The organism is Halococcus salifodinae DSM 8989, assembly GCF_000336935.1.
Taxonomy (GTDB): Archaea; Halobacteriota; Halobacteria; order Halobacteriales; family Halococcaceae; genus Halococcus; species Halococcus salifodinae.
Genome location: NZ_AOME01000088.1, coordinates 1 through 57,671, shown reverse-complemented (window position 1 = coordinate 57,671; position 57,671 = coordinate 1). Strand labels below are relative to the sequence as shown.

The following is a 57,671-nucleotide window of genomic DNA, read 5'->3' as shown; positions in this document are numbered from 1 at the left end:
ATGTTCACACCCAGACGGTGCGCGCATTCCCCGATCCCCGCCGCGAGGAGCGCTTCAGCGTGGCCGCCGACGAGGTGGATGGAGACCTCGACGGCGTCGACCACGCCGCCGTGATCGGACAGTTCAACGACTTCACGATGGGGATGCATCGAGCCGAGCGCACCGGCGAGGGTGATCGTTCCAGTGAGCACGCTCGTGCCGACGGGAACGCGGGCGACGAGTGGTCCCTCGACGTGGCGCTTCCACCCGGCACACACGAGGCCATCTTCGCCTTCGACGACGAGTTCGAGCCGCACGCGACGAGCGAGGTCACGGTCGAGGGTGCCGGCCGACCCCGAGTTCGACTCGACGGACAGCGCGAAGACGACGAGATCGTCGTGACCGCGACGGCCGACGCCGCCCCTGACGGGAGCGTGCCGAGTGTCGAGTTCCATCTCGACGACCGGGACGCCCTCACGCGCGACGCAGTTACCGCCGACGGTGAGACGTTGCGAGCCCCCGTCGACGTGCTCCCGAAGCTATCGCGCGTCCACGCCGTCGCCGTCGCCGAACGCCACAGCATCGCTGACACGCTGACGATCCACATCGAGCAGACCGACGAACGGACGCGGACCGTCTCGTTCGACCGTCCCGCCGATCCGCCGGCGTGGGTTTGCGACGCGACTATCTACGAGATTTTCGTTCGGGAATTTGCCGGCGATACCGTCGACACCACGTTCGCGGCGATCGAACGACGAGTTCCCTACCTCGAATCTCTCGGCGTCGATGCTGTCTGGCTCACGCCGGTCTGTGAGAGTCCCACCCGCCACGGCTACCACATCACCGATCTGTTCGACACCGCCACGGATCTCGGCACCCGCGAGGAGTTCGCGTCGCTGGTCGATCGCCTCCACGACGCCGGCATCAGGGTGCTCTTCGATCTCGTGATCAATCACACCTCCCGTGACCATCCGGCCTTTCAACTCCAGCGAGCCGGCGTCCCCGAGTACGCCGATCACTACGAACGAGTTCCGACCGCACAGGACACGACGGGCGTCGACTGGGCCGGCGACGACGCGCCCGGCCACTACTTCACGTGGTCGAGGATTCCGAGCCTGAACTACGACTCCCTCGCCGTCCGCGACTGGATGCTCGACGTGGTCGACGAGTGGGCCCCGCTGGTCGACGGGTTCCGGTGTGACGTGGCGTGGGGCGTCCCCCACGGCTTCTGGAAAGAAGTCCGCGAGCGCCTGAAAGCACGCGACGAGGCGTTCCTTCTGCTCGACGAGACCGTTCCGCGGGACGCCGCCTTCCGGGAGAACGAGTTCGACGTCCACTATGACACCGACCTGTACGCTGCGCTCCGCGAGATCGGCATCGGCGACGCATCGGCAAGCAGTCTGTTCGACGCGCTCGACGACTCGCGTCGGCACGGGTATCCCGACGAAGCGCTCCACATGCGCTACGTCGAGAACCACGACGAGGACCGCTACGCGACCGACTGTGACGACGGCAGTCTGCGACCCGCCGCAGCCGCGACGTTCACGCTCCCAGGTGTCCCCATGATCTACTACGGTCAGGAACGCGGCGTACCCACAGATCGCGGTACGATGCGCTGGTACGACGGCGACGCCGACCTGACCAAGTTCCACCGGCGGCTCGTCACGCTCCGCAATGAATATCCGGCGTTCCGCGCCCCCGGCGTCGAGCCCGTCGCATGCGACATCCACACCGGCGATCCCGACCGCGTCGTCGCCTACGAACGCGGCACCGCGGACGAGCGGCTGGTCGTCGTGTTGAACTTCGACTCCGACCCAGCGATCGTGGCTCCCGATCGAGCCGTCGAACAAACTGATCTATTCGGCGGGTCCGTGCGGAACGGGAACGGTATCAGAGTCGACAACATCGCCGTCCTGCCAACCAGCGATCAGGGATGATGAGGGTCCTGGCGCAGCGACGACGTGCATCACCATCGGATACTGTAAGTATCAGCCGCTGTGAGCGAGCGTCATGAACGACCCCTCGATCGAGCAGCTGTTACAGCAGTTCGGTCTGTCGGACAAGGAGATCGACACGTATCTGGCGATTCTGGAACAGGGCGAAGCGAAGGCGAGCGTCATCGCCGACGAGGCGGACGTCTCCAAACGCCACGTCTACAGCGTCGCGGAGACCCTCACCGATCGGGGGTTCGTCGAAGTCAACGACCACGTCGTGCCGACGACGATCCGGGCACACCCGCCCGAAAGCGTTGTGGATACCCTCGCCAATGGTCTCGAACGGATGGAGCCGGCGCTCGAATCGCGGTTCTCGCAGGCGGCTCCCCGTTCGGAGAGCTTCGAGGTCGTCAAATCGCGCGTCACCGTCCTCAAGCGCGTCGCCGAACTGCTCGGCCGTGCAGAAGGAGAGATAATGCTCGCCATTCCCCATCGACTGCTCGACGACATCGCCACGGAGCTGCGGGACGCGATCGAGCGTGACGTGCTCGTTGTGCTACTGGTCACGGGGACGGATCCGGACGACGACCTCGACCTCGATGGGCTGGCCTCAGTTGCCCGCGTGTGGGATCAGCCGACGCCGACGATACTCACCGTCGACCGGGAATTGGGGCTCGTCGCTCCGCCCGAAATGCTTTCACAAGCGAACAACGCCGCGCAGGCGATCGTCTTTGCACAGGAACAGCTCGGTCCAGTCATCGTGGGCTCGTTTCTCGGGAACTACTTCCCGATGGCCTCCGAGATATACGCGGCCGATCCGGAGCCGCTACCGACGACGTACCGAGATTTCCGCCACGTGGTTTTGCAGGCAGCGCTCCACATCCGCACCGGTTCTGCAGTCCACGCACACGTAACCGGTCGTCCCCTTCACGGTAAAGACGGCCCGACCGAACTCGATGGTCTGGTCGTAGATGTCCGACAATCACTCCTCGAACCAACGAACAGCTCGTTCCCCGTCGAGAACACCCTTATCATCGAGACCGATAACGGAACGTACAATGCCGGCGGACAAGGCGCGTTCGTCGAGGACTTCGAGGCGTCAACGGTGAAGCTCCAGTCCGTCTGATGGCTTCGTGAATCGTTCATAGGACGAACAGACATTGTAGGCGTTTATTCGCCACGAAGGTGAGTACCATGAATGCAACATTTTCTTTCCATTGTAGTATAGAGCATGGGTTTTGTTAGTAAATGGTGAAATTAGTCGGTGTGCGGCGCAGATGCAACTAAGCTGGTGCTCGCAGCGGCAAAACCCTTAGTGAACAAACGACAATACGCTACTCATACCGTGGACGAGACGATCCAGTGGCTCCGAAACCGATCACAGCATCAGGGCCGTATCCAGTATCACGAGCGTGTCTCTGGTCGTGAAGCCACACGGGCGGATCTTGATCTCAACTATCGCCTCGAAATGGCGCTCGCGCGTCGCGATATCGAACACCTCTACCAGCATCAGGTGAGTGCTATCGAAGCCATCCGTGACGATCAGAACGCCGTCCTTGCTACGCCGACTGCTAGCGACAAGAGCCTCGCATACACCATTCCCGCGTTCGAGCGCGCAATTGACCACGGTGGACGAACCCTCTATCGCACCTCAGCGGCGCTCATCAACGACCAAGAAGAAACCCTCGCGACACTTGCCGACGATATCACCGCCTATCAGGCTGCGCTTAAGCAGAGTCGTCGCGAGGAAATCGAGGAAGGTCTTCACGACGGCTCGATCCGTAGTGTCTGGAGCACGAACGCACTCGAACTCGGGGTCGACGTCGGTGGCCTCGACATCGTTCTCCTCAACGGATATCCAGGCATGCGGATGAGTACCCACCAGCGCGCAGGACGCGCCGGTTGAGGAGAAGAGCCGAGTCTTGTCACGCTTATCGGCGGGAACGACCAGCACGATCAGTACCTGATGGCAAACCCCGCCTCGTTTTTCGACGGTGATTCCGAGCATGCGGTGGTCAATCCCGAAAACGACCAGCTCATGTCTGAGCATGTGTGTAGCGCCGCGACTGAAACCTGGCTTAAACCCGATGATACTCACCATTTCGGCGATGACTTCCCCGAGTTGGTCGCTGATCTCGAAGAGGCAGGGACACTCGATCGGCGGGATACGAACGCTGGCATCCGTGGTTCTACGAGGGTGATGACAGTCCCCAGCACGAGATGAGCCTCCAGACTATTGATGACCGTGAGGTCAGACCGGCCGACCGACTCCAGAATGCGACGATCGCACGCCTCCCGTTCGCGGATGCGCTCCGGGACGCCCATCCCGAAGCGATATACCATCATCAGGGGACGACCTATGAAGTCGCCGAACTCGATCTCGATCGGGGGCAGGCACTCCTTGAATCGACACAGACCTCTGAGTACACTCAAGCACTCAGGGACAAGTAGATCACCATCGAGCGCGACCTCGACGAGTTCAGTCTCTACAGTCACCCGGCTGTTGCGGTTCGATTCGCCGAGGTAACCCTCCACGAGCAGACCGATAGCTATCTCCGCTTCGGAGGCACGAACGATGACGGGACCAGGGTACTGCTCGACGAACCGAGCACCGACCAATCGAGAGTGCGACGAACGATCGCCGTACTCGTCGCGGCAGTTCTCTTGAGCCCGGTCGCAGTCATGAGACCGCTCGCTATCGTGGGTGCGCAGGATCAGGAGACGGCAGCGAATACTACTACCGGAGGGAACGTGACGAACGCAACCACGAACACCAACGGCAGCGTGAGCGTGACGATGTAGCCGTCGCCGCAGATACGGAACGTCACCGCGCGGTCGGTCACGCTCCTCCGAGGGCAGGTATATCATTCTCCACGACTACGTGATCAAACTCTCCGAATAGCGTGAGGTGAGTGCGATTGCCGTTACGATCACTGCGTTCGGTATCGGGAACAATGTCGCACTTACACATCGATGACGGGGAGGGGAGGGTCAATATGATATGACAAGAACCAGACCTACGACTTACACATCGATAACGAAGCCACCGAAGTTCTGCTGGATAGTACTTCGTTGCCGGTACAGAGTCGCTATGACGAAAACGTTGAATGCAACCAATAGGATCCTCCTAGCGCCAAAATAGACATCGATTATGGTGGGCATTTATATGCCTCCAGAATGCAGCAAGCGTATGGCCGGGAGCGATCAAGGGAAAACGGATCAATCCACCCTTGGAGAAGAAAAGACGCGTTCTGAAAAGGCGGAAGACGAAGCTGAAGTCGCCTCAGAAAATGTCGCCAGTAACTCCGAATCGATAAGTGATGCTGTATATGCGGGAGAGAACTCGCAACGCACCATCCAGGATATGCTCGATGAGGAGGGGGGTACGTCGGTTTTCGCCAATAGAGATTTGGTCGAACCAGATACGATCATCGACGAGGAACGGATCGTCGGTCGCGACGAACAGCTCGAATCAGTAGTTTCATTCTTAAAACCCACCCTCCAGGGGAATCGGCCGCCGAACATGCTGCTATATGGACCGGCAGGAACAGGGAAATCACTCATTATTGGAGCTGTTACTCAGCAAATCATCGAACTCTGTAAGTCGAAAGATGAACACTTCGGCGTCGTCGCGATCAATTGCCAGCCGATCAATACCCTTGACCAAGCGGTCTACGAACTCGTTCAGACGGTCGCGAAGAACATGGGCGCAGAGGTTGGCGTCCCTGAGACAGGAGTATCGACCAAACGCAAGTACCGTCGTCTGTACGAACTCATCAACAAAAATTATGACTCGGTCATATTCATCCTCGACGAGATCGACCTCTTAATCGGACGGCGTGCGAACGATGAACCGGCCTACTCGAAGCTTCTCTACCAACTCTCTCGTGCGAGTAACACAGATGAGATAGAGGGACGCGTCTCAGTTGCGGCGTTGACGAACGACCCAAAATTTATGGAGAACATCGATGGCCGCGCAGAGAGCTCATTTAACCCTCGAGACGTCTACTTCCCCGACTATGACGCCAATCAGTTGCGACAAATTCTTAAAAACCGGCGGGACGCCTTCCAACCAAATGCACTCGAAGAGGACGTGATTCCACTGGTGGCAGCGTTCGCAGCACAAAGCCACGGTGATGCTCGGAAAGCGATCGACCTGTTCCGCGGTGCTGGCGATCTGGCTAACGAGCGCGGAGATGAAGAAGTTCTCGAGGAGCACGTTCGTGAATCACAAGAGGAGATTGACAAGGATCGGTCGTTGAAACTCGTCGAAGGTTTGACCACACAGAAGAAAATATCGCTATATGCAACAGCGGCAGTTGCTCGGTACTCCAAACGGACAGGGAGTTCAGTTCCAAGTCCGGTCGGATTCAAAGTATATCAGTGGGTTACTGACGAACTCGATGCAGATCAAATGACTCGAGAAACCTATGTCAAATACGTTAAAGAGCTCTCCACGTATGGGTTGATATCGACATCAAGAAAGAGTCGAGGACGTGGAGGTGGGATGTACATGGAGTTCACATTCACGGAAGATCCAACAGCGATTATGGATCGGATCGTCAAGGGCACGAGGCTAGAAACCACCGACGGCCAAGAAGAACTCCTTCAGTCGGTTGTTAATGCACAGTTGGACGAATTCCACGAGATGTAAGAGGCATTCCCATGTCGTGGCGTACCTCTATAGATCCACCACACCCCGTGTTCGATGTGTAATTCCCACCTTCGTCGGAGAATTGTATGAAATTGTAGATAATAACCCGTCACACTCTTCAGCCGGCTGAGCCTGATTGTTCAGGACAATTCTATTCATGAACAGCCTTCGATATGCTCTATTGAAAATGGACGGCAGCGACGGGATTTCTCCGTAATGAGTTTGAGGAAACGAGGTCGAGAAGTCGATTATGGGAGTCGCGCTTCTCGACCTCGTTGAGACAGCACTGCGTGTAGCCAAACAAGCGTTGGGGAAGCGAGCGGGCAAGCCCGCCCGAGTCGGGCTTGCCCGCGAGGCTCACATCGTCGCACACTGTATTCGCAAGGAAGAGGCCACAGCTACGCCGAACTCGTCGATCGGTTGAGCCTCATGCCGGAGATATATGATCGGCTCGGCCTTCATCCAGATGCATTGCCTGACCCTACCGCGTTCTACCACTCACTCGATCGGTACGCGATGTACATCTGTCGGGCGTTGCTGCGCGTCTCAGCGCAGCAACACCCGCAGTCTGGACACGTCGCATTGGACAGCACATTCTTCGAACGGAAGCAAGCCTCTCAGTACTACCTCCAACGATGTGGGCGAAGCGTGAAGACGATCAAAGCAACGACGTTGACCGATACAAAGTCGCTTGCGGTGCCGGACGTCCATTGCTGTATCGAGCACGAACACGACACGAAGGCTGGCCCGCGGGTCGTCCGCCGGAACGCGGACGACCTGCGGTCCGTGGCTGCTGACAACGGCTTCCAGGACTGGCACACCGAATGCGAAATCGCCGCACTGGACGTTGAATACCTCGTTCAGCACCAAGGATCGAAATCGATGGCTACAGCGAATAACGCTCTCATCCGAGCGAAGGGCTACACCCAGCGGTGGATGTCCGAAACCTCCTACTCGACGGTCAAGCGAACNTTCGCGGTTCTGGTATCGCCAGTTCCGTGAGATCGTTCTCCTGTTCGCGCTCAACAACATCAAGAAGCTCGCCAAGACGCTATGATCGTACTCTCGTACCGCATTTTCAATAGAGCACTTCGATAAAGGTCTGAATGTGACCCCCTCCCCCCGTCATCGGAGTGTAAATCCTCGGTAGAGGAGGGGTACAGAGGACGAGAAACAAGACACAGATCGCCGGGAGAAACCACGAGAGCTACGATTCCACAAGAAAGAGCCATCACAATAACTACTAAAGAAATAGCTGTCCCACTTAGCTCCTTGAAGAGACACTCCTTCGAATCCTTGTGATTAACGGCAATACGGTTCTGGTTCTAACGAGTGGTATATAAAACTTCGTCAGACTAGTAGCAATCATAGAACATGAACCGGTTTTTGTGTCTGAATCTCTCTTCGTCCCGTCTATGCCTCTTCTGGGTTATTTCGACTGTTTCCGTCCGCAACTCCCCTCCCGCTCTCTATAGTTTACACATCGATGACGGGGGGGGAGGGTTCCGAGAATTGTTGAGTGATTGTGTCCAAGTCTACCGTGATCTGGCGACACCCTACTCTTGTGGGTTCACAGGCGCGATATATTCGTTCTTCCAGGAATCGCCTTCCCTCCACTGCCAGTAGTAGTAACGGTACGATTTCTCGCTGGTTTCCTTCGTGGTCTTCACCGTGATGTACGCTCCGCTGGTCGAGACATCCTCGTAATCCTCTGGATCTATCGAAATATCGCGTTCTTCCAGCTCCTCGAATTCATCTTCATCGACTTCTTCTTTAGCCCGTCGACGTTCGAGTTCTTCTTGGCGCTTTTGACGTTTCCATTCTGCCAGGTCAGCCGCATATGCTGCGACTGCTTCCAGACGTTCCGGGAATTGCTTCTCAAGTGGCTCGTGAAGGTACTTCGGCAACTCCGGTGCTGGCGGTTTCTCTGGGATGTCCTCGCTCATAGTTACCCCACTAACAGCGAATCACATCAATTTGTGGGGTAACTTTGACAACAGCGAGATGTACCCCCCGTCATCGAAGTGTAAAACACCACCTTTCGGCCTGTTGCGGCTGAATATCCGACATACCTTCTCGATGAAGATAGACAATCATTCCTATTTCTACCTAGGTAGCACATGATAACTAGACAATCTCCCGTGTGATTGATGGTGAACCCTCAGTTACCCCACGTAAATGAATATCCTCTAGTATGTGGGGTAACTTTGTCGTCCTCTTCAGGGTTTGTAGCCACGTGTTGGCAGTCTCGCTCCCATACTCGAGGTCACTGCCCTTCCCCGAGTGCTGGACGGTCTCGCCGGCGAGCGCCGCCCACTTCTCGACGACTGCATCGCCGAAGTGCCGGCAGCCAAGTACTACCCCGAGATTCAACTCGCCGAGCGCGTTCGAGCCGGTGACATTCCCATAGTGATCAACCGCGGCGACATCGTCCTTGATGCGTTCCTTGACCGCGGCGCGGGCTTTCTTCGTGGTGATGACGCCGGGTTTGGTCGTGGCGATGAAGGTATCCTGGCGCAGCTGCATTGCAGCGTACTCCTCGGCGACGGATTTCACGAGCGCAACGTCTCCATCGAAGTTCTTGCTCTGGGCGGATCCGGAGTAGGTGTTGATGTGTGGGCTGGTCTGGACCACCTAGAGATTGAGCACCTCTCGAAGGAACGCGCGGCGTTCGCGAGCGGTTTCGTGGACGTCGGTGCCGGTGGCGAGCGACCAGAGACGTTCACGACCGGTGGCATTGAGCCCGACCACCGAATTCTGCGCGTTGCCACCGGCGAAGGCAGGCGGATGGTGAACGACAGCGCTGTGGTGATTCCTATCGACGATGATCGTTTCACGGCCGAGGCTCATCCGCTTGAGGTTGGTACCGTCCTCGTGGTCGAACGAGAACGAGTCAGTCTGGATGGTAGTCGCGGCCCCGTCCTCATCGTCCTTGGGGGTGATCACGCCGTGGAGCAGGAGATACGCGAGCGGATGTGCGTAGCCATCGCGAACGTGGAGGGCGAGCTCCCGGCAGCCCTCTTCCCGCCATCGAGAGCCTGATAGGCTGCCTCACGAGGCTGTCAGCGCCATCGTGGCGCTCGCGGAAGTCGGTCACGGCATCCTCGACCATCGTGGTGAGATCGCCGCCGAAGTGGTCGAAATCCTCGACGACCCCGCCACCGAGAGTGACTCCGTCATCGAGTTCGACGGCCGCGGTCGCGAGAGGCGGGAGTACCGCGTCCTCGATGCGCTCGACCGTCTGTCGGCTGACGTTCTCAGCGTTGTCGAGGACGGAGCGAAGTCCCGCACAGGCGTCCTCGATCGCCTCGTCGTCCCACTCTGGGCCGAGGTCCTGCACGCGTCCGAGAACGCTCCTGAGACTGGACTCATCCGCATCGGCTCCGTGGTCGTCAGCGGTGATGGACGAACTCGTTTCGAGGATGTCGTCGACGACGGCGTGTGTATCGAGCACTCGCTGCATGAGGTCGAGGTGGTGATCTGCGGTGGCGACGGCGTCGATCTCGGAGGTGGCGTTGCCGCGGAGCCACGCCCGGACCCACTCGTCGCTCCAGAGGTCCTCCTCGAAGAGCGTCTGGCGGTCCTCGACGTCGCTGCGGAGCGCCCGGGCGAACCACGTGGCGTGGTCGAGATAGATCTCACCGAAGCGCTCGTCATAGACGTCGCCGGGGAACTCGTCGATAGTGATGGTGCGGTCGATGACTTGGGAGTCCTCGCCAGTCTCGGAGTAGTAGGTGCGGGTGCCGTCGACGTAGCCGTGGCCATAATTCCCGATCAGGATGTCCTTGGGGTTCTCGGGGTCGCTGGCGGCCTCCCACGCGTCGGCGTACGCGCACGTGCCGTCGTGGTGGTGACAGGGCAACGGCTCGCCGAACAGCGCTTCGTCGTGAGTGTGGATGTCCTTCGGCGCGTGACCGAGATGACGGGCGACGTGAACCGCGAGCATCCATGCCTCGCCGTGTTCGCCGTTCGCGACCGGACAGCTCCCGCGCTCGAGGTGGATTTCCTCGGAGTCGTCTTCTTCGACGGAGACGTGAATTCCGATGGCGTCTTCGGAGCCGTCGTCATCCTCGACGACCGGTTCGTCGATGCGCTCGGCGAGAGCCTCGAACTCTCGGAGTAGATCCGTACTCTCCTTGCGGATCAGGCTGGCGGCCTCGTAGATCGCGGGTTCGCTGGGTCTGACCTCGCTGAACACGGGAAGGTGCATGTGGCTCATCCCGCGGGTGCGGGCTTTCTCGGCCACCTCGGCCATGAGCTCCTTTCGGGGAGCGAGGTAGAGGGCTGGATACTCGTCGGCGTTCTTCACTACAGAGGTGGTCTTGCCAAGGGCGGGAAGGGCGGTCAGGAGGTGTGCCTGGCGACTGTCGCTGGCGAGTTCGCGATAGAGGCTCTCGACGTTCTCACGGCGGCATCGAGGCGATCACGATCGGTGGTGAACTCGCCGAGGAGGTCCGCTGCTGGCGGCAGGACGGGTATATGGTCCGGGCTGCCGACTGACCACTCGGGAAGGGGCGCACCATACTCTTCGCGAGCGATATGGTAGGCCTGTTTGAACGCCTCCCCTGAGAGGGCGTCGTCACACGCATCGATGAGCCCGGCTTCAAGCGCGACCAGCCGGAGGGATCGATGGTACACTCGTGTTCGCGGCAGTAGAACCCGCCCGAGCGGAACGCGAGGATGCGCTCTCCGGAAGCGGAGTCCTCCCACGTGGGATCGATTTCGGCGAGAACGTCTTCGTCGTCGCCAAGACCAGTAATGGTTGAGTCGAGCTCGGAGAGGTGCCAGTGGGTGAGCTGTGAGAGCGCGCCCTGGATGAGCGCCCAGTTGTCGGTCGCGGTCGCCGCACTCACATACTCGGGCAAGGGTGCCCCGAACTCCTCGCGAGCACGGCGGTACGCAGCGTCGTACGCGTCGTCGGCCAGCGGCTCCTCACAGCAGCTGACGCTGCCGCGGTGGATGGCGACCGCCCGGACAATGTCGACACTATTCTCACACTGCGGGCACTGCCAGGCCTCTCCATCGGAGGTGGGTTCGAGATCGAGCCGGGCAGGATCCGGGAGGTCCTCAGGGCTGACGAGTCGGGCCGCCCGCCATGCCATTTCGGGATCGAGCACGACGTCGAGAGTGGTGGGGTCCACAGTATCAGAAGACTGCCTCCAGCCAGTGCCGATCGGATCTCGACCGGGATTGAGGCCGTACTCCTCGGCGAGTGTGTCGAGGGCGTCGTCGTGGGCGTCGCGGGGGAGCTTCCAGCCGTCTTCGATATCGCCGGATTCGCAGTGGCCCTGATCGATAGCGACGTGGCGGAGTGCGCGCCGAGGGATTGGATCGTCATCGGGGAGGATGCCCTCTCGTTTGGCGTGTCGCCACGCAGCGAACACCTCGGCGTCGTCGAGGCGTCTGTTGGGATTGTCGGATGGGCGCTCGCCGGCGTCGGCGAGCAGGTACGTGAGCGCGTTGTAGGCGGCTTTGTACTTGTGGTCGTAAGCGACGTCGCGCTCGTCGATGATGACGAAGTACGTCTCGCTCTCGCCGTGATGACCGAGAGGGCTCGGGCCACGGTAGTCGGCGTCGAGACCTGATGCGTCTCGAATGTCGAGATCGAACAGTGCCGAGTAGCTGGAATCGGACGCGTTGTCGCTGAGTGGATCGGGCCGGTCGCGTGTGGCGGCGTCGATTTCGGCGTCCTGCGGGTCGTAAGCAGGGTGCTCCTGGGCGGGCTTCGCGCTGGCGAGTACCGGGGCGAGCGAGCCGTCGTCGGTCCATTCGTTGAGGTAGTCATCGAGGTCGACCTTGTCGAGACCGGGTCGGGGGAGCTCGGCGAGGCGAGCGTCGGTGTCGTGTTCGGCGAGGTATGCAGCCGTGTCGAGCGCGCCGCGAAGGCCCTCGCCGGCCTGCGTAAGCGTGAGGCGGTCGTCTTCATCGAGGTCGCTACTCGGTCGCTCGGCGTCCTGAACGACGTACGCGCGTGGGACATCGTGATTGTTGAGGACTTCTCGCAACCGCTCGCGATCGTCGTGCTTGAACCGCGTGGTGACCGGCGAGATACAGGCGTAGCCCGCCTGGTGGGCGGTGATTGCGTCGGCGATGCCCTCGGTGACGAGCACGGGCTGGCCGTCTTCGACGGATCCGAGGCCGTAGATTGGTTCACTGATGCGGGCGTAGGGCTTGGTGTGAGCGGGTTTGGCGTATTTCCCACTCAAGCCGTCTTGGGGATGGCCGTCGTAGCCGACCGCGCCACCGCCCTCAATGTGACTGAGAAGGTCCACGACTACTACACGGGAGCAGCGGAGAAAGCCAAGAACAACGACGATATCGCCCAAGCGGACGAAGCGCGCAAGGAGTACCGCCCACCAGGCCAAGACCTGATCGTCGAAAGCGCTCACAGTCGAACGGAACTCATCGAGGTCACGAACGCCAAGAAACCCACCGAGGCCCGTCTCTGTCTGTCCGAGGAAGGCGAGGAGGTGATCGCGAACGATACGGGCGATGTTCCATCCTCGGGCGGCGAGGCTCACGACTCGGCGTTGGAGACGATCGAACACGAGCTCGCCGCCGAGGGGTTCCTGGTCAACGTGCTGGAGCAGGACGGTAGCGACATGCCGGATGCGACAGCCACCCATCCCGACCTCGACACGACGCTGGTCCTTGAAGCCGAGACGACCACGCCGACGAAACCACCGAAGGTCCTCGAGAATCTGAAGAAAGCTCAGGAGATGAATGGAACCCCGGTGTTCGTCGTCGAACCTGGGGCGGATGGCGTCGGTGTCAACGAGGCTGGCGAGGACTTCGAATATTGGGCACGGCGACTCGAAAACATCCTCACCCAACCAGTGAAGAAAACCGAGGATGAGACGGGCATCATCCACTACTACGTGAGCGATTACCTGGTGCGAATCAACGACAAAGCATCAGTAGTCCGACCAACGACTGGCGACAAGCGTCGCACCAATTGGACCCGCGAAGACGGCGAGCTCGTGATGCGCGATGGCGATGGAACCGTCCACACTCGCCTCGAAAATCTGGACGACGTTGGGATCTCTAACGTGCCTGCCGTTGACATCTATGACGAGCACCGAGACAAACATACCATCGAACGAAAAGTTGAAGAGAACCTAACATACGAGGACAGTGACAATCTTGAAGAGGACTGGGTGGCGATGAAACGGCCAGCCATTCCCGAAGAAATCCTCCCGAATCCGGAGTACGATCGCGACGATTACCACATCCTGATCATGTCGGAGAACAAAGAGGAACGGCCGGTCTTCTATCGCGATGGAGCGACCTTCCCCCTCAGCCCGGAGCCCGATGACCCCACCGACACGTTCGAGAAATCCGTCGATCATTCCGCCAGCGAAGATGAGAATGAAAATAGCTCTTTCGACGGTGAACAGCCGGTGAATGATCCCACAGATCAGGCCGGTTCCGAGCCCGCGGTCGAGATGGCGAACGACGAAACAAGTAACAAATCTGGTACTGGAACCGACGACTCTATGAGCGACGATTCAGACGTGGAAGAAACCCCCGACGAGGAACTCGGCGGGAAGGACGAAGGGGTGGCTGCGTTTGCGGACGAGCAGTTGATCACCTCGGAGAATACTGAGACTCCACTCGATGAAATCTACGATCCATACAAAACCTACGCAAATGAGAATCTGTTCGAGATTCGAAACAAACGGCAGTTCGCAACTTCGCTGAGAAAGGCACTCGATTTCGATTTCGAGTCCAAACGAAAGCGAGTCGACGGCAGCAAAACTACCGTCTATATTGGTGTCGGTCTGGCCTCTCCATAGACCTAACTCCTTCTTTCCATCTAACAGAATCTGGAGTGCTTGGTACTCGAAAGGCACTATCATTCACCTTCTACGACATCTCCCAAAACCACCAGAGGGCGGAGGGTGGACGAACGATTCGGTAGATCGTGGACGGACGATTCTCTACCAACTCCAATACACCCCCAAAATCGCAAGAGGGCGGAGGGTGGACGGACGATTTATGAAATATATCGAACAGCCGTCCGTCCAGAATCGTCTGTCCGACCGTCCCGTCATGCGATTTTCGTCGTCCGGACGGAGGGTGGACGGACGAAAAACGACTAGTATAGAGGGGGGGATGGGCGTCGTTTTCTGAATTCGAGGGGGTGGGGACAGATCGGGGGTGCTCCTGGGGAAGCTTGGAGGTAGGATCCTACCTCAACGCTCGCAGATATTAGGTGGGGGTGATGGGAGATGATCGGGAGTGAGAGAGGTAACTCAGAAGACAGCAATCGAACAGCTATCGTCAAGGTGACCGCGACGGAGAGTACCTGGATCGGGACCGAGAAACGGAGCAGTCACACACCAGGATTAGTTACTGGGACAGAATGATTCCGAGACAACATCGCCGGTGACCAGGTGGAGGAGACGGGACTGGGATCGAGGACAACAGGGGGAGAGTGACTGTGGAAATCGAGGTGGTTCGTGGCTTGGATCATACTCTGATTTGGTCGCCAGTCAGTCTCGATTCAGTCTGGGTCTGGATGGCCGATGTTTTCGTTTGTTGGTAGATCGTTGAGGGGCTGGATCGGAGGGGTCGAGGTGGGGGTGAGTAGCCGTCGGATTGGATGGCCGATCTCGAGGGGGTGTTCGCTTGGAGTAGTTGGGTGATCGAGATGGGGTGCTGGGTGGGTGGTCGACCGGACCGGATCGCTGGTGAGTTCCCGCCTGGACGAGCTCGCAATCATTTCGATCAGCCAACTGGAACTGTGCCGAACGGCGTTGGTGTGACGATCCAGTTGAGATGTAGTCGCGGCGCGCTGGGAGTGAGTCCATCCACCGGACGTGTGAGTGTGAGGCATACCTGGGCTGTCGCGAGGGACCTGGATCGCTCGCTCACTGAAACTCATACGTACCACCGCGCCGATGTATTGGATGACCGACGAAACGCTGTGCAGTTTGTTTGCCCAGTAGGGGGTGAGGGTGAGAGAGATGAGAGAAGTCGCACCGACAGACCAGGACAGTCGCGACGGCGAATCCAGTACCGACACTCGCTCACCATCCATGACCAACGAGGGAAACCCCTCGGAGTTTCGACAATGAGTACGGCATCATCGATCCAACGAATCACGGAAGTCATCGGGCCTACGAACGCCCCGTCAACTGCACGGGTAGTCGCGTGTCTGGGAGCGCTATTGCTGTACGTTCCATTCGGCATTTCAATCGCCGAAATGTATCCAGCCTTTGCGGTGGCTGGAGCAGTGATCACGATCGGGGTTGCGGGCCTGCCGGATAGGCTGACGTGGCGATTCATTCCCCACGGTGTGACGCACTCGCTGGTGGGTGCTGCGATCGTCGGTGCGCTGGTCGCAGGTCCCACGTGGTGGATCGGCACGAACATCACCGTCTACGCTGGCGGTGCGATCGTGACGCCAGTCGCAGCTGCTCAGTATGGCTTCACCGTCGGGAGTCTCGCCGGCTTCGGACACGTCCTGGGAGACTTCCTCACCGGGACCGACGTTCGCCTGGTGTGGCCGATCGCCGACTACGAAGTCTCGGTCAACGTGCCGCGCCTGCTGAACCCGCGAAACAACGAAGGAATCAACCTCATCGGGACGCTCGCACTCCTAACCATAGTCGTCGGACTCGCCTCGAGTAGCGTGACGGCGGCGATGATTCCGTAGAACCCGCGACAGTTCTTTGTCCTCCATCGAGAGGCTCGCCGTTCAACAGCCCAAACTCGAACGGACCCGACGACAGTTCTTTGTCCTCCATCGAGGGGTGGAGTGATTCAGAAGATGGCACGAACCTCCCGACAACGACGACGCTCAGTCGCACCGACAACTGATCGACTCCGGACGGCCGTGGTAGTGCTCGCAATCAGTGTCGGGATCCTCGACGTCGTGTTGGGTGGAGCCATCCCGGTGGGGTTCTTGCTGCTGGCCGGCGTGTGCGTCTTCCTCGAAGGCGTCTACCGTGCATCGGCGTTCGCGGCAGCCCGGCTGTTCTGCTGAGTTCGTCGACGGCCCCGCATCCGCGACGACGACCGCACCGCGAACCCGCATCGCGCACGTTTCTCGCGCGCGTTCGACGGGACCGACCGCTACCGCGACCGCACTGCACAGCTCCCGCTCGGCAGCGGCTCCCGCAACCATCATCGGACCAGAGGCATCGCGAGTATTCGCCATTCGAAAACGAATATAACGAACGGCCATTTTTGTGACACCCCGGAGGGGTGAGGTGTTCGAGAGAATGACGCTCTTCAGCCAAATCCGAGAGACGGTGCAGCGAGTGATCAGTACCGGCAGCAACATCACCAACCGGAGCGACATCGACGCCGAGACCGCCCAGAAGCTTCAGGAAGTCTCGGCGGGGCGCAGACAGATGACCGACGAGCTCCTGAACGAGGCGCACGCAGAGATCGGCGACGTGGTGCAGGCCTACTGCGATCATCCTCAAGAACTCCAGAACGAATACTTCGACGGGGACTGGCTGCATCGGGACTGCAAGTGCGGGACGTACCTCGGCACCGTCGAGGACCAGTGAGCCCAGCCTGTCGGGTTTTTTTGGCAGCATGTTCGCACGGGGTGGGACTCCCTCCGATCGTTCCACCCCTGCTACGGCGATCGCACGCGCCACCGCTCCGTTCGGCGACCGCTACTGCTACCGTTCCGCGACGGCTACTGCCTCCGCTCCAGCTGCCGCGGCCGCTTCGACTCTGCGACCATTCTGCAACCGCTTCCGCTCTGCGACCGTTCAGCGACCGCTTCCACTTCGCGACCGTTCGGTGACCGCCTTCGCTCCGCGACCGTTCTGCAACCGCAGCCACTACCGCTCCGTTCAGCGACCGCTCCGTTCAGCGACCGCTCCGTTCAGCGACCGCTCCGTTCGGCGACCGCAACAGCACCGCAAAACCCGCAGCACGCGCGTTGCTCACGCGCGGCTCCTGGACCGACAGCTACCGACGGCGACCCACTTCCTTTTGCGGAAGATCACGACGCTATAAAGTCTTAGTAGGAGCGGCTAACGGACTGGAACGAGGAAATCGGACTGTTGGATTCTGGGTAGTGCAATGGGTGTAGAGGGAAGATAGGAGTGCGGAGTGCAGGGGGAGAGCAGGTGTGGAGAGGGAGAGCTCTCGGGGTGGGGAGGGAGGTGATCGACGAAAGGGCGGTGTGATGGTAGACCTCCCAGGGTTTGTCTGCGGAAGGAGTAGCGAGCCTGCAAAACCGCATGTACGCACCCAATTTATAAGACACCCTGTAGGGGTGAGGGTTGAAGAGATGAAGTCGTCAGTACCGACGACAACAGCGGTCAGTGACATCTCTCTCCGTCTGATTAGCGGAGAGGGGTGATTAGGCCCTCACAAGCTACGACAATGAGTTCTAAGAACTTCAGCGACAAGACGGTTGCGGTCGCACAGAGCGAGAACGAGAGCAGCGACGCAGGGCGTGTGCGGGACGCCGAGCGGATGCGGCAGTACGACGAGGTGCAGTACCCCAGTGGTGGAGAGCGCGAGACGGAACTCGAACTCTCGATCGACGGCGTGCCTGGTGACGAGATCGGCCAGAAACGTGCGGAGCAGGGGCGGCTCGATCGAGGGACGGACGAGGCGGTGAACGGGTCGTGGGGCGGTCCCGGTGGCGAGAGCGAGTACGACGACAAGAGCCTCTACACCCAGGAGCGCATCGAGGGGCGTGAGGAAGAGCTCGCAGAGATCTCGAAACGGGCCGGGGCGAACCCGGAGGTTCACCCCCGACCCGAGCAGAAGAAGCAGCGCGAGCAGCGCACGATGGAGACTCACCAGAAGCGAATGGAGGAGTGTCGAGAAGACGTCGAGGCGGAAGCTGCCTCGGGGCACGTCGGTCGTGGGTTCGTTGACGATCCGCGTGAACACCTGGACAAGAAGGCGGTGGGCGAGATCTACACGCAGTCGGGGCGGGTGGCCGAGCGGTTCGGGCGCTCGCGAGCGACGATCGCCAAGCGGCTGTCCGAGCGGGTCGCCGACGGGGCGAACATCAGTGAGGCAGTGATGGACCTCGTGGAGGACCTGTGCGAAGACCGGGCAGTCGTCTCGCCGCTCTCGATGGTCGAACCGACCGACTCGTGGGCTACCATCGAGGGCGTAGTGGCAACGATGTTCGAGCCGGCATCAAGTAACCAGCAGCAGGTCGCGATCCTCGAAGACGAGTCGGGCGAGGCGAAGCTGACCATCTGGCGCAACTCGAACATGGACGTGCGTCTGAACGAGGGTGACGTGGTGCGGATCATCGACGCCAAGCCCAGTGTGTTCAACGGGCAGGTGACGCTGGCGGCGACGAGCGACACCCAGATCTGGCGGTGTGAGCGAGGCGACGGCCCCTCGCCGATGGGTGGCATCGAGATGTCCGAGCCCTCGTCGTGCGAGGCAGAGGTCGATGAGGACGATGAGTTCACGCCGGTCCCAACGAACCATCGCGAGGAGTGGTTCTTCCCCCAGGCGGCGGACATGCCCGAGGTCGAGGGCGTGGACGTGGATCTCAGTAGCTTCGAGGGATCGGAGGCGCAGGCACGCATCACGCGCGTGGAAGCGGAGGACTCGGACGCAGTCGGGTTCGTGGCGATCCGGGAGCTCCAGTCAGATACCTACGGGGTGTCGTGGGGCGAGCAGGTTCGCAAGGAGTTCGAGAAACGAGGGCGCGAGCAGCGTGTGAGCGAAGAGAAGTACAACGTGCCTCGGTGGAAGAAGACGGTGAGCCGGATCAACCACTACGAGCACACGTCGATCTCGGAGTTCGGAGCGAACGACCGGATGGTCCACCTCGATCTCCCAGAGCTGTCGAACAGCGAGTGAGGGCGCTTGGCTCCCCTTTTTGTTACGTGACTACCACCCGCTCGCTTCGCTCGCGTCCTCCCCAGCCTCCTCCCTGCGGGGCGCACTGGCGTGCGCCTCCTCGGTCGTCCCTCGCGCGTTCTNCCCGCTCGCTTCGCTCGCGTCCTCCCCAGCCTCCTCCCTGCGGGGCGCACTGGCGTGCGCCTCCTCGGTCGTCCCTCGCGCGTTCTCCGGCCCTTCGGGCCGGATTCATCGCGCGCCACGGCTACCGCTCTGCGCCCCTCCGGGACCCGTTCGGGGGGTTCGGTGGAGCGGGACTGTGCGGATGGAAGATCAGGCGATAAAGGCCAATTTATGAGACACCCCGGAGGGGTGAGGTGTTCGAGAGATGAGCGACCAGAGCGAGACGACGAGTGGAACGGGCGGTCCGAATGCGTGGTCGAGCACGCCTGTCTCGGTGGCGTACCAGGAGGCACGGACGGTGCTCAACGCTCAGCAGCAGCGAAAGCAGCACCTGGACGACAAGGCGTTGCGGACGGCGCAGTTGGCGACGGTCGTCGCGACCGCGACGATCTCGTTGGTCGGTGGCCTTGACGTCACCATCCGGCCGGAGTTCGGCATCGTGGGCGGCATCCTGCTGATGGGTGGGTTCGGGGCGGCGATCGCGAGCTATACGACTTCGACGCTGTTCCTCGGGCCGAACGAGGCCTACCTGAGCAAGTTGGTGCTCGGCGGGTTCGTGGACAAGGGAGTGATCGACGGACGAGCAGAGGCGGACTCGTGGGAGACTGCGCTCACGCTCGTGATGGGCGAGTGGGTGAGCAGGAACCATCAGATTCTGGCGGTGGGGAAACGGCGGCTGATCGTCGGCGAGAGTGCGCTGTTCGCCGGATTGGTCTGTCTGATGACGGGCGTGGTTTTATGAGCCGAGGACTCCTTCGGTTGGATATGGAGCACAATCGCGAGGAGCACGACGAACAACGGGCGGACCTCGCCGAGGAGTACGGGCAACGTGAGCCGACGGGCTTCGAGTTCGTCGGCGAGTGGCTCGATCGCCTCCGAGAGAAGTGGCAGCGATAGCGACAGGCGCTCTCCTTTTTGCTACGTGTCTTCCACCCGCTCGCTTCGCTCGCGTCCTCCCCAGCCTCCTCCCTGCGGGGCGCACTGGCGTGCGCCTCCTCGGTCGTCCCTCGCGCGTTCTNCCCGCTCGCTTCGCTCGCGTCCTCCCCAGCCTCCTCCCTGCGGGGCGCACTGGCGTGCGCCTCCTCGGTCGTCCCTCGCGCGTTCTCCGGCCCTCCGGGCCGGATTCATCACGCGCCACCGCCTTCGCGTTCACCCACCTCCAGTCTGCCATCTTTGCCGTAGAATCTTTGTGATGGCGCTGAGTAGGGCTCGCAGATGAAACTCACAGCCGACGACTACGACCCTGGATTTCGTGGCCGCTCGTATGCATACATCGAGGGCAATCCCTATCCCCCGCCCAGGAAAGAGATGCGCGCAGTTCTCGCCTGTCTCCCTGCAATTAGGCCACCTCGGGAGCGCGAACGCCTTGCGAACAATATCGTCTCGACGCTCCACGAGCTCGACGTCGACCCCGTGAAGTTCGGCGAAGTGATGCGCCCAAAATCCACTAAGCATGTCCCGGTTCCGACGCCTGGGGACGCGGCGACAGAGGCCATGTTCGACGCCGACTACCAGTACGAATATGCATTCGAGGGCGATACGGCAACGATCGAGTTAGCCGCTCAGGCCAAGACGGTACTTCACGAACCACGAGTGGGCTGGCGGGTTACTGCCGACGCGGGTACTGTTTCCGGAACCAGCGGTGAATTGGGTTCGATCGATGGGAACGGTCCCATGCTTCTCTCTGTCGGTGAAGCCGTCCGCTGGGGTGACGACCCCGAGTCCCCGATCATCGCCGGAGCACGCTTCGAGGAACTGCCAGTTCCCGCTGCAATCGCACACAAGCTGGACGACCATCTCAGCGAGATGCGGACGCTCACCTCACCGGATGCGGATGCCGCGCTGGGCAGCGATCCCTCTGCCTTCCCTGCAACCGTCAGTGATCCGGTTGTCTCCGAAGCTCCCCTTCGGGAATCGTTCGCTTGGGACGCCGACCGACTTATCATGTGGTACGACGACATCAGTCCAGAATCGTTCGACCCCTCTCCCTACCAGTTTGAGGACGGGATGGTGATCTCCCGGTTGGACGACCCTCAATATCGAGACCGCGACTTCCCGGATTCTCGTGCGGGACTCATCGAGATGGACGGATTGGAACGCATCTCTCCAGAAGCAATTGACGGTTCAGAGCCGGCGTGATGGCAGGCGAGTAGCAGGATAGGAGGAGCGTCATTATTCAGAACTTATCCCTCGCACACGTTCTGCGCGCCGGAGGCGTGCATTCATCGCGCGCGCCACGGCTACCGCCCGGCGACCGTTCCGCGGAACCGATGGCTCGGGTGTACCTTATGTAACGATCTCCCCTTATTCTGGTCAGCGGTTGTTACATAAGGGAGTATCTACCCGCATACCTCGCAGCGAAGCGGATGGCATTCAAGACGGCTACCGAGGGTTTGTTCTCTCCCTGATGGGTGAGGTGTACGAAAGATGGACACTACTGCCGACGCTCACAACGACCGCTCGCAACCCGACCACCCCGCTGACGGTCTCTCCGTGATCGTCGCCGGCTCACGCTCCATCCTCAACTGTCTCTCGCGGGACGGCCAGCGTCGTATCGTTGCCGAGGCAATCGACCGATCGGGGTTCGCCGTCGCGGAGATCGTTTCCGGAACGGCTCGGGGTGTCGATCAGCTCGGCGAAGACTGGGCTACTCAGCGCGGTATCCCGGTCGAGCGCTTCCCCGCCGATTGGAACACCCACGGGAAGGCAGCAGGTCCCATCCGAAACGAGAAAATGGCCGAGTACGCCGACGCCCTCGTGGCGATCCGCGTCAACGGGTCGGCAGGGACAGGCGATATGATCGATACCGGCACTGACGTACTCGGGACGGATCGTGTTCACCGGGTTCCGGTCACGAGTAGCGAGTGATCGCGCCGGGAGTCGCAGCGACCTCCGACACCATCAGCGACGACCGCGCCCGCAGTTTGTGTTCCCACCGAGGGGCGAGGGGTCGAGAGACTCCAGCGGGCGTGCCACCAGCGTCCTCGGAAGCGAACCGGGGGAGTCGGTGGGCAGTCCGGTGCGTACTCGGTCGGCGACGTCGTGACGACGTCGGTCGGTCAGTAGCACTGGCACTGCAACCACGTCCGCTCCAGCCGTTTTATTCCCCCATCAGGGGTGAAGGGGCGAGTCAGAAGCGACGCTCGTCCCGATGCGGTCGACATCGATTCGAGGTAAGTACCCATGTCTGTCCAAAGTACCAGCGGTTCGATCGTCGAACAGTTCCAGAACAACGCGGATGTCGAAGTCGATCCCGATGAGGTCGAAGCACGCGTGACTGCGCTCGTCGAGGAGTACCAGGTCCCCGAGGACGAGGCTCGCCGGAGTGTCACCAACCACCTGCTCGACGAGCACGACATCGATCAGGACGCCTTCTACGCGGAGTCGGGCAACGATCTCGTCAGTGTCGATGCGATCGACGCTGAGGAGCAGTGGGTCGATCTCGAAGTCGAAGTCGATCAGCTGTGGGAGCCCCGCGCTGACTCGATCGCTCAGGTCGGGCTGCTGGCTGATGAGACGGGCCGCATCAAGTTCGTCTCGTGGGAGACCTCGGATCTGCCCGAGCTCGAAGAGGGACAGTCCTACACCATCTCGAACGTCGTCACCGACGAGTACGAGGGCGACTTCTCGGTCAAGCTGAACAAGACGACCGAGATTGTAGCGCTCGACGAGGCTGTCGAAACGAGCACTGGCAACGAGTCGGTGGCCTCGGAGGGCGCACTGGTCGCGATCAAGCCCGGTAGCGGCCTCATCAAGCGCTGCCCCGGAGACGACTGCACGCGCGTGCTCCAGAACGGGCGGTGCTCGGAACACGGCGAGGGCGAGGGTGAGTTCGACATGCGGATCAAGGCCGCCTTCGACGACGGGCAGAACGTCGAGGACGTGATCTTCGACGCCGAAGCCACCGAGGCCGTCAGCGAGATCTCCCTCAACGAGGGGACCGACATGGCGATGGACGCGCTCGATCCGAGCGTCGTCGCCGATCGTCTCCGCGCGGAGCTCGTGGGTCACTACTTCGCCATCGAAGGGCCGGAGATCGGGGAGTATCACCTTGTGAACGAAGTCGAGGAGATCGGCCCGGACGACGCGGCCGCAGCGGACGCGGCGCGCGTCCTGGACGAGAGCTTCGACGCAGAGCTGGTCTGAGGCGGGCCAGCGCTCGCGATCGATCGGGTGCATCGTGTCGTCGTCGGCACAGTGAGCCGCGACAGCAGTTTTTCACCCCATCAGGGGTGCAGGGTCGGCGAGTCAGTGAAGCCGACTCGATCGAGGTTCGTTTCAATCATGAGTTCGAGTGCCAACAGCGGTAACGACGGTCGTACCGATCGCCAACCAGCCAAGCGCGCGTTCGCCGAGGAGTTCGGAGACGCCAGCCAGATCTTCCAGGACGGTGACGACGAACGGTCACCGAAATTCGCAGTGTTGCCCACCGGAGAGAACGCGAACCGGGTGCTCGCGATGGGCACGCTGACCGAAACCGAGAACGTCGCCAACAGTAGCGACAGCGAGTATTGGCAGGGCCGCGTGGTCGATCCCACGGGGACGTTCTTCGTCTACGCCGGGCAGTATCAGCCCGAGGCGATGGCGGCGCTGCGGGGCATGGAGGCTCCGGAGTACGTCGCGATCGTGGGCAAGCCCCGAACGTATGAGGGCGACGACGGCGACATGCTCACGTCGATCACTCCCGAGTCGGTCACGAAGATCAGACAGGAAACGCGCGATCAGTGGGTCGTCGAGACTGCCGAGCAGACCCTCGACCGGATCAACGCGATGGAGGCCGACGAGGGCGAGGCCGCCGCACGCGCTCAGGAGGCCTACCCCGAGGCGGAAATGAGCGAATATCGTCAGGAGGTCGGAGAAGCGCTCGCACAGGTCGCCGGGATCGAACTCGAAAGCGAAGATGACTCGGAGGCCGACGAGTAGGCACGCAGTCGTTGGAGTTCTTTTTTTTGGTGTGTGACCTCTCGCGCCTTCGGCGCGACCTCCCCAGCCTCCTCCCTGCGGGGCGCACTGACGTGCGCCTCCTCAGTCGTCCCTCGCGCGCATTCTCCGTCCCTTCGGGCCGGATTCATCGCACGCGCCACCGTTAAGCTATTCCGGGCTACGCGCCCAGTGCAGCGCTCTCCACAGGGGGCTTCCACTCAACTCAACAACGGAGTGATTGTGATACATTGTTCTCGGTGTGTCCGCCACCCGTTTGTTTGCCCCAGAGGGGTGAGATGCTTGGAAATTCCCTTCGACACCCGCTCCGGACACTAAACCGGCTCCGAACCACGCTCGTTCATCGAACCATCACGGCGAATCTCGAACAGGCTCACGAACACGCTAGTAATGGCAACTACGAGGGATTCAAACGCCACTACGGTCACGCCGAACGGCTCGCCGAGCGCCATGCACCCGGTCGCGTCGACGACGTCGAGCGTGTCGTTGCCGCTGGTCCGGATCTGCTGGACGGATCCACCGAGATCGAACACCTTGATACCGAGTTCGCTCAGGTCCAGTAGCGCTTCTCTCTTTCTTTTTGCTGCCCCGCCGCTCGCGCCTTCGGCGCGTCCTCCCCAGCCGACTCACTCTCTCAGCACCGCCCGAGCGAGTCCCTCGCGCGCGTTTCTCGCACGCGCCACCGCTACAGCTTCAGCCTCCGACCACTAGAGATGCGGTGCAGTCAGCAGCGGATCCTACGGAAGCGGTGGGCGGAAGCAAGTACCGAGGTAGCGGTCAGGCGCTCGGTCGTGACTCAACAGCCCCGGATCGCAGCCACCGAACTACCCAGTACGCGAGCACCGCGTATCCGCCCCCAGTGATGGCTCCCGATAGCGAGAGATTCACCGCCGCTGCGACGGCGTACAGCGCAGCCAGCGGCGCGATCATTAGGAACACCGTTAGGTAGGTGACGATGAAGAAAAACCGAAGGTAGAACCAGACAAAGCCGACGAAAACCGCGAGATCGGCCAGCGGGCCGGAATTGAAGTGGTGGAACCACCCCTCCAGCAGCCTCCAGTACCAGCCACGATCCTCGTGTTGAGCGCGGAGGTCGTCTCGTTCGTCGGCACGGGACGCTTCGGCTATCTCGTCGATCCGAGAGCCTTGGCCCCACACCCACCTCGGATAGCCGCGTAGCAGCCCATGCTGGCTTGCCTCCGAGCGGAGGTCGCAAACCTGATCACGCAGCGAGAACGGCGACCCTCGCTCGAACTCCATACTGGAGTTCGTACTTACCGGCATGTTAACTCTGGCTACGTTGATCCGGTGCAGCAGTCGATTTCTTCACTCACAAGTAGTGATACTGTCGATCGGAACTCGTTACGTGCTGTTCTCATACTGTCGGACAGAGGTGCATGAATATCAGACGGCGGCGAATCGTCGGCGGCAGAGGGATATTCCGGCCGAACCCTCACGATAATTCTGTCCGACAGTATCAGTCACACCGAGGGACAGCGAAACGGTCCTGCAACAGTTAGCGGTAGATACTCCCGACCGACAATATGACTCCCCCGAGAGCCGCTAACACTGACGGGACGCTCATTAGCAGTACCGGCGGGAACACTACTCTGTTGTTAACTCAGCTGTTCTACTTGCTCAGAGAGATAGTGTTTGAGAGAGGCAACCGTTTCTGCCGAAACGGCCGACGCTCCGAAATCACTCCGATAGCCGTGCTTGAGGTCTTCACTTTCTAAAATCTCCAGTCCACGCTTGAGCTGCGCCCGAAGGGCATCCTCGTCGCCTCGACGCAGGTGAGGCGTTACAGTATCTATATCGATCTCTTCAGCGATCGCCAGGACATCCCTGAGGTCCGTCTCGCGTCCACTGTGGAGTTTCGCCGCCACGAGCACGGCCCCACCGATGACCCTGGCTGTCGTCGCTACCGTTCCACCGGTCACCTCTTGTTCCTGACTGTGATCGTGTAGGTAATCGAACGACCACTGGGCCTCAGTTTGACGACAGCCGAGCCCGTTCACCAACAAATCGAAGCCGATGGGCTGCTGGGGCGCAGTCGCTTTTCGTACTCGACCACCTCCGTATCGTAAAACCACTGTTTCGCGTGGCTGTCGGTTTCTTCGAACTCACGATCTTCGAGGAACGTCACGAACTCCGCTTTGGTGTCGGGTGCAACCACGATATCGAGATCTGTCGAGAAGCGCGTGTTGAATACTGAAACAGCATAGCCACCGACAAGGACGTACTGGTGGTCCGTCCTGGTGAGTTCCTCGAGGAGTTCGATGAGCGCGTCACTTCGATCGTGGAAACTCACGATTGAACCCGCTCAGTCTCTTGGTAAGCGACACCCAGATCGAGGTCCTCGTACATACGGTCGAGCATCGCGAGGGCCGACTGGAACTGTGCATAGTGCTCGCGCATATATTCGATCGTGTCGTCCCGTGGGATAACGGGATAGCCTTCGACGTGATCGATATCGAGTGATCGATGTGGGTCGAGAACGATCTGTAGTGGTTCTGTGAGTCTGTCTCGGGGCTGGCGCTCGAATGCGACTGGCAGGCCGAACGACTCGAAGAACTCCACCCAGTCGTCGACATCCTGTTCACGAACGGAGAGGAACAACGGGTAGTCCTCCGGAGCACGGCCGACCTGGTACCCACCTCGTGTCCACACGTAGACTGCGTCGATCCGAGTGAACCCGAACGGCCACTCGCCGAACTGTGGGATGACGTACGCCTCTTCTATCGATGGGGGACTGACGCCCGCGCTTGCAGCTACCAACTCGCACGCTGCATTACGTACCCGACTATCGACGACGGAGAGGCCATCATGGTAGTCGACGTAGCCTGCCGCTTCAAGTCGGTTGACGGCCTGTCTGACCGTCTCGTAGGGCCTTTGAAGGTGTTGAGCGACACGGTGAATCGAGTCGCCGCTCTCGATAGCAAGCAGAACTTGTGCCGTCACATCGTCGAGCACCTCGTACATCTGCCAATTACCAATAAATCAGTACCAGTTAAAAATCTTACTATCACTCCTATTTTGATACAGCGAGAGAATGCCGTCCTGAGGCCGCAGGCCGAAGGGCGGGCGTGAATCGTGTGCGCTGTCCCACGCACCGACACAACTGCCGGACCCGACACGATTGAGCTGTTTTGCGTGGTGAAGGAGAAGTACACCGACCACGCGGATATCCTCCCTAACTCGGTGTACCACACGAGTCGAGGGAGCAATACAGTGTTCGTGATGCAGGACCGGTTGTCTGCTGAGCAGGCGGTCGAACAGGGTGCGACACCGCTTGCCGACTCAGACACGAACTTTCGATTGTGGCTGGACGGTTCCAGAGTGGGTCGAGCGAATCATTCGGCCGTCCTACTGCTGCGTTCAGAAACCGTATCACCGTTACTCGCGCTTAGAGAGCTAAGGACGAGTAAATGCAAATTATTAGAGCCAATTCACTCTAAGGACATTCATCCGACAGTATCCATGCACGATATCGAAGAGAGTGAGTACGGGTGGAAAGCGAAGGTTGACGAAGAGCACAAAGAAATCCGGCTGGAGGGACTCGTCGACCGGCGGCGTCACTGAGCGCACCACAGACTCCCGCGACTGCTGAGATCGTGAGTATGATGGCCGGGATCAACGACGTACCGACACCCACGGACAGGATCTGGAGTTCACGATTAGGGCTGGATTCCTCACGAGGAGCTGACTCAACGGCTTCGGAAGCGTCGGACTGGCATCGATACTACCGCCAGTGGGAGACGTTAGTCGTGTTCAGCGCATTGGTCGCGTGATTGCCTTGATCTTCCCCGTCTGCTAGTGGTGTTGATATCGATCGTGGAGTTGTCCGCCTAGAGTCGGATCCCGCTCGGGATCATCTATCGACTTCACCGAGCACGATGTCGAGGCTTGCCAGGGAGGCGATTAGATCGGGGATGTACTCACCCTCCGCCATCTCTGGGAGAGCTTGAAGATTCGAGAATGCCGGACTGCGAATCTTGAACCGAGCGGGTTTGTCGGTACCGTCGCTCCGGATGTAGATCCCGAGTTCGCCNATTCGAGAATGCCGGACTGCGAATCTTGAACCGAGCGGGTTTGTCGGTACCGTCGCTCCGGATGTAGATCCCGAGTTCGCCCTTCGCGCCCTCGACCGCACGGTAGATCTCGGCGTCCTCGTCCGGCCGGAGCGTCCGGGGGACGTTCGACTGGATCTCGCGGTCGTCTTCGGGCCAATCTTCGAGCAAGTCGACGCACTGGTCGATGACACGCGCGGACTGTTCGACCTCCTGGAGCCGACAGAGCACGCGGGCGTAGTTGTCTCCCTCCTTTGCAGTCACCACATTCCAGTCGAGTTCTTCGTAGTAGCCGTAGGGATCGTCGCGTCGGAGATCGTAATCGACGCCCGAGGCACGCGCCACGGGACCGGTACAGCCGTACTGCTTCACGGTCTCGGCGTCGAGCACGCCCGTGTCGACACAGCGGAGCTGGAAGATTTCGTTCGAGGTCAGCAGATCGTGGTATTCGTCGAGCTTCTCGGGGAGGCCGTCGAGGAAATCTCGAATCTTCTCGAAGAACTCCTCACGGGGTTCGGGCAGGTCCCACGCCACCCCACCGAGCCGCATGTAGTTGAACATCAGCCGCTGGCCCGTGAGGTCTTCGAGAATGTTCTCGATCACTTCCCGATCGCGGAACGTGTACATGAACGTCGCGGTGAACTCGCCGTAGACGTCGAGCGCGAACGTACCGAGTGCGAGCATGTGGGCCGCGATTCGGCAGAATTCCGCCGACATCGTCCGAATGACCTGGGCGTACTCCGGCACGTCGAGACCCGCGAGGTCCTCGGCAGTCCGGGCGTAAGCCCACTCGTTCAGGATACCCGCCGAGACGTAGTCCCACCGGTCGGGGTACGGCATGATCTCGTGGCGGTACTTCCCGTTCTGGGCCATCTGCTCCTCACACCGGTGGAGGTAGCCGATGTCGGGATCGACGTGGGCGACCTGCTCGCCGCTGAGCACCGTTTCAATGTGGAGCACGCCGTGGGNAGGTAGCCGATGTCGGGATCGACGTGGGCGACCTGCTCGCCGCTGAGCACCGTTTCAATGTGGAGCACGCCGTGGGTCGCGGGGTGGTGCGGCCCGATGTTGAGGAACATCGTGTCCGAGCCGTCCTCGCTGTGGTCGTCGGCGATCGGGTTGGCGTGTGATTCGAGGGTGACGACCTGGGGCTTGTCCTGGTTGTAGTCGAGCCCCATCGGATGCCCCTGCCACGTTTCGGGCAGCAGGATCCGCCGGAGATCGGGGTGGTCGTCGTACTCGATCCCCACGAGGTCGTACGCCTCGCGCTCGTGCCAGTCAGCCGTTCGGTAGACCGGTTCCGCGCTCTGGCTCACGGGGTTCTCCCGGGAGGTCGGTACGACGACCGAGACCTCCTGGGTGGGATCCTCGTACTTCTTCAGGTGGTAGATCGATTCGAAGCGGTCCTCGTACTCCTGAGCGGAGACGTTCGAACAGTGATCGAACCCCGCTTCGTCGCGCAGCACGAACAGTGCGTCTTGGACCTCATCGGGTCGTACTATGAACGCCTCTGCGTTTCGGTGGGTCTCCCGGCCGACCACCGTGTCGCCGAGGAGATCCGCGAGCGCGTCGTAGTCGAGGCCGTCGTCGGTGACACCAACCGCTTGGGTCTTATCGCGTGGTTTTTCGAGGCTCATGGCGAATCGTTCCAGTTGTATGTATTACGAGGGTGTCCTCGTCGATGTTGTCGGCGAACTCCGCAACTTCGAGTTAGTGCAATTTAAACATTGTGTGGGGTGTTCTCACCTTCCTCGATGCAATCGGGACCTATGTCGTCCGCCGCCAATCCATTACAGGTGCGCTCCCCAAGAAACGACAGGAGAGCTGGCATCGCATCGGTAATGTCGGGAGGAATATTGACGGTCAGTACAGCCGTCGGGAATGCGTGTAAGGTACTGGTGAACACTACCATCAGTTTGCTCTTGTCGGCTCCGTTGAACGAGTCAACACTCGTATTGGCGAGTTGTGAGGGCCAGTGTCGAAATCACCGTTAAATACGTTGCTAGCGGTATGGAGTGGATTCTCAATTGAATCGCTGACCGGAACAGATACTTGACCGTCCCCGCCTCTTGGCCAGCCATGAATTTCGCTAACCAGACCATCAACGAATTCCTCGGAAATGTTGCGGCGAGCACCGTAACGCCAAGCGGTGGGGCAGTCGCTGCCATCGGTGGTGCTTCCGGAGCGGCGCTTTGTGAGATGGTCTGTATCCACACGATTGAAAAGGATGATTACGCTGACGTTCGCCCCGAGCTAACCGACATACGTAATGAATTAAGGAATCACCGGGATCGCCTGTTGGAGCTCGCAGATGAGGACTCAATAGCTGTCAACGAGTTGCAGGCCGCGTTCGAAACGTCCAGCGACGAGAACCGCACTGAACTGGTTCAAGAGAAATCACGACGCACTACCGAAGTCCCGCTCCAGATAGCTGAGGTCTGTCTTGAGGTCCTCGAACATGCGAGAGTAGTGACGTCGAAGGGAAACCGGAATGCTCTCGCCGACGCTGGAACAGGAGTGTTTCTCGCTCACTCAGCCCTGAAGGCATCAGTATACACTGCAGAGAGCAACCTGGAGTTGATAGAGGATCCGACCGTCGTCACGGAAGCTGAGGAGCGTGGGGCCAAGATCGAGAGGAGGGCCGATGAACTACTGGAACAGGTGAAAGCAAACGTTGAGGAGACTGTTTGACCGGTTTCCTTTGCTTTTAGAACCGAGAGCATGGCCATCGAGCGCTTGAATTTTTATGGAGCGATACCATGGACTCGATATGGGCGAACGCACATGCTATCTGGCTATCTGTCCTGAGTGCGACCTCCGGGTATCGGTTGCTGACGAAACGTGTCCCGAGTGTGGAACAGAACTCGATACTGAGGAGTAGCGATCCGATTCCGGTGTTTATTTCGGCACTCGGTTTCCGGTATCGCGAGCGAGCAACACACCAATCTGTTGCCGTCACTACCAGACCTCTCGCAGCTCGATCATAAGGAGAGCGTCGGAGCACGTATCTCTTGAAACCTCATCTCCCTTGTGGAAGGTATAGATACTGTGTCTGCGAAGAGTCTCGTAAGGATGCTATACACTCTCGACAGTACGTGTAGAATTTTTCATTAGCAGAACCACAACTTGGACATGCTATGAGGCCAGATTCCTGGGATGGATTTTTACTAGGTGAGTCAGCACCAGTATTGGATACGGACCCCATACCAAGCTATTTGATGTTTGTGAACATACCACTTTCGCCAGTATTTTGAATATAACCGGGCACACGCTCTTAGAAAAATGGCATCTTCAACAAGCACATTGGCGACGGCTCGCGTGCTTCTCGTTGGAACAACTAATTGGGTCCCTCAACTTGAGGATGTGCTTGAAGACCGTAAGCGAGCAGTAGTCCGGACAGAACGACCTTCGGTTATCGGGACTGGTTCTCCTTAGCTCCACTTTCTGTATCATCTCCACCATCGGCAATGGCTGTCTCCGTCCGTCGCTCATGCCACTGCCACTCGTGGGTGAACTGACCGGTCTCTTTCAGGCTCCATGGATCGACGTCCTCCATCGAGGGGGCTTCGTACCACGACTGGACGAAGTTCCAAATCCAAATGACCTGACCGACGAAGATGATCAGCGCGCCGAGGGTCGCGAGCTGGTGGAAAACGGTGATGATGTTCACCGGTCCGATCGGGAAATCGTACGTCGCGTACCGGCGAGGCATCCCGAGATAGCCGAGGTACAACATCGCGAAGAATGTGAGATTGGTCCCGATCATCGAGAGCCAGAAATGAGCCTTCGCTAGTTTTCTCTGATACATCTTCCCTGTAAAGATCGGATACCAGTAGTATAGTCCGGCGAACACCGCAAAGCCGATCGCCCCCATCACGATGTAGTGGAAGTGACCGACCACGTAGTAGGTGTCGTGGAGGACGAGGTTCACCGGGATCGCAGCGAGGAACACGCCAGTCACGCCGCCGATGATGAAGTTCGAAACGAATCCAATACAGAACAGCATCGGTGCGGTCAGTTTGACGTTACCACCCCACATCGTCGTGGTCCAGTTGAACGTCTTAACCGCACTCGGGATCGCAATTGCCAGTGACACGGCCATGAAACTCGCCCGGATTCGCGGGTCGATCCCGGTCGCGAACATGTGGTGGGCCCAGACGCCAAAGGAGAGCACCCCGATCGCGAGCGTTGAGTAGACCACGAACTTAAATCCGAATAGTTTTCGCCCCGAGAACTTCGGCAGTATCAGGCTGACGAGCCCCATGGGCGGCAAGACGAGGATGTACACCTCAGGGTGGCCGAAGAACCAAAACAGGTGCTGCCAGAGGATCGGGCCGCCACCCTCCCCGGCCGCAAAGAAGGTCGTCGCGAAGTTGCGGTCGAGCAGCAGCATGATGATCGCGCTGCCGAGCAGCGGGAACGCGAACAGAATCAACCCGGACTGAGTCAGCATGGTCCACGAAAACATATCGAGGTTTGCCCAGTTGACGTCGGGACCGCGCTCGGTGAAGATGGTGGCGATGAAGTTGATCGCGCCCATCGTGGCCGAGACGCCGGTGAGATGGAGCCCGAGCAGCATGAAGTCGACCCCGACATTCGCCTGGGTGCCGCTGCCGACGCCCGCCGCCAGCGGGGTGTACATCGTCCACGCGGTCTGTGCCGGAACGATGTCAAGGCTCGCGATCGGGGCCGTAAAGAATCCGCCCCAGATCAAAAGCGCGCCGGGCGGTAGCAGCCAGAACGCGATGGCGTTGATCCGCGGAAATGCCATGTCGTCTGCGCCGATCAGGAGGGGGACGAAGTAGTTCCCGAACGCCGCGAGCACGGGTGTCCCGAACAGGAACAGCATCGTGATACCGTGGCTCGTCAACAGCGAGTTGTAGAACTCCGCGCCGATGACGTCGGTGGCGGGCGCGATGAGCTCCGCTCGCATCAGCATGACCATGATCCCGCCGACAGAGAACGCGATGACTGCGTAGGCTCCGTACAGCATTCCGATGTCCTTGTGATCGACCGTCGTGAACCATCGAATGATCCCACCGGGCTTTTCCTCATGAGCATAGCCACTCTCTTCACTAATAGCTCCGCTCCCGCCCGCAAGCGGCGTGTACGACCGCCAGTCCTCAATCCGGGTGAGCCAGATCACTACGCCTAACAGGACCACGCCCATGAGTACCGTTGGCGCGATTTGGGCCGTAATTGCCGCCATACGTGTCCTGTTTCTAAGGGAACCTGATAATAGTTATTGGGAACATATTCGGTCGTAGCTCTGCTGTCTCTTGATCCACGGCGGAACACCAGATTGCTCTTCGTTGAGTCATATCGAACGTGTTCGGAAACAGAGCAAGGTGAGTCGCCGCCGTAGTCGGGACGTATGAGCGTGATTCCGGGTGGTCTCGACACAGGCCAACAGCCGCCGATGACGGTCCCAATGCGCCACTTCGTCGTCGGATTCTGTTTCCTCCTTGGGGGCGCGGTGTTCGGGCTGGGAAACACGCTCGGCCTCGTTTCCGGATTAGCGACGCTATCGCACGTTCACTTACTCCTCGCGGGTTGGGTCTGTATCACGATCATGGGGGCGATGACGCAGTTCGTGCCCGTCTGGTCCGGCGTCGAACTACATTCGCGTCGATTTGCTGTCGTCCAGCTGTGGCTCGTCACGATCGGTCTCGTTGGGTTCGTGGCGATGCTCCTCATTCGTGATCTCCGATTACTGCCTCTGTTCGGCGCGGTCATGCTCATCGGATTCTGGGTGTTCGTCTACAATCTCTCGCGTACGCTGGTGACCGCCCGCCCGCTTGATGTGACTGAACGCCACTTTGGGCTCTCGCTCTGCTTTTTCGTTCTACTGACGGTCCTCGGTCTGCTGTTGGCGGTCGATTTCACCTATCCGGTGTTCGCGCCGCTGTCGATACCGCGCGAACGCATCGTCATGACGCACGCAACACTTGCGGTCTTCGGCGCGGTCCTCACGACCATCCTTGGAGCGCTCTATCAGCTTGGGACGATGTTCACCCAGACCAGCCTTCACGGTATCGACAGCCACCTCCGTCGGTTCGAGACGGTCGCCTATCCGGTCGGTGTGGTGACGCTCGCACTGGGTCGACTCTTGGCGATTCACTCTATCGCTCAGGTTGGCGGCTTGCTTGTTATTGCGAGCCTTCTCGGATTCAGCGTGATCCTCGCTCGTCGTCTGTACGAGACGCAAGTCGATTGGACACCGATGCTGTCTCGATATGCTGTCGTCGTCCCTGCGATGATACTCTGGGCAGTCCTCACAACACCAACATGGTTCGTCGATCCTCTCACACGCTCATCGTTGTTCGGCGCACCTGGAGCCGTCCATCTGCTCGTTCTCGGCATCATCGGCTTCGTCGTACTGGGAACGCTCTATCATATCGTCCCGTTCATCATCTGGGTGCATCGCTACAGCGATCTGCTCGGCTACGAAAAAGTACCGATGATCGATGATCTCTACAATGCGCGTATCGCGGCCGTCGATTTTATCGCAGTGTTTCTCGGCACGGTGCTGATCGTTCTCACCGAGTGGTTCGCGCTCCCGAGCATCGCTCTGCCCGTCAGCGGACTCTCGGTCCTCGCTGGATGTTGTCTATTCGTCGCCAACATGTTGCTGGTCATTCACACCCATAGCCCGCACGGGCTGCGGGGAATACTCGTTTCGAGGCTCGCAGCATCCAACCAGCGACGTATCTCTGAATCACAGGAACCACCATCAGATAGACGGTAACGCGCCTGCACCGATCATGTTCGGGGAAACGTGAACATTCATACTCGGCGTCTGTTCAAGTGAACCGATTACCGATGACAGCAACCACGCCTCCCGAATCCACGACCAAGCCGGAGATCACGCGCCTCGATACGTTAGAGAAGACGCCCCACGCAGAGGTGTTCGACCACCACACGCCTCGAACCGTCCGGCTAATGCTCGATGCCGGACAGCAGATGCCCCCGCATCGACATCCGGGCACCGATATCGTGCTTCATGTACTCACTGGCGAACTCGACCTCGTGCTCGATGAGGACACTTATGCGCTCGCTCCGGGCGATCTGATACGGTTCAGCGGTGAATGCGAGATCTCACCGTGCGCTATCGAGGATAGTGTTGCGGTGGTCGTTTTCTCACCATCCGAATGACAGGAATCGGTCTCGATCCCCTCCAATATCGAATATTGGATTCGCTACTTGGGATTCTCGGCAGATGAGAATTAGCACACTATTTAGCTCGATGGGTGTGTACTGTCTCATATGAAGCAACGGCCGTCGAAAGGTGTGATTTCCGGGGTACTACTCGGACTGTGCAGTCTCATTGCGACCAGCAAAACGGCACGAGCGCACGTGAAATACGTGACTGAAGGTGGTGATCCGATTGACGCCGTACATTTTCTGAGTGAGGCGCTGTCGGAGCCGACGACTGCGTTCGTTCTCGTCGGGAGTGCAATAGCGGTCGTCGCAGTGATAGCGGTCTATCTGCACTTTCGACCGGCGGCCCGTGACATCACTCTCTTCCGAAACACGTTGTCGGAGTACAAGGATCTCCTACCGTGGCTCCTGCGGTTGAGTATCGGACTACCGCTTGTGGGCGCGGGCTTCGCCGGATATTTTTTCACTCCGGTCGTGGCTACTCCGACTCGTCTTTTCGAGGTGGCAGTCGGCTTTCTGCTCCTTTTCGGACTCGCCACGCGGTTCGTGGCCGGAGTGGGCTTTCTCGGGTATCTCGTCGGATTGGTCTTCCATCCCGAACTGCTGCTGGCCGCCGAGTACGTGCCGGGATTCATCGCAATCATCCTGCTTGGCGGTGGACGACCGAGTGCCGATCACGTGTTGGCACGGATTGCGGCGACTGACGGAACGCTCTATGCCAGAATTGATCCGATCTACCGTCGTCTTTCGATCCCGTTCGCGCGTATGGTTGAGCCGTATACGCTGTATGTGCCAACGGTACTCCGGGCTGGACTCGGGTTTACGTTCTTCTATCTCGGGTTCACGCAGAAGTTGATGAACCCCGGCGATGCCCTCGCGGTGGTCGCCCAGTATGACCTCACGGCGGTCGTCCCGGTTTCGCCCGAATTGTGGGTTCTCGGTGCCGGTCTCGTAGAGATGGCCATTGGAGTAACACTCCTCTTCGGTGTGTTCACCCGTGCGTCTGCTGGGGTTGCGTTCGTCATGTTCACCACGACACTGTTCGGGCTCCCGAATGACCCGGTGCTCGCCCACATCTCGCTGTTCGGGCTCGTCTCGGTGTTGCTGGTGACGGGTTCCGGTCCGTTTGCACTCGATGAGTGGATGGAGACCAGCGAGGTGGAGACACAAGCAGCGCCTGCCGATTAGTGGCTGTTTGAGTTTCGAATCACAAGTTCACAAAGGTATAGAGTCGAAGTATTGCAAGAGGAAGGGCATTGAAGAACAAGCCCGTAGTTACTACTGTTAGCGACACTACGAAAAGCACAACTCGATAGTCGGGGGAGAGCTGTACGAATTGCTCGCGGACGATAATGTAGGCCGTAGAGAGCCTTGCTGGAGTGAACGAAGCGGTTTGTGTGGTCGTATCATTTCAATTTAAGTTGAGCAGCATGTCGACATCGAGATGGTCTGTGAGCAGCGACCGCATCCGCTCGACGGTGTCAGCGCTCCGTGCTGGGCCGGAGTCGATGGCGTCCTCAGCACGGTCGACAGCCGTGATCGTATCGGATGGGACGAGCAGTACCGGCACACTGGCCTTTTCTGCGCGACCGAGAACTGCCTGTGGGGGGCTGTGACCGCCGGTGAGAAGCAGGCAGGCGACGCCAGACGCCTGCAGTGCTGCGGTCTGAATCTCGGGCCGGTCGCCGCCAGTGATCATCGCGGCCGAGCGTGTGCGCCGGAACTGCCCGAGGGCAGCTTCGGGACCCATCGCACCGACGGTGACCCGTTCGATAAGTCCATCGAGGGAGGTCTCGTCAGTGAGCACTCGTGCCCCGAGTTCGTCGGCGAGGTCTGCCACCGTGATGCCCGCGAGTTCACGCTGGTGGGGCACCACCCCAAGTATCGGTATCCCCCGATCTTCGAGAAAGGGGATGACGTCGGTCGTCACGTCTTCGTAGTCGTCGTCCGACACGCCATTGAACAGCACACCGTCCACCTCACCGAGCTGCTGGATCGCCGCGAGGAGGTCGTCCACATCGCCGGGCTCGTCGTAGTGCGCGATGAGTACCACTCGTGCATCGAGTAAATCTGCGACTGCTCGGTCGGTGAGATCGATGATTCCTCCTGTCGAGAGTCGGTTCCCTCCCTCTACCACTATCAGATCGCGATCGTCGGCAAGGCCATGATAGCTCGTTGTGACGCGCTCACGCAATTCTTCGGAATCGGCTTGCCCTCGAAGTGCACTCTCTATGAGCGTCTGTGAGTATACCACCGGTTCCAATTCGTGAACCTCGGCGTCGAGATCGAGTAATTCACGCGCGAGCAGCGGATCCTCGTCGAGGGTCTTCCCGACGTTACTTTGTAGACGCGTGCCTTTCGGTTTCATGTAGCCAGTGTTCACGCCTCTCTCGTCGGCGGTGCGCGCGACCGCGAGCGCGATGGCAGTCTTACCGGTGCTTTCGTCGGTCGAGGTGAACAGTATCGGGTTCATGGGTCGAGTTCCTCCGAGTCGATAGTCGCCGCGAGATCCACCGCCACGACTCCTTCAGGCGTGGCAACGAGCGGGTTGATATCGAGTTCGAGAAGGACAGGGAAATCAGTAACCAACTGCGAAACTCGCTGGAGTGTTTCAACGAGTGCCGTCTCGTCGACGGGATCGCGCCCCCGAGCTCCGCGGAGCAACGGCGCGGCATCGATCTCATCAACCATCGCTGCGGTCATCGGTTCACTCACGGGTGCGACCCTGACGGCGACGTCTTCGAGAGTCTCGACGAAGATCCCCCCGAGACCGAATAGCAACAGGGGACCGAACTGTGGGTCGCGGTTCATTCCCACGATAGTTTCGGTTCCGGTGTCAAGGTCGACCTGTTCTTGGAGTTGGACGCCGAGTAAGGTAGCGTTCGGCTGGTAGTTCTTCGCGCGAGCAATGAGATCTTCATAGGCGTCAGCCACCTCACTGTCAGAGACACCGACACGGACGCCGCCGATGTCGGATTTGTGCTGAATATCCGGACTGGCGATCTTCATGACGACGTCGCCATCGATGTCGGTCGCGAGACGCTCGGCCTCAGTCGGGGTGTCCACGACTGCCCCTTGCGGCGTCGGAATACCGTAGGCATCGAGCAAATCCATCGCTTCGACGCCGAGCGTATTCGAGGGGCGTTCAGCCGTCTTCTGGATGATATCTCGAGCCCGCTCGTGATCAACGTCGAACGACGCTGGAGCTTCGTACTCGCGGGTCGAAATTTCCCTGTAGCGCGCAAGTGAAGCGAGGCCCGTGACCGCCCGTGATGGATCGAAATAGGTTGGAATGCCAGCGTCGTCGAGGATATCGCGTGCTTCGTGCGTTGACTCCCCACCCATCAGACAGGCAGCCACCGGAAGGTCATGCTCGGCCTGTGTCGTGCTCGTGATTTCAGCGAGTTCTTCGAAGGAGAGTACCGCCGTCGGACAAGCGAGCACGAGTGCTGCGCCGACGTTTGCATCGGAGAGCGCCATATCGAGCGCGTCGCTGAAGCGCTCGGCTGCTGCGTCACCAAGGACATCCACTGGATTGTAGATATTCGCTTCTTCTGGGAGGACCTCCTCGAACGATCTGAGCGTGTCGTCAGCGAATGAGGCCAATTCCAATTGGGAGTCACCGACCGCATCGGTGGCCAGCACCCCCGGTCCTCCCGCGTTTGTGATGACGGCAACCGCCTCGTTCTCCGGGAGTGGCTGACCATCAAGCATACTCGCAGCGTCGAACAACTCTTCGACTGTCTCCGCGCGAATAACACCCGCCTGTTCGAGACCTGCCTCGTACGCGCGCTCGCTGCCAGCGATCGCCCCCGTGTGCGAGGAGGCTGCCTGTGCGCCCGCCTCCGTCCGACCGGATTTCACGACCACGATCGGCGTTTCCTGAGTGACCTCCTGTGCTGTCTCGATGAATGCACCGCCGTCCGCGATATCTTCCAGATAACCGATAATGACATCGGTGTTGTAGCTCTCGCCCCATGCCTCGACGAAATCGCGTTCGTCGAGGACGGCCTTGTTGCCGAGCGAAACCACGTCGCGAAAACCGATGTCGCGGTCATTCGCCCAGTCCAGCACTGCAGTGATGAACGCACCCGACTGACTCATGAAGGAGATCGAGCCGTCTCGAGCGCTCTCGGGCCCAAATGTCGCGTTCATGCCCACCGAGGTGCTCATCACGCCAACGCTGTTCGGTCCAACGAGATTCAGGCCATACTCGCTGGCCGTCTCGCGGAGTTTGCGTTCGCGAGTGGCTCCCTTGCTGCCCGCCTCACCGAAGCCAGCAGTGAGCACGACGACGTTCTCGATGCCAGCCGCCCCCGCATCACGGACGACCTCGACAGCGACAGCGGCTGGTACGACTACTACCGCGAGGTCCACAGGATCGGGAACCGAGCCGAGGTCGGGATAGCACTCGTGGTCGAATACTGTCTCCTTGTTCGGGTTGACGGGTACCACCTCCCCGTCGAATTCGAGTAAATTGGCGGTGACCGCCCGCCCGACCGAGCCTTCACGCTCGGTTGCACCGACGACGGCCACGGTCGAAGGCGCGAATAGCTCCGAGAGATCACCCATCGGTCGTGAATTTGTCGGTAGTGTAATAATGCATGAGGTGGCAAACCCTGAACGATTCCCCCGATGAACAGCTCATGGTCGGAACAGTCATCGAATATTGAGAAGAAATCGTCTCGCTGCGTGGATTCATCAGACTGTGAGAACCGGAATCTCGCTCGTTCTGACGGTACGCGCGGTCACGCTACCGATGAGATAACGTCCGAGCCCGGTCCGACCATGGGTGCCCATCGTGACGAGATCGATTTCCTCGCTTTCGATGTACTGCTGTATCGCTCGGTAGGGTGTCCCCTCTACAACGTCAGTGACGACATCGAGACCGCGATTTTCACTCTCCTCAGCGACACTCTCGACAGTTCGCTCACATCGTTCTTTCCACGACTCGATCATGGGTGCGACATCGTACGAACCTACCACAGCACTGAGATCAACGACCGATAGCACGTGGACTGTCGCGTCGTACTGTTCTGCGATGGCCAAACCGTGGTCGACGGCGGCGGTTGCGGTATCGCTTCCGTCGGTCGGAATCAGAATTCTGTCGTATCCCGAGTTCTCTTCAGGTTCGGACTGAGAGGTGAGAACGGGAACGTCACTCGTTCTGACGACGCGTTCGGCGACGCTGCCGAGAAGATATCGATCGAGGCCGGTTCGTCCATGGGTGCCCATCGAGATCAAATCGACGTCGTGCTCGTCGGCATAGGAAAGAATCACTTTATACGGAACACCATGTTCGACCGCCGTCTGGTACGTGCTCGGGGTTTCGTCCGCGAGTTCCTCGAGCACTCCAAGCGCGTCAGTGGCCTGTCGTTCGAGTGCTTCCCGTTGGTCGTTCGCCTCCGAGTCGATACCTGCGAGACCGCTACTGTACGTTCGATCGTCGACGACGCTCAGAAACCGGACCTGGCTGTCGAACGCCTCCGCCAGGTTCAGTCCGTGTCGCGCCGCAGCGTTCGCTCCCTTACTGCCGTCCGTCGGGACGAGAATGGTATCGTACATCATGTGTTGTTGTGTCTCAGTGGTGTTTGTAGTTTGGCCTCACTCATTCCAGACGGGTATCGTCGTATAGAGCAACCCCCGGGTGACGATCACCCGAGGATGTAGTCCAGTTTCGGGTAGCGCTCGATGAGTGGCTGGCCGTCGATCTCGTGCTGCTCGACGATGGCGTCGAGGCCGAGGATGCGTCCCGCCCCGAAGGCGGCCACAGCGAGGAACACAAGCATGTACGCGAAGTCGCCGTTGATCACGCCGTGGGTGACCTCCCAGTTCCCGAAGTAGAACAGGAGCATCATGAACGCGCCCCAGAACGCTGCGAGGCGGGTCAGGAAGCCCACGAGGAGTCCAAGTCCGATGAGGACTTCACCCCACGGGACGGCGACGTTCACGAAGTCGACGAACCACGGAGTCTGGCCCATCGTCGCGAACAGACCCACCAGCGGACTCCCTTCAGGGACCGCTCCGACCAGATATCCCTGTGCGTCGAATCCACCGGCAAGGATCTTGTCCACTCCCGAGTAGAGGAACGCATACCCCATCATGAGTCTGAGCGCGAGGACGAACCACGCGCTCAGACTGTGCGCCTTCCCGGTAAGGGTGATCCCTCCAATGTTGCTTCTGAACGTGTTTGCTTCGCCGGTCATCTGGTTTGCTGCCATTGGGTTTTCCTCCTACAGGTGAACAGACGGGAGCGGACAATATATACCACAAAGCTGGTTCTCAGTAACTGAGAATCAATAGCGAGCGGTGCATCCACATCGACCCATACTATAGGCAACAATAGGAATTGTGACGGTGTTACTCTGCATACATGAATACACAATAACGGCGAAACCGATCGCGGTCAATCCACTTTCGAGTACGAGCGTATAGTCCATATTCGTCACCAATAGTGAGTGAGATAAGCGAGACATCCTCTCGATCGACAGTATATTGCGGACCGACATCGAATTCCGGCTTGTATGTACGACCGAGTCTTGCTCGCGACCGATGGTACCGTTGCTTCAGAAAACGCAACCTCTCATGCCATCGACCTCACTGTGGCCCACGACGCCAACTTACACGCCCTGTATGTGGTCGACGAGAGCGTATATACGGCGTATAGCGGCGACGAGTATGTCGACTCGGCAGAGGGACCCGAACACGGTCTCACCGAACATGGACGGGAGACACTCGAAACGATACGTACCGAAACCGATGACCGCGGTATCGAAGTCGTCACGGCCATGCAACACGGCGACCCCGTTGAGAGGATCACCAACTATGCTGACGAGCATGACGTGAGTCTGATCGTCCTCGGGACGAAACATCGCTCGGCAGAGTATCGAGCGCTTCTGGGAAGCGTCACCGACCGTGTTCTCAGATTGACGGGTCAACCCGCGCTCGTCGTGAAGACCGAGCCGAACAGTTAGGGACGTTCGCTACAGCTTGCTTTTTCGTGTTCATCGTATTCTGTTCAATTAATTTGAGTGATCGTCAGAGTTCGGTTTGTGTTTCCGTCCGGGTGGTTAGCTCGTCGGGAACGAGCCGATAGAACTCAAAGGCCACCTCTCGCGGGGGCTTGCCGAAGATATCGATGAGCGGGATGTGGACTCGTTCGAGTCCTTGCAAGCTCTCGGTGGCGACCGACTCTTCGGTGGTTTGCTCCAGCTGTCCGGTCGCCACGACGCTTTTCCACCCGTCGGCGTTGCCGTAGGTCACGAACGAGACGGTGCGACCGGAAAGGTCGCCCTTCGCGCCGCCGGGTTCGTTGGCAAGCCGAAAATAAAAGACCGATTCGGTTGCGTCGTAGCCGTATGAGACCGGCGTCGAATGTGGTGCCGTCTCCTCGCCAGTTGATAGAGAGATGACGCCCGTGCCACCGCTGCCGAGAAACCCATCCCGCTCGTCTTCGTCCATCGTTTCGGAGTCACTCTCGCTCATGACACGAACTACGCGACGAATCGACAAAACTCTACCCCAGTAGCGAGATGAAGCGATCCGCTCACTGCGGGTGCACGGAGCATGAATCCACAGGCCCGTTCCCACGCTCTGGAACTGCCAACTGAATTTATATGCCGGCGAACTAACTCGACGAACGATGTACGAGACCATCCTCGTTCCGACCGACGGCAGCGAACATGCGATTCGTGCCGCCGAACACGCCCATTATCTCGCACGAGCGTTCGGCGCGACGGTCCATCTCATCAGCGCCGCCGACATCCAAACGGCGGGTGGTATGTTCAACGCCGGTGGCGTCGATTCGGAGTTCGTCACACGCATCGAGGCCGAAAACGAACAGGCGATCGAGACGACTGAAGTCGTCTTCGACAGTGACGCAATAGAATCGGCGGTGCTGCGGGGAAGACCCGTCAATGCAATACTCGAGTACGCCGACAATCACGACGCTGACATGGTGGCGATGGGGACCCACGGCCGGACCGGAGTGAGTCGGTATGTGGCAGGCAGTGTGACCGAACACGTCGTGCGCCGCGCCCCCTGTCCGGTGCTGACGACCAAAGTGACCGAGCGCAGCAACCTCGTCGGCGACTACGAGGACGTGATGGTCCCGACTGATGGTAGTGATGCCGCGAGCGCCGCCATTGAGCACGGCATCGAGATCGCAAAGAGAGCCGGTGCCCGCGTCCACGCGGTCATCATCGTCGATGTCGACGCGATGGCCCCGACTCCCGGCTCCACCCCACCACCGGAACTCATCGAGCGCTTCGAGGCCGAAGGCGAGCGCGCGACCGAAGCGATTGCCGACCGCGCCGCGGAGGCGGGTCTCGACGCCACCACCAGCGTCAGCGAGGGCCTGCCGGCGCGCGACCTGCTCGGGTACGCCGACGAACACGATGTCGACCTCATCACGATGGGTACGACCGGCCGCACGGGCGTGAGTCGGTATCTCCTCGGGAGTACCGCCGAACGGCTCATCAGACACGCCGAGATGCCGGTGTTGGCGGTCAACGCGCGAGAGCAGGCGAACCGATGACCACCGATGAACTGGGCGCACACGGTAGGTTCGGATAGACGAAGAGTCGATTCGTGGGTCCTTGTCGAGTCAGAGCGTCGGGGTGTTGGGACTCCTGACCGAAGGGTACGCCCGCGCTACGCCCGATGCCATTTCGGTTCGACGGTGACTCGTGACTCTATTTTTCTACCTCGTCGGCTCCGGCAGCAGGCAAGTCGATTTGAACGACTGGGCGACGGTCGCCCGATTTCTCGTCTATCGGCGCAAGGGCTTCCCTTTCCCCTCCCGCCAGAGGATGGCAACTCTCGCTGGCCGGAAAATCCTTAATTGGTGATGGCTAGTAGAATCTCGCATGTTTGAGACGATCCTTCTCCCTACCGATGGGAGTAACGGAGCAACAGCCGCCTTCGATCACGTTCTCGATATCGCTGCGGCGCATGATGCAACGGTTCACATCCTCCACGTCGCGGATACGACACGGGATAGCGTTATCCAAATTCAAGGCGATGTCATCGATGTCCTCGAAGAGGAGGGTGAACGGATCGTTCGCGATGCCGCTGACCGTGCTCACCAGCGTGGAGTCACTACTGTTACAGAAGTACTCCAGGGGGAGCCATATAGCACGATCCTCGATTATGCCGAGTTGCGCGATGTCGACGTCATCGCCATGCCCACACATGGGCGTCAGGGTCTCGAACGGCTCCTGATCGGCAGCACCACCGAGCGTGTCGTCAGGCGGGCGGATATCCCCGTGCTCACGATTCGACCGGATAGCGATGTCACAGTCACTCATCCGTATCGAAACGTACTGGTTCCGACCGACGGGAGCGACTGCGCGAGGGAAGCTCTCGAGACTGGCGTCGACGTGGCGACTGAAGAGACGGCCGCACTTCATCTGCTGTCGGTCGTCGATGTCACGAGCCTCGGAGTCGATGTTCGCATCCAGATGCAGATGAAGTTCCTCGAAGAGAACGCGACCGAGATCGTTGAGGACGCCACGGAGTTCGCAACGGATGCTTCGGTCGACCCCGTTTCCGGGTCAGTTGTACTCGGAACATCGATCCATGGCGAGATTCTTGCGTACATCGACGAGCACGATGTGGACCTCATTGTCGTCGGTACACATGGTCGAACTGGATTCGACCGGTATATGCTGGGGAGTGTCACCGAAAAGTTAGTGCGAACGTCACCGATACCAGTGCTGACCGTTCGAACGACCGAAGCGGAAACGTAGTCACACGTTGCGCAAGACGCTCTTCCGTTTCATGAAGGTCCTTGATAATAAGCGATTGACGAATCTGTGAGGATCTCGGCGTGGATCCCGGAACCAGGCTCGTCAGTGCATCGATAGAGTTTCTATTAGGTCTACTTTCGTATCACAAGTCTATCCGGAGTTTGAACCGAGGTATCTGAGGAGCAAGGGCATTGAATGAGCACGTCAATCTCCATCGGAATTGCGGATATGACGTGCTCGAACTGCGCCGACACCAACGAAACGGCGCTCGAAGACGTCCCTGGCGTGATCTCGGCGGAAGTCAATTACGCGACTGACGAGGCGAACGTCGAGTACAATCCGGCCGAAGTCTCTCGCGAGCAACTCTACGACGCGATCGAGAGCGCTGGCTACTCGCCCGTGCGCGAGGATGATAGTGGCGAGTCCGAACAGGACAGCCGCGACACCGCTCGGAACGAGGAAATCCGTCGGCAGCTCCGGCTCACGCTGTTTGGCGCAGCACTCTCGATCCCGCTGATCGCGTTCATGGTCGAGAAGCTCGTGCTCGGTGGCGGGGCGCTCCCGGAGACGATCCTCGGTGTGGAGTTCGGCTGGGTGGAGTTCCTGCTTGCGACCCCGGTACAGATCGTGCTCGGCCGACCGTTCTACGAGAACGCCTACAAGGCCCTCATCAAAAACCGGATGGCGAACATGGACGTACTGATCGCGCTCGGGTCCTCGACCGCGTATCTCTACTCGGTCGTCGTACTTCTGGGGCTGCTCGCGGGGAGTCTGTACTTCGACACCGCCGCGCTGATCCTCGTGTTCATCACGCTCGGTAACTACCTCGAAGCGCGCTCGAAGGGCCAGGCGGGCGAAGCACTCCAGCAAGAGTGGTCTGCGTAAGAAATGAATGCTGGTCGGCGAGTAGAGTTAGCGAACGTAGTACTGTCGTTCGATTTTTCGCCTCTTAGATGCAGCCCTACTCCCTACTATCCAAACGTTGCGCTGATCACTCCGGCTCGCACTCGCTCCATCTCCTCGGCCCAGTCGAGGACTTCGCTGAGCGTCGCATCCATGTGAACGCGGAGAAAGTGCAGGACGGCGTGCTTCCAGCCGGCAACTCCGTTGCCGGTGGGATCGCTAATCTCCATGAGCGCTGCATCGGTGAGCTTTCGTGCGATCGAGACAGCTTGCTTGACGAAGCGGAAGAGTGTCTTCTGCACAACAACATTCTCCTGCTTCAACCCCGTGATGCTGGCGACCTATCCCGCTGCCGTCTGCGGATTCAATAGAACCGTGTGAAACAAAAGGCGGTGGATTGCTGAATACAGCCTCTGTATCTCGCACGCCAGCTCTAACTAGTCGATAACCTGTGATGGGAGAACTCCGAAAACCAGTGCTAATTCCTATAAAAGCACCACGCTAATCGCCATCGAGACAATGGTGGCGACACCCGGTACGGGCTTCGTGAATCCGTCGGAGTACTCAAGGCCGATTGTCCAGCCGGTTTCAAGCACTGCTGCAACGATGAGGTACACCCATGCCGAAACCATCTATGAAACGACCAAGCACCGCAGTATAGTGGTTTTGGAACAGCTATCGAACTTTATTCCAAGTGTACATCGCACATCACCGTGCGTGGAATACAGCGATAATCTGGTAGACATATACAACTGTTCCGATGAGCGTCAGTAGCTCTCCGGACAGAATCATGAGCCTCAGTTGACCGACAAGGCCAACCACTTGGTTGAGAAGACCACCAGCAAGGCATCCGATAGAAAGCAAGGCGGCGTGATTGGACGCCCCACGAAAAGTCCCGATAGCGGGAGGATAGAATTGGTATGCGACGCCGATGATGGTGAGTCCCAGAAAGCCGAGCACGTTGAGTCGGAAGTGAGCGAGCGCCAACGACGGCGAAAGGTGGCCGAACGCGAACGACAGTCCCAGTGTGATCGCTAATACCCCACTCCCTGCACCGGCGAGCACGCCGTAAAATCCGACACGTCGGCGGTCCGACCGAACGAATAACACCGCGTATGTAAGTGTGAATCCGATCATAGCCAAGGCTTCGATGACCGCGCCGAGTGTGAACCAAGCACTACTGCTGCCGAGCGTCGTTGCGAGGAGTAGCGGTCCGAGTGCGCCCGCTGGAAGCACGAGGACGACGAGCCACAGGGGTGGGGATGCGACCAGAAATCGCGGGAGCAATCGAAATCCGAGAGCGAACACAAGCATTGTCGCCGTTCCAGCCGCGAGCAGATGGGAGACGCGTGGAAAGTACCCGTCGAAGAGCGTCGGGAGACCGGTGTGAATTGCGACCGTTTCGTATGAGCCGATCGCCAAGTAGGTTAGTGCAACCGGAACGAACCCGTTTGCAACCCGATCTACCGATCGTCGGTCGGCGTTCGCTTCCCCCGTTCCAGTCGCTTCTCCAGTGAGATTCCCACGGATCGTCCAGAGGAGGCCCACGAGAAACACGCCGACACCGAGTCCCCAGAGGCTCGCTCCAATAGGCTCAAGACACTCTAAACCCGGTAGAGCTGACACTACAGCGAGACTACACGTTCCACCGACTGTGAGGGGAAACTGTACCCCGGGCGCACGAGTGACTATGAGCTCACGTTCGAAGTACGACGGAACGAGTGAGTAGGCCTTCCCGAAGATCATGTGGAGAACAAACCCAAACACGCCGAGCAGCACCTCCGTTCGAGGCCGAAGGCCAACCAGCACGCCGGTTTGCCATACCACCAAAAACAGAGCACTGGTGAGGACATATCGACGCGCCCACCGTGAAACGATAGCTGCGCTCATCCCGCTGCACAACGGATAGACGCTTGCCGCTGCGGTCGCGACACATCTATCACAATCATCGAACGGTTCGTTCGATAGTAGCGATTTGACCCATCTATGCGTCGTCTGCTTGCGGATCGAACTCATCGCGCCGAATTCCTGCTCTAACAGGATCGTGTTCGGCGTCCGACGGTGGTGGGGCCGTCACCAGTAACGCTTCCAGCTCCGTGTCATTGGCCCTCACTCCTCGATCGGTCCCTGCTTTCACGACGACAACGTCGCCTGGCTCGACGATGTGCTCCTCTGACCCTTCGCGGATCACACCAGTTCCTGACTGGACAGCGATCGTGACGTCGCTGTCGGGAGAATGGACCGGAATGAACTGTCCTGGCCCGAAGTATCCGAGGGCGACCTTCATCCGTTCGCTCGTTGAGATGGTCTGAGCTGCGAACTGTTCGTCGTTGTACGCGCGTTCTGTATCGAAATCAGTGCTAACCATCTATCGTATATCAAAAGGGCGTGGTTGGGCCAGATCGCTGCCCAATGTCTGTCGGCGTGACTCCCTTTCCTGTCTCTTCTGATGGGGTAGTACAAGTGTCGTCTCCTGATTCGAGGTACCCATCTTCGAGCTCGCCGAGTTCGTCGTTGATCTCACCGCTTCGATGGTGCATCGAATGAACGCGAACGCGGACGAGATCGTATTCGTGACGCTCCGTCAACCCGTTCCATGCACGGAACGAACCGACCGTAAGCGTGTGGCTCTGTGGGCAGAACGGTGTCGTTGGTGTGAACTCGGCATGAAGCGTCCGTTGGTCGTCGACGTCCTCCGCATACCGATAGCCAGCACTCGGATGACGGTGGTCGAGATTGAGTTGAGCGAGGTTATAGCCGAAAGTCATGTCGTAGACTCCCCGCTCTTCGAATAACTGTTTCGTCAGCCTGTGGAACGCCACGTGATCTTCTTGTGACAGTAGGTCTTGGCCGTCGAGAAACGTTCCTGGCTCCGGAAGATGGTCGGGAACGAACTCGTCGTACGTGTCGAAGATAGCGCCGTCTGATCCCGAGAACGGTGACGGGAAACCGGACATAGCTGCGTGTTGGATGCGAGCGAGTGTAGGTGCCGTCCCGAACCTGTTCGGGTTATCCGGATGAATTTTGCCACCCTCCACAACGAATTCCTCTCTCAGGTGGCCGATTGACCAACTCGTATAATAATTGTGGAAGTTACTTCCCGACAACGAATGATGTTACATCTCTCGGTTGTGGTCCTCACACACCCCAAATCCGTTCGGGTAAAGACATTAATTGATGACCCTCTATCCACTGATGATGTCAGCAACCAGTTCGATGTACGAAGACATCGGTGGTAACGAGGCTATCGAAGCAGTGGTTTCGGACTTCTACAAGCGCGTCCTCGACGATCCTCTTCTGGAACCATACTTTGAGGAGACCGATATGGACGCTCTCTTCGCTCACCAGGTCCAGTTCGTCAGTGCTGTCGCCGGTGGTCCCGTCGACTACGAAGGCAACGATATGCAGAATGCTCACGAGGGAATGGCCATTACCGAGGAGGCGTTCTCACACGTTGCCGGGCACCTCGCAGACGCTCTCCGCGCGAACGGTGTCTCAGAACCTCACGTCGAAACCATCATTGAGAAAGTCGCGACGCTCGAAGACGACGTCGTCGACCAGTAGCACCCTACTGACTCCCCTCATGGCCAGCCGAGGAGTGATCTTATACACGTGTACTCGAAGCCCGATCAAAAACACCTATCAAGCTCGGGTACGTGAGGGGGCGTTCCCAGTCACTGAGAACTGGCCTCCCGGCTTATCTCCGGATCGTCCGAACGATCAACTGTATCATGACCGACCGCATCGGCGCTCCGGGCACGGGGATTTCACGACGAGAATTCTTGGCGGCGAGTGGGGGTGTCGGCACAGCAGTGCTGGCTGGGTGTACGGCGATCGGCCAAGAATCATCGACGAACCCAACGCTTGGTGATCCACCGGCGAACGTGAGCTCCGACAACGGAACGCTTCCGTACACGTCCCCACCCGACGTCGTTCAGGTCGACGAGCAGGGCGGGAAAGTGACGCTCAGCACCCAGCAGTGCAGACACGCGGTCCACCCCAAAGAAACGATGGGGGGCCCGATCGAGCTCCCCCAGGTTTGGGCGTTCAAGGCCGATGACGGTCCCGCGAGCGTTCCGGGGCCGATCCTCCGGACCACCGAGGGCAACGACATGGAGGTGACGCTGGACAACTCGGACGGGTTGCGCCCGCACACGGTCCACTTCCACGGGTCTCAGACCACGTGGAAAAACGACGGTGTACCGACGACTACCGGCATCGAGGTCGGCCCCGGTGAGAAACACACCTACAGCATCCCGGCGAACGTTCCTGGGACCCACTTCTATCACTGTCACTACCAGACTCACCGCCACATCGACATGGGGATGTACGGGATTCTCCGGATCGATCCGAAGGGGTACGAACCAGCTGATAAGGAGTACTTCATGACGGTGAAAGAGTGGGATTCGCGGCTCAATCGGATGATGGCCGGCGAGGACGCCCAGTACAGCCCGCGGCAACGCAACCCCGATGTGTTCACCATCAACGGGAAGAGTGCACCGCGGTCGTTCCATCCTGAGGATGGCTCACCGATCATCGTCGACAAGGGCGACTCGGTTCGAGTCCACCTCGTCAACGGCGGGTATATGGCTCACCCGCTCCACACCCACAACCATCGGTTCGAGGTGGTCGAGTCCGACGGTGGCCAGATCCCTGAAGCCGCACGATACACTCAAGACGTCGCCAACATCGCCCCTGCGGAACGCCGCACCATCGAGTTCACCGCCGATGCTGATCCCGGTATCTACCTCCTGCATTGCCACAAAGTCCACCACGTTATGAACAGGGACAGCTATCCTGGCGGGATGCTCGGGGCGATCGTCTATCGCGAGGCAATGAATTCGGACATCTTCGCCCAGCTCATGGAGTACGCCGGCTACGACGGGGAGTGATCTCAATGGACGCAATGAGAGGACAACCGAGTGCGGCGCAGGTCGGCCGACGAGGGTTCCTGAAGGCTGCTGGCGGGACGGCAGTCGGTGTCGGAACGCTCGGAGCCACAGCAGGAACTGCCAGTGCACAGGAAGGGAGCGACGCTACGGACGGGTGGTTCGGCGGCGTCAGCAACTACGAAACCGTCGTCGACAAAACAGGTCAAAGCCAAGTCGAAGTCACTGTCGGCACGAAGGGCAACGGCGGTAACTTCGCGTTCTCGCCGCCGGCTATTCGCATCGATACTGGGACGACAGTCGCGTGGAAATGGACCGGCGAGGGCGGTGGTCACAACGTCGTTGCCGAAAACGGTGCGTTCGAGAGCGAGATAGCGAGCGAGGCCGGCCACACGTTCAAACACACCTTCGAGAAGGAGGGTGCGATCAAATACGCTTGTCTGCCGCACAAGAGTATGGGAATGCGAGGAGCAATCCTCGTGGGTGCTAATGCGACCATCGATACCGGATCGAAGCAGTCCGGTGATGGATCGTCGTCTCCATACGGTGGGTGGCTCGACGACACCGAGAACTTCGAGAACGTCATCGATCTGTCTGACCGTGATCGAGTCGAGATTCAGGTGGGTGCAGCAGGCAATGGAGGGAATTTCGCGTTCTCACCTCCCGCGATCCATATCAACCCAAAGACGACTGTCGTCTGGCGGCGGATCGAAGATAACGAGGCGCTCACCGTGGTTGCTGAAGACGAGTCGTTCTGGACTGACTTCGGAGAAGAAACTGGCGAGACGTTCGAGTGGACGTTCACCGGCAATCGTGTTGTGAAATACTCCTGTCCTGCGTATGAGGAACTCGGGATGAAGGGGTTGATCGTTGTCGGGAATCCCGATCTCCCGACGATCAGTGAAGTGGTGTCAACGCCGTGGGGTAGCGCGCTTGCCGGGAGCGGGCTGATGGCGGTTCTCTCACCGGTTGCACTCGGCGCGTTCCTCAAGATACATGGAACTGGTGACACCGACTCGACCGAAGCATCCGACCGACAAGGATGAGATCCCCCATCTCTGGGGGCGTACCAAACGCTCACTCGTGAAGCAGATCTCGTCATAACGGCTCAGTTCTACCCTGACCAATCGGTTTCGGAATAGAAGTATAGGAGATGGACGGTCCGGGGTTGCCCGACGTTCCGGCATGGGGAAGCCCGCGTGCCTCCTCCACCCCGCGACCCGGCGAGCGACGGCTGTCCGGCGGTCCGCTGCTCGCTTCCGCGCCTGACGGGCTGCCGCCGGTTAACCGCGGCGAGTCGTCCCTGCAGACGAGTGGCCGTGGACCGCCGCCCCCGACGGACGAGGCTTCGACGTTGGCTTGCGGGGCCCGTGCCGGTCGGCACGGACGCACCCGGGGTTCGGCCCCCGCTGAAGACCGTGTTGCGGGTGACGGGCAGGGCCTAACTGCTCGACCTAGTCCGATTTGGGGTAAGCGCTTCGGACACAAGCGCTTTTCGCAGGCTCTATTTTCTCAAAATCGACATGTTAGGATTCAGATTCGGGTGTAGTCGAACTGTCGTACATTTCTTCGAACGCTTGCTCGCCGCGGATCAGTTCATCGATGCCTTCACTGAGCGTGACCTCTCCGAACACGGTCGCCCGATAATATGTATATAGACCGTCCTGTCCTCGCTCGGTGCGCTGGCGCTTCTCGATGAGACCGACATCGACGAGCTTGTTGAGGTGGTAGTGGAGCGTGCTGTCATCGATGGATATCACTTCCTCAAGCTCCTTGGGACTCATTTCCCCGCCATGGACGAGCCGGTAGCAAATCTCGTATCGGGTACGGTGCCCGACGGCGGCGTGCATCTCGAGATACTCATCGAGGCAGAGAATGCTGTCTGTCGGCAGCAGATCTTCTGGGTCATCCGGGAAGTCCCCGCCGATCGTACTCGTTTGATCGATTGCCATCTTGTGCCGGGATACGGGTGGAAGACTCTTAGCCTTTGTCAAGCCGAGAATTTTCGAAAACGCCACTCTTTATATTCTCGACCAAGCACGACCCTCCATGACCGCGGAGATCACGCGCGAGTTAATTGTCGAGCGGTTGGGGAGTGTGAAATACGACCGCTTCCTGTTCTACCTGATGGGGCCGTACAAGTCGTTCAACCTCAACTACGTACTCAGCGGGGAGGAACGCCGTGAGATCGATATCGAAGATCTCCCCGGACCGTTGCGCCGACTCTTCCAAAACAGGGGCGAGATCAACGCAGCGCAGGCACTCTTACGGCGGGTGCAGGGAGAGCTTCGGATGACTCCCAATGTGAATGCGTTTTTGGCCCTTGACGTCGGGGTGGACACTGACGATGTAGATGCAGTGACCCAGAGCATCGAGTACACCCGATGCAGCAACGCGACTGCGTTCGTGGTTCCGTTTCTCGGTCACAACTTCGGCGTCGGAGAAGAAGCCGGAAGCATTCTCGAAAACCTCGCGGAAACACACGGTGATCGATTGGTCTTCGTCCATGAAGACGACGTGACGAGTGCGATGATTCGATCGGCGAATATGCGGTGGGACCTACGAGTCGAGACGTACGAAACTGAAGAAGAACTCGTCGCCACTCTCCGACGATTCGCGGGCGGCATCATGCAACGAGAACGCCGCGGAGACCTCGAAAGTCTGGACTGATCGAGATAGAAAAATGAGACTATCCCGATAATTGTCTTGCGTTGTCTGGACACGATAATGCGGACAGGCAGCATTTAATTCACTTTCTGTCGATAACATCGAATCTAAGAGAATGGTGTGACCGATACGCGCCCTGTATGTTGCACGCCGATTTCAACAAGTCCACAATCTGTGATGTGAGGAACTCTGAGAATCAGTGTTAATCCCTATATCACTTGCTGTGGTTACTGAACGCCTCTGTCGATATCGGGCCACCACAGGCGACACAACCCGACGCGAGTAATAGCTCCATCATATCGGCGTCGATCTGGACGTACTCGCCGCAGTGCGGACACCGAAAATCATACCGCTGGCCTGCACCCCTGCTCGTCACGAGCAATCTCTTCGAGTACACCACTACAAAGAGCCACCCACAATAGTTTGGGAGTTAATATCACGACCGAGTAAGAACCGAGTCCATGAGCTTCGACTGGGCGGCCGCGAGGTGTTCAGTGAACGTCGAGACCGTGATATCAAGCGCCGCTGCGACTGTCTCGGCGTTGGCTTCTCGTGGATGAACGAAATATCCCATGTCGTGCGCGACGGTGAGGACCTCGCGCTGACGGTCGGTGAACATGCTCCGATCGACGAACATGAGGTCACTTTCTGCCTCGTCTGCATCCGAACGTAGCAGCCGGCGAACCGATACAGTCTCGAACCGCTCCTTGAGATCCCTAATAACGGTCTGGAGCGTTTCGATATCAACTGCGAAGAACGTGACGGTGACCTGGTCACCGTTGACGGTGACGTCCCGAACCGGACAGCCGAGCGCCTCGACTCGGTCGCAGACACAGCCCCGTCTCTCGCGATCGAATCGGTAGACGGTTTCCGAGTCAGTATCGAACACTCGAGTCATCGATTTGATTTCGTCGATTGCGATGTCGTCGGAGTCGTCCCGCGTCCTCCCGTTCACTTGTTCGACGGTGAACTCTTCAGTGATGGCTTCGTCCTCTGACGGTATCGTACTCCGCGTGATGCTGTTAATTGTCGCAGCCGTCTCGGTCCCCTTCGTTGGGAGTCGGCATGAGGCAGGCCCTCCGACCTCCAGCTCGGCGAAGATACCGTCCCCCATACTCCGGAGTCGCTTAGCCACTCACTTGAGTTTATTGTCGAACATGTTCGGAAAGACCTATCAGCACGGTGGCTGGGTGGAGCATCCCTCTTCAGCGAGCGAGCTATCGTGGAGCGCTATCCCGTCTTTTCACCGAGCAATCAGAGGATGCGAGTAGGGTCAAGGGCGGTCACGATTGGAGGGATATGAGCGTGTCATAGAAAACGTCACATGCGAGGTTGCAGGGCGTGGGAATTGTGTCCAACAACGCCCAAGCCCTGCAAAACGTAGCTTCAGCCGACGACTTCTTGAATGTCGCGGCGATCGAGACTGTACCGCTGTTCGAGTATCTTGAGTTCGAGTTTCTACTGGAGTACGACGTGTTCGCCCCCTGCGATCGGGGGCGAACACGAGTCCATGAGCCACCAGAGCTCTTCCAAGGCTTTCTCCACTGTTACTACGAGGACGTCTACGGCACTCGTCCTGTCACACGGGAACTCCAGAAGCCGTTGGTCTGGTTCAGCTGTGGCTTCGATCGACCGCCGTCGAGAGACGCGGTCGATCGCTTCCTCACCGATCTCGAACACGTTGTTGACGATGTCTTTGACCATCTCGTCGAGTAGGCCGCCGTTCGGGGCCTGCTCGACTCTACCTACCGAATCGATTCGACTCACGTTGAAGCGATTCCGTGGAACGACGACGCTTCGTGGAACTACGATTCAACCGCTGAAGCGCACTACTACGGCTTCGGCTGTACGATCGTCTCGTCGGGAGCGAAGGTACCCATCGCAGCGGAGTTCACACCAGCAAAACAAGCGCCAGAGGAGACGGCGATGCGCGTCACGCGTGACGCGCTCGCCGTCGAAGTACCGGTCTGGATGATCGGCGACAGTGCGTACGACACGCTNCAAGCGCCAGAGGAGACGGCGATGCGCGTCACGCGTGACGCGCTCGCCGTCGAAGTACCGGTCTGGATGATCGGCGACAGTGCGTACGACACGCTGGACTGGCACGACCCCTGCGGTCAGCAGGAGGTCGTGCCAATCGCCCCGTACAACCCGCGAAATACGGACGATCCGCTCGATATCGAGTACCGGGTCGAAGACCGCATCGAAAACCACAGCGAGGGCGTTCAGCTCAAACGGTCGGTCTTAGACGAGACGTACAACCGCCGGACACAGGTCGAACGGACCAACGATGCAGTCAAGAACTGCGGCCTCGGGCCCGTCCGCGCCCGAGGCCGCGTCCACGCACGGGCGCAGGTGTTCCTNGTCGAACGGACCAACGATGCAGTCAAGAACTGCGGCCTCGGGCCCGTCCGCGCCCGAGGCCGCGTCCACGCACGGGCGCAGGTGTTCCTCGCGCTGTGCCTCCGAGTAGTCGTCGCGATCACTAACGATGAACGAGGAGACAACCCTGGCCGCGAGATGCTCACGGCATGAGACGGATTCTATGACACGCTCGGAGTATTTGAACTCCCCCAGTATGGAGGGAGGGGACTCACACCCCGCTGGTGTCGAGAAATGATATGGTCACGGTGTTCGATCCCCAGCGCGCACGTCGCCAAACGTATCGACACCGATGGACCGGGACGGAGAAGGGAGGGACGAAGTGATGCGAACGAATCAGTGGACCATCCAATGGTGAGGCGAGAAACGCTCGTCATTGGCGTACTCATCGCGCTGGTGCTGCTTCCAATGTGGTACGTCGGGATCCAGGGAGAAGCGACCAGCGAAGAAATCCAGATCGACCAGAGCGTGAGCGAAATCCAGCCCCTTGGTGGCCCGGTCGATCTGCCGAACAAACTCTCGCCAAGTCAGGTCGGTGTCATCGTGTGGATCGCGTTGTTCGGGCTCTACGGCGTTTTGGTCGGTGCTCATCGCTTCATGAACACCGCTGTCAGACCATCCGATCCAGATGCCGAAGCAGTCGTTTCCGATGGGGGCTACTCCGGTCAGAATGATGCTGAACGTGAACCGGAGCCGCCAGATGAGCGGACGGACGGTGGCGTCAATCGTCCCTCGTGGCTGACTGCGGAAAATCGTTGGCTCGTCGAGTACCACGACGCGACTGGATCGAACGAGGGGATCATCGTGATGGGAGCGCTGACCGTGCTCGCTATCGTGTTTTCGGCATTGTTCACGGGTGAATACCTGACACTGGCCCGGACGCAGTACTTCGGCCTCTACGCGACGGGGCTGTTCCTGTCGCTGGCCGCACTGACTGTCGCGTACTACGCCTGGTTCATGCCACACGTCGAAGTAGCGGAGAAACGGGAGCATTGACCCATGAGAGACCGAAATCAATCAACTGATCGGCTGTGTTGAATCGCCATAGGGCGGTGGATTTCACTGCTTGACGGAACGTTTGATGTTGTAGACGACACACATCAGGGTGATCTCTNGCGCTCGCACGGCGTAGCCGAGCGAGCGCTTCACGGCTGAATTGACAGTCTCGGTCATCGACCGCTGTGCGTAGAGATCCTCGTCGATTCGGACGTTGTGAGCGTGGTCGTACGGTGCGCGCACGCAGTGCTTGATGAGCGGCCGAATCCCGAGCTCACGCAACCGTTCACGGAGAACGGTCTTGTCGTAGCCCTTGTCCGCAGCGAGGGTCCGCAGATCGCCCGCGTTTCGGCGGGCGATCTGCTCGCATAGGT

General features: G+C 59.3%; 54 protein-coding genes, 1 other RNA gene and 6 pseudogenes (1 of these 61 running past the window's edge). 32 read left to right on the top strand and 29 right to left on the bottom strand.

The window, feature by feature from the left end; translation table 11 throughout:
• The 5 genes from C450_RS18950 to C450_RS23050 all read left to right on the top strand — a co-directional run.
• Positions 1-1,916: the 3' portion of an alpha-amylase family glycosyl hydrolase gene (locus C450_RS18950; protein ID WP_005046343.1), read on the top strand. The gene continues 205 nt to the left of window position 1, outside the view; only the last 1,916 of its 2,121 coding nucleotides appear in the window; the start codon falls outside the window, past its left edge; its stop codon occupies positions 1,914-1,916.
• Between the two features lie 73 nt (positions 1,917-1,989).
• Complete coding sequence (locus C450_RS18945; protein ID WP_005046341.1) at positions 1,990-3,039, top strand: TrmB family transcriptional regulator; 1,050 nt, start codon at positions 1,990-1,992, stop codon at positions 3,037-3,039.
• A 219-nt stretch (positions 3,040-3,258) separates the two neighbouring features.
• The gene (locus C450_RS23060; RefSeq protein ID WP_049910457.1) at positions 3,259-3,819 is read left to right on the top strand and encodes a helicase-related protein; all 561 of its coding nucleotides are present in this window, start codon (positions 3,259-3,261) and stop codon (positions 3,817-3,819) included.
• A 60-nt stretch (positions 3,820-3,879) separates the two neighbouring features.
• On the top strand, positions 3,880-4,137 hold the full coding sequence (locus tag C450_RS23055; protein ID WP_049910456.1) for a hypothetical protein: 258 nt from the start codon (positions 3,880-3,882) through the stop codon (positions 4,135-4,137).
• A complete protein-coding gene (locus C450_RS23050; RefSeq protein ID WP_049910454.1) occupies positions 4,134-4,364 on the top strand; it encodes a hypothetical protein in 231 nt (76 codons plus the stop codon). The genes C450_RS23055 and C450_RS23050 overlap by 4 nt, the downstream gene beginning before the upstream one ends.
• Positions 4,365-4,627: 263 nt before the next feature.
• Here C450_RS23050 and C450_RS23295 read toward each other — a convergent pair whose 3' ends face one another.
• A complete protein-coding gene (locus C450_RS23295; RefSeq protein ID WP_275039289.1) occupies positions 4,628-4,756 on the bottom strand; it encodes a hypothetical protein in 129 nt (42 codons plus the stop codon).
• A gap of 521 nt (positions 4,757-5,277) precedes the next feature.
• On the opposite strand from C450_RS23295, the gene C450_RS18925 reads away from it, so the two are divergent.
• Both C450_RS18925 and C450_RS18915 read left to right on the top strand, forming a co-directional pair.
• Positions 5,278-6,567, top strand: a complete 1,290-nt coding sequence (locus C450_RS18925; protein WP_193790534.1) for an orc1/cdc6 family replication initiation protein — start codon at positions 5,278-5,280, stop codon at positions 6,565-6,567.
• A gap of 250 nt (positions 6,568-6,817) precedes the next feature.
• Positions 6,818-7,624 (top strand): annotated as a pseudogene (locus tag C450_RS18915) (transposase).
• Between the two features lie 499 nt (positions 7,625-8,123).
• Here C450_RS18915 and C450_RS18910 read toward each other — a convergent pair.
• The 5 genes from C450_RS18910 to C450_RS18890 form a co-directional block, all read right to left on the bottom strand.
• Complete coding sequence (locus C450_RS18910) at positions 8,124-8,513, bottom strand: hypothetical protein (RefSeq protein WP_005046337.1); 390 nt, start codon at positions 8,511-8,513, stop codon at positions 8,124-8,126.
• 181 nt (positions 8,514-8,694) lie between these two features.
• Positions 8,695-9,201 (bottom strand): hypothetical protein, encoded by a 507-nt coding sequence (locus tag C450_RS22195; RefSeq protein ID WP_005046335.1) that lies wholly within the window; start codon positions 9,199-9,201, stop codon positions 8,695-8,697.
• Positions 9,202-9,513 carry a hypothetical protein gene (locus C450_RS18900; RefSeq protein ID WP_005046333.1) on the bottom strand — a complete coding sequence of 104 codons (312 nt, stop codon included), beginning with the start codon at positions 9,511-9,513 and terminating at the stop codon, positions 9,202-9,204.
• A complete protein-coding gene (locus C450_RS18895) occupies positions 9,491-10,876 on the bottom strand; it encodes a hypothetical protein (protein WP_005046330.1) in 1,386 nt (461 codons plus the stop codon). The genes C450_RS18900 and C450_RS18895 overlap by 23 nt, the downstream gene beginning before the upstream one ends.
• Positions 10,877-10,970: 94 nt before the next feature.
• Complete coding sequence (locus C450_RS18890; RefSeq protein ID WP_152424539.1) at positions 10,971-12,839, bottom strand: hypothetical protein; 1,869 nt, start codon at positions 12,837-12,839, stop codon at positions 10,971-10,973.
• Here C450_RS18890 and C450_RS18885 point away from each other — a divergent pair.
• From C450_RS18885 to C450_RS18840, 11 genes are all read left to right on the top strand, one after another.
• Complete coding sequence (locus C450_RS18885; protein ID WP_161606979.1) at positions 12,822-14,363, top strand: primase-like DNA-binding domain-containing protein; 1,542 nt, start codon at positions 12,822-12,824, stop codon at positions 14,361-14,363. The genes C450_RS18890 and C450_RS18885 overlap by 18 nt on opposite strands.
• Before the next feature lie 1,280 nt (positions 14,364-15,643).
• A complete protein-coding gene (locus C450_RS18880) occupies positions 15,644-16,228 on the top strand; it encodes a metal-dependent hydrolase (protein ID WP_049910453.1) in 585 nt (194 codons plus the stop codon).
• Between the two features lie 114 nt (positions 16,229-16,342).
• Positions 16,343-16,558 (top strand): hypothetical protein, encoded by a 216-nt coding sequence (locus C450_RS21815; protein ID WP_152424538.1) that lies wholly within the window; start codon positions 16,343-16,345, stop codon positions 16,556-16,558.
• A 238-nt stretch (positions 16,559-16,796) separates the two neighbouring features.
• Complete coding sequence (locus tag C450_RS18870) at positions 16,797-17,090, top strand: hypothetical protein (protein WP_005046320.1); 294 nt, start codon at positions 16,797-16,799, stop codon at positions 17,088-17,090.
• 832 nt (positions 17,091-17,922) lie between these two features.
• Complete coding sequence (locus tag C450_RS18865; RefSeq protein ID WP_005046318.1) at positions 17,923-19,377, top strand: SOSS complex subunit B family protein; 1,455 nt, start codon at positions 17,923-17,925, stop codon at positions 19,375-19,377.
• A 367-nt stretch (positions 19,378-19,744) separates the two neighbouring features.
• Positions 19,745-20,281 carry a hypothetical protein gene (locus C450_RS18860; protein WP_005046316.1) on the top strand — a complete coding sequence of 179 codons (537 nt, stop codon included), beginning with the start codon at positions 19,745-19,747 and terminating at the stop codon, positions 20,279-20,281.
• Positions 20,282-20,304: 23 nt separating this feature from the next.
• Positions 20,305-20,436 carry a hypothetical protein gene (locus C450_RS23290; RefSeq protein WP_275039287.1) on the top strand — a complete coding sequence of 44 codons (132 nt, stop codon included), beginning with the start codon at positions 20,305-20,307 and terminating at the stop codon, positions 20,434-20,436.
• A gap of 318 nt (positions 20,437-20,754) precedes the next feature.
• Positions 20,755-21,678, top strand: a complete 924-nt coding sequence (locus C450_RS18855) for a hypothetical protein (RefSeq protein WP_005046314.1) — start codon at positions 20,755-20,757, stop codon at positions 21,676-21,678.
• A 288-nt stretch (positions 21,679-21,966) separates the two neighbouring features.
• Positions 21,967-22,407, top strand: a complete 441-nt coding sequence (locus C450_RS18850) for an SLOG family protein (RefSeq protein WP_005046312.1) — start codon at positions 21,967-21,969, stop codon at positions 22,405-22,407.
• Between the two features lie 315 nt (positions 22,408-22,722).
• Positions 22,723-23,685, top strand: coding sequence for a hypothetical protein (locus C450_RS18845; RefSeq protein WP_005046310.1), 963 nt, complete (start codon positions 22,723-22,725; stop codon positions 23,683-23,685).
• A gap of 138 nt (positions 23,686-23,823) precedes the next feature.
• Positions 23,824-24,462: a hypothetical protein gene (locus C450_RS18840; RefSeq protein ID WP_005046309.1), complete on the top strand. Its 639-nt coding sequence runs from the start codon at positions 23,824-23,826 to the stop codon at positions 24,460-24,462.
• A 332-nt stretch (positions 24,463-24,794) separates the two neighbouring features.
• On the opposite strand, the gene C450_RS22190 is transcribed toward C450_RS18840, so the two are convergent.
• The 6 genes and pseudogenes from C450_RS22190 to C450_RS18810 form a co-directional block, all read right to left on the bottom strand.
• Positions 24,795-25,013 carry a hypothetical protein gene (locus C450_RS22190; RefSeq protein WP_005046307.1) on the bottom strand — a complete coding sequence of 73 codons (219 nt, stop codon included), beginning with the start codon at positions 25,011-25,013 and terminating at the stop codon, positions 24,795-24,797.
• Between the two features lie 244 nt (positions 25,014-25,257).
• Entirely contained in the window at positions 25,258-25,740 is a 483-nt protein-coding gene (locus C450_RS18830) for a hypothetical protein (protein WP_005046305.1), read from the bottom strand.
• Positions 25,741-26,096: 356 nt separating this feature from the next.
• A pseudogene (locus C450_RS18825) lies at positions 26,097-26,791 on the bottom strand (nucleotidyltransferase domain-containing protein).
• Entirely contained in the window at positions 26,788-27,462 is a 675-nt protein-coding gene (locus C450_RS18820) for a helix-turn-helix domain-containing protein (RefSeq protein ID WP_005046304.1), read from the bottom strand. Before C450_RS18820 ends, C450_RS18825 begins: the two are co-directional and overlap by 4 nt.
• 889 nt (positions 27,463-28,351) lie before the next feature.
• Positions 28,352-28,633 carry an NADH-quinone oxidoreductase subunit D-related protein gene (locus C450_RS23755; RefSeq protein ID WP_449271555.1) on the bottom strand — a complete coding sequence of 94 codons (282 nt, stop codon included), beginning with the start codon at positions 28,631-28,633 and terminating at the stop codon, positions 28,352-28,354.
• A pseudogene (locus C450_RS18810) lies at positions 28,524-30,187 on the bottom strand (NADH-quinone oxidoreductase subunit D-related protein); the annotation flags it as partial. The pseudogene C450_RS18810 and the gene C450_RS23755, both read right to left, overlap by 110 nt.
• Before the next feature lie 442 nt (positions 30,188-30,629).
• Between C450_RS18810 and C450_RS18800 the strand changes: the two are divergent.
• Entirely contained in the window at positions 30,630-31,241 is a 612-nt protein-coding gene (locus tag C450_RS18800) for a cyclodeaminase/cyclohydrolase family protein (protein WP_005046297.1), read from the top strand.
• Positions 31,242-31,569: 328 nt separating this feature from the next.
• On the opposite strand, the gene C450_RS23750 is transcribed toward C450_RS18800, so the two are convergent.
• Together C450_RS23750 and C450_RS18795 are read right to left on the bottom strand one after the other, a co-directional pair.
• A complete protein-coding gene (locus C450_RS23750) occupies positions 31,570-31,755 on the bottom strand; it encodes a DUF7577 domain-containing protein (RefSeq protein ID WP_440717436.1) in 186 nt (61 codons plus the stop codon).
• A 207-nt stretch (positions 31,756-31,962) separates the two neighbouring features.
• Positions 31,963-33,720: a cbb3-type cytochrome c oxidase subunit I gene (locus C450_RS18795; RefSeq protein WP_005046295.1), complete on the bottom strand. Its 1,758-nt coding sequence runs from the start codon at positions 33,718-33,720 to the stop codon at positions 31,963-31,965.
• Between the two features lie 204 nt (positions 33,721-33,924).
• Here C450_RS18795 and C450_RS18790 point away from each other — a divergent pair, with 204 nt between their 5' ends.
• The 3 genes from C450_RS18790 to C450_RS18780 all read left to right on the top strand — a co-directional run bounded on the left by C450_RS18790 (position 33,925) and on the right by C450_RS18780 (position 36,899).
• Positions 33,925-35,298, top strand: coding sequence for a hypothetical protein (locus C450_RS18790; RefSeq protein WP_005046293.1), 1,374 nt, complete (start codon positions 33,925-33,927; stop codon positions 35,296-35,298).
• 74 nt (positions 35,299-35,372) lie between these two features.
• On the top strand, positions 35,373-35,705 hold the full coding sequence (locus tag C450_RS18785; RefSeq protein ID WP_005046290.1) for a cupin domain-containing protein: 333 nt from the start codon (positions 35,373-35,375) through the stop codon (positions 35,703-35,705).
• Positions 35,706-35,816: 111 nt separating this feature from the next.
• Entirely contained in the window at positions 35,817-36,899 is a 1,083-nt protein-coding gene (locus tag C450_RS18780) for a DoxX family protein (protein ID WP_049910445.1), read from the top strand.
• 223 nt (positions 36,900-37,122) lie between these two features.
• Here C450_RS18780 and C450_RS18775 read toward each other — a convergent pair whose 3' ends face one another.
• The 4 genes from C450_RS18775 to C450_RS18760 form a co-directional block, all read right to left on the bottom strand.
• Complete coding sequence (locus C450_RS18775) at positions 37,123-38,184, bottom strand: phosphotransacetylase family protein (protein WP_005046287.1); 1,062 nt, start codon at positions 38,182-38,184, stop codon at positions 37,123-37,125.
• Positions 38,181-40,283 (bottom strand): acetate--CoA ligase family protein, encoded by a 2,103-nt coding sequence (locus tag C450_RS18770; RefSeq protein WP_005046286.1) that lies wholly within the window; start codon positions 40,281-40,283, stop codon positions 38,181-38,183. Before C450_RS18770 ends, C450_RS18775 begins: the two co-directional genes overlap by 4 nt.
• A gap of 129 nt (positions 40,284-40,412) precedes the next feature.
• Positions 40,413-41,276: a universal stress protein gene (locus C450_RS18765; RefSeq protein ID WP_049910467.1), complete on the bottom strand. Its 864-nt coding sequence runs from the start codon at positions 41,274-41,276 to the stop codon at positions 40,413-40,415.
• An 89-nt stretch (positions 41,277-41,365) separates the two neighbouring features.
• Positions 41,366-41,932, bottom strand: coding sequence for a DoxX family protein (locus C450_RS18760; RefSeq protein ID WP_005046282.1), 567 nt, complete (start codon positions 41,930-41,932; stop codon positions 41,366-41,368).
• 303 nt (positions 41,933-42,235) lie between these two features.
• Here C450_RS18760 and C450_RS18755 point away from each other — a divergent pair, with 303 nt between their 5' ends.
• Positions 42,236-42,685 (top strand): universal stress protein, encoded by a 450-nt coding sequence (locus C450_RS18755; RefSeq protein ID WP_005046280.1) that lies wholly within the window; start codon positions 42,236-42,238, stop codon positions 42,683-42,685.
• A 64-nt stretch (positions 42,686-42,749) separates the two neighbouring features.
• On the opposite strand, the gene C450_RS18750 is transcribed toward C450_RS18755, so the two are convergent.
• Positions 42,750-43,196: a pyridoxamine 5'-phosphate oxidase family protein gene (locus C450_RS18750; RefSeq protein ID WP_005046278.1), complete on the bottom strand. Its 447-nt coding sequence runs from the start codon at positions 43,194-43,196 to the stop codon at positions 42,750-42,752.
• A 157-nt stretch (positions 43,197-43,353) separates the two neighbouring features.
• Here C450_RS18750 and C450_RS18745 point away from each other — a divergent pair, with 157 nt between their 5' ends.
• The 3 genes and pseudogenes from C450_RS18745 to C450_RS18735 form a co-directional block, all read left to right on the top strand.
• Positions 43,354-44,247 carry a universal stress protein gene (locus C450_RS18745; RefSeq protein ID WP_005046276.1) on the top strand — a complete coding sequence of 298 codons (894 nt, stop codon included), beginning with the start codon at positions 43,354-43,356 and terminating at the stop codon, positions 44,245-44,247.
• Between the two features lie 331 nt (positions 44,248-44,578).
• Positions 44,579-45,460, top strand: coding sequence for a universal stress protein (locus C450_RS18740; protein ID WP_049910444.1), 882 nt, complete (start codon positions 44,579-44,581; stop codon positions 45,458-45,460).
• Positions 45,461-45,655: 195 nt separating this feature from the next.
• Positions 45,656-46,330 (top strand): annotated as a pseudogene (locus tag C450_RS18735) (cation transporter); the annotation flags it as partial.
• A gap of 122 nt (positions 46,331-46,452) precedes the next feature.
• Here C450_RS18735 and C450_RS18730 read toward each other — a convergent pair.
• The 5 genes and pseudogenes from C450_RS18730 to C450_RS18710 all read right to left on the bottom strand — a co-directional run.
• A pseudogene (locus tag C450_RS18730) lies at positions 46,453-46,665 on the bottom strand (IS5/IS1182 family transposase); the annotation flags it as partial.
• A 183-nt stretch (positions 46,666-46,848) separates the two neighbouring features.
• A complete protein-coding gene (locus C450_RS18725; protein WP_005046263.1) occupies positions 46,849-46,995 on the bottom strand; it encodes a DMT family transporter in 147 nt (48 codons plus the stop codon).
• A gap of 76 nt (positions 46,996-47,071) precedes the next feature.
• Positions 47,072-48,190 (bottom strand): hypothetical protein, encoded by a 1,119-nt coding sequence (locus C450_RS18720; protein WP_241430432.1) that lies wholly within the window; start codon positions 48,188-48,190, stop codon positions 47,072-47,074.
• Between the two features lie 157 nt (positions 48,191-48,347).
• Positions 48,348-48,731, bottom strand: a complete 384-nt coding sequence (locus C450_RS18715; RefSeq protein WP_005046257.1) for a cupin domain-containing protein — start codon at positions 48,729-48,731, stop codon at positions 48,348-48,350.
• 10 nt (positions 48,732-48,741) lie between these two features.
• Positions 48,742-49,320, bottom strand: coding sequence for a hypothetical protein (locus C450_RS18710; protein ID WP_005046253.1), 579 nt, complete (start codon positions 49,318-49,320; stop codon positions 48,742-48,744).
• Positions 49,321-49,579: 259 nt separating this feature from the next.
• On the opposite strand from C450_RS18710, the gene C450_RS18705 reads away from it, so the two are divergent.
• From C450_RS18705 to C450_RS18695, 3 genes are all read left to right on the top strand, one after another.
• Positions 49,580-49,927 carry a group I truncated hemoglobin gene (locus C450_RS18705; RefSeq protein ID WP_049910463.1) on the top strand — a complete coding sequence of 116 codons (348 nt, stop codon included), beginning with the start codon at positions 49,580-49,582 and terminating at the stop codon, positions 49,925-49,927.
• Between the two features lie 167 nt (positions 49,928-50,094).
• Positions 50,095-51,255 (top strand): multicopper oxidase domain-containing protein, encoded by a 1,161-nt coding sequence (locus C450_RS18700; RefSeq protein ID WP_005046249.1) that lies wholly within the window; start codon positions 50,095-50,097, stop codon positions 51,253-51,255.
• Positions 51,256-51,269: 14 nt separating this feature from the next.
• Positions 51,270-52,298, top strand: a complete 1,029-nt coding sequence (locus tag C450_RS18695; protein WP_241430431.1) for a halocyanin domain-containing protein — start codon at positions 51,270-51,272, stop codon at positions 52,296-52,298.
• Between the two features lie 105 nt (positions 52,299-52,403).
• Here the strand turns inward: C450_RS18695 and ffs are convergent.
• An RNA gene (gene ffs / locus C450_RS21025) (signal recognition particle sRNA) lies at positions 52,404-52,717 on the bottom strand.
• Between the two features lie 61 nt (positions 52,718-52,778).
• Complete coding sequence (locus C450_RS18690) at positions 52,779-53,204, bottom strand: helix-turn-helix domain-containing protein (RefSeq protein WP_005046245.1); 426 nt, start codon at positions 53,202-53,204, stop codon at positions 52,779-52,781.
• A 97-nt stretch (positions 53,205-53,301) separates the two neighbouring features.
• Here C450_RS18690 and C450_RS18685 point away from each other — a divergent pair, with 97 nt between their 5' ends.
• On the top strand, positions 53,302-53,922 hold the full coding sequence (locus C450_RS18685) for a DUF7509 family protein (RefSeq protein WP_005046243.1): 621 nt from the start codon (positions 53,302-53,304) through the stop codon (positions 53,920-53,922).
• Positions 53,923-54,133: 211 nt separating this feature from the next.
• On the opposite strand, the gene C450_RS23745 is transcribed toward C450_RS18685, so the two are convergent.
• On the bottom strand, positions 54,134-54,295 hold the full coding sequence (locus C450_RS23745) for a DUF7560 family zinc ribbon protein (protein ID WP_005046241.1): 162 nt from the start codon (positions 54,293-54,295) through the stop codon (positions 54,134-54,136).
• 60 nt (positions 54,296-54,355) lie between these two features.
• The gene (locus tag C450_RS18680; protein WP_005046239.1) at positions 54,356-55,033 is read right to left on the bottom strand and encodes a helix-turn-helix domain-containing protein; all 678 of its coding nucleotides are present in this window, start codon (positions 55,031-55,033) and stop codon (positions 54,356-54,358) included.
• A 236-nt stretch (positions 55,034-55,269) separates the two neighbouring features.
• On the opposite strand from C450_RS18680, the pseudogene C450_RS18675 reads away from it, so the two are divergent.
• A pseudogene (locus C450_RS18675) lies at positions 55,270-56,280 on the top strand (transposase); the annotation flags it as partial.
• Between the two features lie 375 nt (positions 56,281-56,655).
• Positions 56,656-57,297 (top strand): hypothetical protein, encoded by a 642-nt coding sequence (locus C450_RS18670; RefSeq protein WP_049910462.1) that lies wholly within the window; start codon positions 56,656-56,658, stop codon positions 57,295-57,297.
• A 63-nt stretch (positions 57,298-57,360) separates the two neighbouring features.
• Here C450_RS18670 and C450_RS18665 read toward each other — a convergent pair.
• Positions 57,361-57,671 (bottom strand): IS5 family transposase (locus tag C450_RS18665; RefSeq protein ID WP_005046232.1); only part of this gene is annotated, 311 nt, incomplete at its 5' end.

What these genes read in the sequence shown, in the direction of transcription:
- C450_RS18850 (WP_005046312.1), top strand. Translation starts at nt 21,967, where the DNA reads ATGGACACTACTGCCGACGCTCACAACGACCGCTCGCAACCCGACCAC.
- C450_RS18800 (WP_005046297.1), top strand. Translation starts at nt 30,630, where the DNA reads ATGAATTTCGCTAACCAGACCATCAACGAATTCCTCGGAAATGTTGCG.
- C450_RS18910 (WP_005046337.1), bottom strand. Translation starts at nt 8,513, where the DNA reads ATGAGCGAGGACATCCCAGAGAAACCGCCAGCACCGGAGTTGCCGAAG.
- C450_RS18790 (WP_005046293.1), top strand. Translation starts at nt 33,925, where the DNA reads ATGAGCGTGATTCCGGGTGGTCTCGACACAGGCCAACAGCCGCCGATG.
- C450_RS23750 (WP_440717436.1), bottom strand. Translation starts at nt 31,755, where the DNA reads ATGGGGTCCGTATCCAATACTGGTGCTGACTCACCTAGTAAAAATCCA.
- C450_RS18750 (WP_005046278.1), bottom strand. Translation starts at nt 43,196, where the DNA reads ATGAGCGAGAGTGACTCCGAAACGATGGACGAAGACGAGCGGGATGGG.
- C450_RS18690 (WP_005046245.1), bottom strand. Translation starts at nt 53,204, where the DNA reads ATGGCAATCGATCAAACGAGTACGATCGGCGGGGACTTCCCGGATGAC.
- C450_RS18830 (WP_005046305.1), bottom strand. Translation starts at nt 25,740, where the DNA reads ATGGAGTTCGAGCGAGGGTCGCCGTTCTCGCTGCGTGATCAGGTTTGC.
- C450_RS18770 (WP_005046286.1), bottom strand. Translation starts at nt 40,283, where the DNA reads ATGGGTGATCTCTCGGAGCTATTCGCGCCTTCGACCGTGGCCGTCGTC.
- C450_RS18860 (WP_005046316.1), top strand. Translation starts at nt 19,745, where the DNA reads ATGAGCGACCAGAGCGAGACGACGAGTGGAACGGGCGGTCCGAATGCG.
- C450_RS18880 (WP_049910453.1), top strand. Translation starts at nt 15,644, where the DNA reads ATGAGTACGGCATCATCGATCCAACGAATCACGGAAGTCATCGGGCCT.
- C450_RS18795 (WP_005046295.1), bottom strand. Translation starts at nt 33,720, where the DNA reads ATGGGCGTGGTCCTGTTAGGCGTAGTGATCTGGCTCACCCGGATTGAG.
- C450_RS18755 (WP_005046280.1), top strand. Translation starts at nt 42,236, where the DNA reads ATGTACGACCGAGTCTTGCTCGCGACCGATGGTACCGTTGCTTCAGAA.
- C450_RS18820 (WP_005046304.1), bottom strand. Translation starts at nt 27,462, where the DNA reads ATGTACGAGGTGCTCGACGATGTGACGGCACAAGTTCTGCTTGCTATC.
- C450_RS18710 (WP_005046253.1), bottom strand. Translation starts at nt 49,320, where the DNA reads ATGTCCGGTTTCCCGTCACCGTTCTCGGGATCAGACGGCGCTATCTTC.
- C450_RS23055 (WP_049910456.1), top strand. Translation starts at nt 3,880, where the DNA reads ATGGCAAACCCCGCCTCGTTTTTCGACGGTGATTCCGAGCATGCGGTG.
- C450_RS18715 (WP_005046257.1), bottom strand. Translation starts at nt 48,731, where the DNA reads ATGGTTAGCACTGATTTCGATACAGAACGCGCGTACAACGACGAACAG.
- C450_RS18745 (WP_005046276.1), top strand. Translation starts at nt 43,354, where the DNA reads ATGTACGAGACCATCCTCGTTCCGACCGACGGCAGCGAACATGCGATT.
- C450_RS18845 (WP_005046310.1), top strand. Translation starts at nt 22,723, where the DNA reads ATGTCTGTCCAAAGTACCAGCGGTTCGATCGTCGAACAGTTCCAGAAC.
- C450_RS18740 (WP_049910444.1), top strand. Translation starts at nt 44,579, where the DNA reads ATGTTTGAGACGATCCTTCTCCCTACCGATGGGAGTAACGGAGCAACA.
- C450_RS18780 (WP_049910445.1), top strand. Translation starts at nt 35,817, where the DNA reads ATGAAGCAACGGCCGTCGAAAGGTGTGATTTCCGGGGTACTACTCGGA.
- C450_RS18945 (WP_005046341.1), top strand. Translation starts at nt 1,990, where the DNA reads ATGAACGACCCCTCGATCGAGCAGCTGTTACAGCAGTTCGGTCTGTCG.
- C450_RS18865 (WP_005046318.1), top strand. Translation starts at nt 17,923, where the DNA reads ATGAGTTCTAAGAACTTCAGCGACAAGACGGTTGCGGTCGCACAGAGC.
- C450_RS18705 (WP_049910463.1), top strand. Translation starts at nt 49,580, where the DNA reads ATGTACGAAGACATCGGTGGTAACGAGGCTATCGAAGCAGTGGTTTCG.
- C450_RS18775 (WP_005046287.1), bottom strand. Translation starts at nt 38,184, where the DNA reads ATGAACCCGATACTGTTCACCTCGACCGACGAAAGCACCGGTAAGACT.
- C450_RS18685 (WP_005046243.1), top strand. Translation starts at nt 53,302, where the DNA reads ATGACCGCGGAGATCACGCGCGAGTTAATTGTCGAGCGGTTGGGGAGT.
- C450_RS18765 (WP_049910467.1), bottom strand. Translation starts at nt 41,276, where the DNA reads ATGTACGATACCATTCTCGTCCCGACGGACGGCAGTAAGGGAGCGAAC.
- C450_RS18840 (WP_005046309.1), top strand. Translation starts at nt 23,824, where the DNA reads ATGAGTTCGAGTGCCAACAGCGGTAACGACGGTCGTACCGATCGCCAA.
- C450_RS18680 (WP_005046239.1), bottom strand. Translation starts at nt 55,033, where the DNA reads ATGGGGGACGGTATCTTCGCCGAGCTGGAGGTCGGAGGGCCTGCCTCA.
- C450_RS18760 (WP_005046282.1), bottom strand. Translation starts at nt 41,932, where the DNA reads ATGGCAGCAAACCAGATGACCGGCGAAGCAAACACGTTCAGAAGCAAC.
- C450_RS18700 (WP_005046249.1), top strand. Translation starts at nt 50,095, where the DNA reads ATGACCGACCGCATCGGCGCTCCGGGCACGGGGATTTCACGACGAGAA.
- C450_RS23290 (WP_275039287.1), top strand. Translation starts at nt 20,305, where the DNA reads ATGGAGCACAATCGCGAGGAGCACGACGAACAACGGGCGGACCTCGCC.
- C450_RS18855 (WP_005046314.1), top strand. Translation starts at nt 20,755, where the DNA reads ATGAAACTCACAGCCGACGACTACGACCCTGGATTTCGTGGCCGCTCG.
- C450_RS18785 (WP_005046290.1), top strand. Translation starts at nt 35,373, where the DNA reads ATGACAGCAACCACGCCTCCCGAATCCACGACCAAGCCGGAGATCACG.
- C450_RS21815 (WP_152424538.1), top strand. Translation starts at nt 16,343, where the DNA reads ATGGCACGAACCTCCCGACAACGACGACGCTCAGTCGCACCGACAACT.
- C450_RS23050 (WP_049910454.1), top strand. Translation starts at nt 4,134, where the DNA reads ATGAGCCTCCAGACTATTGATGACCGTGAGGTCAGACCGGCCGACCGA.
- C450_RS18870 (WP_005046320.1), top strand. Translation starts at nt 16,797, where the DNA reads ATGACGCTCTTCAGCCAAATCCGAGAGACGGTGCAGCGAGTGATCAGT.
- C450_RS18925 (WP_193790534.1), top strand. Translation starts at nt 5,278, where the DNA reads ATGCTCGATGAGGAGGGGGGTACGTCGGTTTTCGCCAATAGAGATTTG.
- C450_RS18695 (WP_241430431.1), top strand. Translation starts at nt 51,270, where the DNA reads ATGAGAGGACAACCGAGTGCGGCGCAGGTCGGCCGACGAGGGTTCCTG.
- C450_RS18725 (WP_005046263.1), bottom strand. Translation starts at nt 46,995, where the DNA reads ATGGTTTCGGCATGGGTGTACCTCATCGTTGCAGCAGTGCTTGAAACC.